Annotated in this window: 56 protein-coding genes (2 of these 56 only partly in view); 40 read left to right on the plus strand and 16 right to left on the minus strand. The window is 68.4% G+C overall.

What is annotated here, in order from left to right:
* Nucleotides 1–624: the 3' end of a 2-isopropylmalate synthase gene (leuA, locus tag ABMY26_RS24895; RefSeq protein ID WP_372397277.1), read on the plus strand. Its footprint begins 1116 nt before the window's first position; the window shows 624 of its 1740 coding nt (coding positions 1117–1740); its start codon lies off the left edge, out of view; it ends in the stop codon at nucleotides 622–624.
* A gap of 59 nt (nucleotides 625–683) precedes the next feature.
* Here leuA and ABMY26_RS24900 read toward each other — a convergent pair whose 3' ends face one another.
* Entirely contained in the window at nucleotides 684–2366 is a 1683-nt protein-coding gene (locus ABMY26_RS24900; RefSeq protein ID WP_372397278.1) for a methyl-accepting chemotaxis protein, read from the minus strand.
* A gap of 28 nt (nucleotides 2367–2394) precedes the next feature.
* Nucleotides 2395–2856, minus strand: coding sequence for a cache domain-containing protein (locus tag ABMY26_RS24905; RefSeq protein ID WP_372397279.1), 462 nt, complete (start codon nucleotides 2854–2856; stop codon nucleotides 2395–2397).
* A gap of 237 nt (nucleotides 2857–3093) precedes the next feature.
* On the opposite strand from ABMY26_RS24905, the gene rfaD reads away from it, so the two are divergent.
* The 5 genes from rfaD to ABMY26_RS24930 all read left to right on the plus strand — a co-directional run bounded on the left by rfaD (nucleotide 3094) and on the right by ABMY26_RS24930 (nucleotide 8115).
* Nucleotides 3094–4080: an ADP-glyceromanno-heptose 6-epimerase gene (gene rfaD / locus ABMY26_RS24910; RefSeq protein ID WP_372397280.1), complete on the plus strand. Its 987-nt coding sequence runs from the start codon at nucleotides 3094–3096 to the stop codon at nucleotides 4078–4080.
* Between the two features lie 11 nt (nucleotides 4081–4091).
* Entirely contained in the window at nucleotides 4092–4913 is an 822-nt protein-coding gene (gene lgt, locus ABMY26_RS24915; protein WP_372397281.1) for a prolipoprotein diacylglyceryl transferase, read from the plus strand.
* A gap of 4 nt (nucleotides 4914–4917) precedes the next feature.
* The gene (locus ABMY26_RS24920; RefSeq protein WP_372397282.1) at nucleotides 4918–6054 is read left to right on the plus strand and encodes a class I SAM-dependent methyltransferase; all 1137 of its coding nucleotides are present in this window, start codon (nucleotides 4918–4920) and stop codon (nucleotides 6052–6054) included.
* A 154-nt stretch (nucleotides 6055–6208) separates the two neighbouring features.
* Nucleotides 6209–6976 carry a peptidoglycan editing factor PgeF gene (pgeF, locus tag ABMY26_RS24925; RefSeq protein WP_372397283.1) on the plus strand — a complete coding sequence of 256 codons (768 nt, stop codon included), beginning with the start codon at nucleotides 6209–6211 and terminating at the stop codon, nucleotides 6974–6976.
* A gap of 203 nt (nucleotides 6977–7179) precedes the next feature.
* Complete coding sequence (locus tag ABMY26_RS24930; protein ID WP_045580808.1) at nucleotides 7180–8115, plus strand: ribose-phosphate pyrophosphokinase; 936 nt, start codon at nucleotides 7180–7182, stop codon at nucleotides 8113–8115.
* A gap of 65 nt (nucleotides 8116–8180) precedes the next feature.
* On the opposite strand, the gene ABMY26_RS24935 is transcribed toward ABMY26_RS24930, so the two are convergent.
* Nucleotides 8181–8381, minus strand: coding sequence for a helix-turn-helix domain-containing protein (locus tag ABMY26_RS24935; protein WP_372397284.1), 201 nt, complete (start codon nucleotides 8379–8381; stop codon nucleotides 8181–8183).
* 93 nt (nucleotides 8382–8474) lie between these two features.
* On the opposite strand from ABMY26_RS24935, the gene ABMY26_RS24940 reads away from it, so the two are divergent.
* Both ABMY26_RS24940 and ABMY26_RS24945 read left to right on the plus strand, forming a co-directional pair.
* Nucleotides 8475–9149, plus strand: coding sequence for an XRE family transcriptional regulator (locus ABMY26_RS24940; protein WP_372397285.1), 675 nt, complete (start codon nucleotides 8475–8477; stop codon nucleotides 9147–9149).
* A 121-nt stretch (nucleotides 9150–9270) separates the two neighbouring features.
* Complete coding sequence (locus ABMY26_RS24945; RefSeq protein WP_045580811.1) at nucleotides 9271–9546, plus strand: hypothetical protein; 276 nt, start codon at nucleotides 9271–9273, stop codon at nucleotides 9544–9546.
* 7 nt (nucleotides 9547–9553) lie between these two features.
* Here the strand turns inward: ABMY26_RS24945 and ABMY26_RS24950 are convergent, their stop codons facing one another.
* Complete coding sequence (locus ABMY26_RS24950) at nucleotides 9554–9943, minus strand: carboxymuconolactone decarboxylase family protein (RefSeq protein WP_045580812.1); 390 nt, start codon at nucleotides 9941–9943, stop codon at nucleotides 9554–9556.
* Nucleotides 9944–10274: 331 nt separating this feature from the next.
* On the opposite strand from ABMY26_RS24950, the gene ABMY26_RS24955 reads away from it, so the two are divergent.
* Both ABMY26_RS24955 and ABMY26_RS24960 read left to right on the plus strand, forming a co-directional pair.
* Nucleotides 10275–11054: a molecular chaperone TorD family protein gene (locus ABMY26_RS24955; RefSeq protein WP_372397286.1), complete on the plus strand. Its 780-nt coding sequence runs from the start codon at nucleotides 10275–10277 to the stop codon at nucleotides 11052–11054.
* Nucleotides 11055–11147: 93 nt separating this feature from the next.
* The gene (locus ABMY26_RS24960) at nucleotides 11148–13403 is read left to right on the plus strand and encodes an ATP-binding protein (RefSeq protein WP_372397287.1); all 2256 of its coding nucleotides are present in this window, start codon (nucleotides 11148–11150) and stop codon (nucleotides 13401–13403) included.
* Between the two features lie 67 nt (nucleotides 13404–13470).
* On the opposite strand, the gene ABMY26_RS24965 is transcribed toward ABMY26_RS24960, so the two are convergent.
* Complete coding sequence (locus ABMY26_RS24965) at nucleotides 13471–13713, minus strand: hypothetical protein (protein ID WP_372397288.1); 243 nt, start codon at nucleotides 13711–13713, stop codon at nucleotides 13471–13473.
* Between the two features lie 174 nt (nucleotides 13714–13887).
* Nucleotides 13888–14112, minus strand: coding sequence for a hypothetical protein (locus ABMY26_RS24970; protein WP_042443767.1), 225 nt, complete (start codon nucleotides 14110–14112; stop codon nucleotides 13888–13890).
* A gap of 458 nt (nucleotides 14113–14570) precedes the next feature.
* On the opposite strand from ABMY26_RS24970, the gene ABMY26_RS24975 reads away from it, so the two are divergent.
* Nucleotides 14571–14939 carry a hypothetical protein gene (locus ABMY26_RS24975; protein ID WP_372397289.1) on the plus strand — a complete coding sequence of 123 codons (369 nt, stop codon included), beginning with the start codon at nucleotides 14571–14573 and terminating at the stop codon, nucleotides 14937–14939.
* 36 nt (nucleotides 14940–14975) lie between these two features.
* Here ABMY26_RS24975 and ABMY26_RS24980 read toward each other — a convergent pair whose 3' ends face one another.
* From ABMY26_RS24980 to ABMY26_RS24990, 3 genes are read right to left on the minus strand one after another with little or no spacing between them, the layout of a single operon-like run.
* The gene (locus tag ABMY26_RS24980; RefSeq protein ID WP_372397290.1) at nucleotides 14976–15908 is read right to left on the minus strand and encodes an ABC transporter ATP-binding protein; all 933 of its coding nucleotides are present in this window, start codon (nucleotides 15906–15908) and stop codon (nucleotides 14976–14978) included.
* The gene (locus ABMY26_RS24985; protein ID WP_372397291.1) at nucleotides 15905–16888 is read right to left on the minus strand and encodes an HlyD family secretion protein; all 984 of its coding nucleotides are present in this window, start codon (nucleotides 16886–16888) and stop codon (nucleotides 15905–15907) included. Before ABMY26_RS24985 ends, ABMY26_RS24980 begins: the two co-directional genes overlap by 4 nt.
* On the minus strand, nucleotides 16885–17556 hold the full coding sequence (locus tag ABMY26_RS24990; RefSeq protein WP_372397292.1) for a TetR/AcrR family transcriptional regulator: 672 nt from the start codon (nucleotides 17554–17556) through the stop codon (nucleotides 16885–16887). The genes ABMY26_RS24985 and ABMY26_RS24990 overlap by 4 nt, the downstream gene beginning before the upstream one ends.
* A gap of 358 nt (nucleotides 17557–17914) precedes the next feature.
* Here ABMY26_RS24990 and nifA point away from each other — a divergent pair, with 358 nt between their 5' ends.
* The 24 genes from nifA to ABMY26_RS25110 all read left to right on the plus strand — a co-directional run bounded on the left by nifA (nucleotide 17915) and on the right by ABMY26_RS25110 (nucleotide 42497).
* Nucleotides 17915–19807, plus strand: a complete 1893-nt coding sequence (gene nifA / locus ABMY26_RS24995; RefSeq protein WP_372397293.1) for a nif-specific transcriptional activator NifA — start codon at nucleotides 17915–17917, stop codon at nucleotides 19805–19807.
* A gap of 117 nt (nucleotides 19808–19924) precedes the next feature.
* The gene (locus tag ABMY26_RS25000; protein WP_372397294.1) at nucleotides 19925–20824 is read left to right on the plus strand and encodes an adenylate/guanylate cyclase domain-containing protein; all 900 of its coding nucleotides are present in this window, start codon (nucleotides 19925–19927) and stop codon (nucleotides 20822–20824) included.
* A gap of 215 nt (nucleotides 20825–21039) precedes the next feature.
* Nucleotides 21040–22602, plus strand: coding sequence for a nitrogenase cofactor biosynthesis protein NifB (gene nifB / locus ABMY26_RS25005; protein WP_372397295.1), 1563 nt, complete (start codon nucleotides 21040–21042; stop codon nucleotides 22600–22602).
* A 57-nt stretch (nucleotides 22603–22659) separates the two neighbouring features.
* Entirely contained in the window at nucleotides 22660–22851 is a 192-nt protein-coding gene (locus tag ABMY26_RS25010) for a 4Fe-4S dicluster domain-containing protein (protein ID WP_014248512.1), read from the plus strand.
* A 60-nt stretch (nucleotides 22852–22911) separates the two neighbouring features.
* Entirely contained in the window at nucleotides 22912–23445 is a 534-nt protein-coding gene (locus ABMY26_RS25015; RefSeq protein WP_372397296.1) for a hypothetical protein, read from the plus strand.
* A complete protein-coding gene (locus tag ABMY26_RS25020) occupies nucleotides 23442–24251 on the plus strand; it encodes a 4Fe4S-binding leucine-rich repeat protein (RefSeq protein ID WP_372397297.1) in 810 nt (269 codons plus the stop codon). The genes ABMY26_RS25015 and ABMY26_RS25020 overlap by 4 nt, the downstream gene beginning before the upstream one ends.
* 30 nt (nucleotides 24252–24281) lie before the next feature.
* The gene (locus tag ABMY26_RS25025) at nucleotides 24282–24605 is read left to right on the plus strand and encodes a nitrogen fixation protein NifZ (RefSeq protein WP_045580820.1); all 324 of its coding nucleotides are present in this window, start codon (nucleotides 24282–24284) and stop codon (nucleotides 24603–24605) included.
* 52 nt (nucleotides 24606–24657) lie between these two features.
* The gene (locus tag ABMY26_RS25030) at nucleotides 24658–24966 is read left to right on the plus strand and encodes a nitrogen fixation protein NifZ (RefSeq protein WP_045580821.1); all 309 of its coding nucleotides are present in this window, start codon (nucleotides 24658–24660) and stop codon (nucleotides 24964–24966) included.
* Nucleotides 24963–26114 carry a cysteine desulfurase family protein gene (locus ABMY26_RS25035; RefSeq protein WP_372397298.1) on the plus strand — a complete coding sequence of 384 codons (1152 nt, stop codon included), beginning with the start codon at nucleotides 24963–24965 and terminating at the stop codon, nucleotides 26112–26114. Before ABMY26_RS25030 ends, ABMY26_RS25035 begins: the two co-directional genes overlap by 4 nt.
* Nucleotides 26115–26155: 41 nt before the next feature.
* Nucleotides 26156–26365, plus strand: coding sequence for a putative nitrogen fixation protein NifT (nifT, locus tag ABMY26_RS25040; protein WP_045580823.1), 210 nt, complete (start codon nucleotides 26156–26158; stop codon nucleotides 26363–26365).
* A gap of 5 nt (nucleotides 26366–26370) precedes the next feature.
* Nucleotides 26371–26655 (plus strand): hypothetical protein, encoded by a 285-nt coding sequence (locus ABMY26_RS25045; RefSeq protein ID WP_372397299.1) that lies wholly within the window; start codon nucleotides 26371–26373, stop codon nucleotides 26653–26655.
* Nucleotides 26656–27882, plus strand: coding sequence for a DegT/DnrJ/EryC1/StrS family aminotransferase (locus ABMY26_RS25050; RefSeq protein WP_372397300.1), 1227 nt, complete (start codon nucleotides 26656–26658; stop codon nucleotides 27880–27882).
* Nucleotides 27883–27947: 65 nt separating this feature from the next.
* Complete coding sequence (locus ABMY26_RS25055; RefSeq protein WP_372397301.1) at nucleotides 27948–28835, plus strand: SIR2 family protein; 888 nt, start codon at nucleotides 27948–27950, stop codon at nucleotides 28833–28835.
* Between the two features lie 100 nt (nucleotides 28836–28935).
* Nucleotides 28936–30006, plus strand: coding sequence for a lipid A deacylase LpxR family protein (locus ABMY26_RS25060; protein WP_372397302.1), 1071 nt, complete (start codon nucleotides 28936–28938; stop codon nucleotides 30004–30006).
* A gap of 82 nt (nucleotides 30007–30088) precedes the next feature.
* Nucleotides 30089–30655 carry a septation protein A gene (locus tag ABMY26_RS25065; RefSeq protein ID WP_372397303.1) on the plus strand — a complete coding sequence of 189 codons (567 nt, stop codon included), beginning with the start codon at nucleotides 30089–30091 and terminating at the stop codon, nucleotides 30653–30655.
* A gap of 90 nt (nucleotides 30656–30745) precedes the next feature.
* A complete protein-coding gene (locus ABMY26_RS25070) occupies nucleotides 30746–31048 on the plus strand; it encodes a twin-arginine translocase TatA/TatE family subunit (protein WP_372397304.1) in 303 nt (100 codons plus the stop codon).
* A 209-nt stretch (nucleotides 31049–31257) separates the two neighbouring features.
* Entirely contained in the window at nucleotides 31258–32376 is a 1119-nt protein-coding gene (locus tag ABMY26_RS25075) for an SPOR domain-containing protein (RefSeq protein ID WP_372397305.1), read from the plus strand.
* 279 nt (nucleotides 32377–32655) lie between these two features.
* Complete coding sequence (locus ABMY26_RS25080; RefSeq protein WP_372397306.1) at nucleotides 32656–33057, plus strand: response regulator transcription factor; 402 nt, start codon at nucleotides 32656–32658, stop codon at nucleotides 33055–33057.
* Nucleotides 33054–35297 carry an exonuclease domain-containing protein gene (locus tag ABMY26_RS25085; RefSeq protein WP_372397307.1) on the plus strand — a complete coding sequence of 748 codons (2244 nt, stop codon included), beginning with the start codon at nucleotides 33054–33056 and terminating at the stop codon, nucleotides 35295–35297. Before ABMY26_RS25080 ends, ABMY26_RS25085 begins: the two co-directional genes overlap by 4 nt.
* Nucleotides 35294–35542 (plus strand): hypothetical protein, encoded by a 249-nt coding sequence (locus ABMY26_RS25090; protein ID WP_372397308.1) that lies wholly within the window; start codon nucleotides 35294–35296, stop codon nucleotides 35540–35542. Before ABMY26_RS25085 ends, ABMY26_RS25090 begins: the two co-directional genes overlap by 4 nt.
* Nucleotides 35543–35553: 11 nt before the next feature.
* On the plus strand, nucleotides 35554–38379 hold the full coding sequence (locus ABMY26_RS25095; RefSeq protein WP_372397309.1) for an ATP-binding protein: 2826 nt from the start codon (nucleotides 35554–35556) through the stop codon (nucleotides 38377–38379).
* Between the two features lie 268 nt (nucleotides 38380–38647).
* Complete coding sequence (locus ABMY26_RS25100) at nucleotides 38648–40309, plus strand: ATP-binding protein (RefSeq protein WP_372397310.1); 1662 nt, start codon at nucleotides 38648–38650, stop codon at nucleotides 40307–40309.
* Nucleotides 40310–40380: 71 nt separating this feature from the next.
* A complete protein-coding gene (locus ABMY26_RS25105) occupies nucleotides 40381–42105 on the plus strand; it encodes a PAS-domain containing protein (RefSeq protein ID WP_372397311.1) in 1725 nt (574 codons plus the stop codon).
* Nucleotides 42102–42497 (plus strand): response regulator, encoded by a 396-nt coding sequence (locus ABMY26_RS25110; RefSeq protein ID WP_045580833.1) that lies wholly within the window; start codon nucleotides 42102–42104, stop codon nucleotides 42495–42497. The genes ABMY26_RS25105 and ABMY26_RS25110 overlap by 4 nt, the downstream gene beginning before the upstream one ends.
* Before the next feature lie 30 nt (nucleotides 42498–42527).
* On the opposite strand, the gene moeB is transcribed toward ABMY26_RS25110, so the two are convergent.
* From moeB to ABMY26_RS25130, 4 genes are read right to left on the minus strand one after another with little or no spacing between them, the layout of a single operon-like run.
* Nucleotides 42528–43682: a molybdopterin-synthase adenylyltransferase MoeB gene (gene moeB, locus ABMY26_RS25115; RefSeq protein ID WP_372397312.1), complete on the minus strand. Its 1155-nt coding sequence runs from the start codon at nucleotides 43680–43682 to the stop codon at nucleotides 42528–42530.
* A 12-nt stretch (nucleotides 43683–43694) separates the two neighbouring features.
* Nucleotides 43695–43979, minus strand: coding sequence for a MoaD/ThiS family protein (locus ABMY26_RS25120; RefSeq protein ID WP_372397313.1), 285 nt, complete (start codon nucleotides 43977–43979; stop codon nucleotides 43695–43697).
* Nucleotides 43976–45388 carry a TfuA-like protein gene (locus ABMY26_RS25125; RefSeq protein WP_372397314.1) on the minus strand — a complete coding sequence of 471 codons (1413 nt, stop codon included), beginning with the start codon at nucleotides 45386–45388 and terminating at the stop codon, nucleotides 43976–43978. Before ABMY26_RS25125 ends, ABMY26_RS25120 begins: the two co-directional genes overlap by 4 nt.
* Nucleotides 45385–46719, minus strand: coding sequence for a YcaO-like family protein (locus ABMY26_RS25130; RefSeq protein ID WP_372397315.1), 1335 nt, complete (start codon nucleotides 46717–46719; stop codon nucleotides 45385–45387). The genes ABMY26_RS25125 and ABMY26_RS25130 overlap by 4 nt, the downstream gene beginning before the upstream one ends.
* Before the next feature lie 1003 nt (nucleotides 46720–47722).
* Here ABMY26_RS25130 and ABMY26_RS25135 point away from each other — a divergent pair.
* Entirely contained in the window at nucleotides 47723–48118 is a 396-nt protein-coding gene (locus tag ABMY26_RS25135) for a hypothetical protein (protein WP_372397316.1), read from the plus strand.
* A gap of 422 nt (nucleotides 48119–48540) precedes the next feature.
* Here ABMY26_RS25135 and ABMY26_RS25140 read toward each other — a convergent pair whose 3' ends face one another.
* The gene (locus tag ABMY26_RS25140) at nucleotides 48541–49080 is read right to left on the minus strand and encodes a hypothetical protein (protein WP_372397317.1); all 540 of its coding nucleotides are present in this window, start codon (nucleotides 49078–49080) and stop codon (nucleotides 48541–48543) included.
* A gap of 162 nt (nucleotides 49081–49242) precedes the next feature.
* Nucleotides 49243–49848, minus strand: a complete 606-nt coding sequence (locus tag ABMY26_RS25145) for a GNAT family N-acetyltransferase (protein ID WP_372397318.1) — start codon at nucleotides 49846–49848, stop codon at nucleotides 49243–49245.
* Between the two features lie 351 nt (nucleotides 49849–50199).
* On the opposite strand from ABMY26_RS25145, the gene ABMY26_RS25150 reads away from it, so the two are divergent.
* The 4 genes from ABMY26_RS25150 to glyS all read left to right on the plus strand — a co-directional run bounded on the left by ABMY26_RS25150 (nucleotide 50200) and on the right by glyS (nucleotide 54184).
* Entirely contained in the window at nucleotides 50200–50643 is a 444-nt protein-coding gene (locus ABMY26_RS25150) for a hypothetical protein (RefSeq protein WP_372397319.1), read from the plus strand.
* A 129-nt stretch (nucleotides 50644–50772) separates the two neighbouring features.
* Complete coding sequence (locus tag ABMY26_RS25155; protein ID WP_372399065.1) at nucleotides 50773–51054, plus strand: hypothetical protein; 282 nt, start codon at nucleotides 50773–50775, stop codon at nucleotides 51052–51054.
* 140 nt (nucleotides 51055–51194) lie between these two features.
* Nucleotides 51195–52091 (plus strand): glycine--tRNA ligase subunit alpha, encoded by an 897-nt coding sequence (locus ABMY26_RS25160; RefSeq protein WP_372397320.1) that lies wholly within the window; start codon nucleotides 51195–51197, stop codon nucleotides 52089–52091.
* A gap of 5 nt (nucleotides 52092–52096) precedes the next feature.
* Nucleotides 52097–54184: a glycine--tRNA ligase subunit beta gene (gene glyS / locus ABMY26_RS25165; RefSeq protein WP_372397321.1), complete on the plus strand. Its 2088-nt coding sequence runs from the start codon at nucleotides 52097–52099 to the stop codon at nucleotides 54182–54184.
* 185 nt (nucleotides 54185–54369) lie between these two features.
* Here the strand turns inward: glyS and ABMY26_RS25170 are convergent, their stop codons facing one another.
* Nucleotides 54370–54819 carry the 3' portion of a chemotaxis protein gene (locus ABMY26_RS25170; protein WP_372397322.1) on the minus strand. Its footprint extends 189 nt past the window's final position, so 450 of the gene's 639 nt are visible here — the last part of the coding sequence; its start codon lies off the right edge, out of view; the stop codon is at nucleotides 54370–54372.

Raw genomic sequence — 54819 nt, forward strand, 5'->3', positions numbered from 1 at the left:
CTGACCAAGTCCAACACCGGCAAGTGGGAGGTTCCGTACCTGCCCATCGACCCGCAGGATCTGGGCCGCAGCTACGAGGCGGTGATCCGCATCAACAGCCAGTCCGGCAAGGGCGGCATCGCCTATGTGCTGGAGAAGGACTACGGCCTGCAGATCCCGCGCCGCCTGCAGATCGAGTTCTCCAAGGTCGTCCAGCGCGTCGCCGACGAGTCCGGCAAGGAGCTGTCGCCTGCCGACATCCATGCCGCCTTCAAGACCGAGTATCTGGACGCCGACAGCCCGCTGGAACTGGTCGAGCATTCGACCGAGCCGCGCGGCCCGAACTCGGGCGCCCGAGTCATGAGCGTGGTGATGCGCCGCAACGGCGAGATCGTCACCACCAAAGGCAAGGGCAACGGCCCGATCGACGCCTTCCTGGACGCCCTGCGCCAGGGCTGCGGCACCGACCTGCATGTCGTCGACTACCGCGAGCACGCCATCGGCGCCGGCGAGGACGCCCAGGCCTGCGCCTATGTCGAGGTCAAGAGCGGCGAGCGCACCCTGTTCGGCGTGGGCATCGATGCCGACATCGTCACCGCCAGCCTGCGGGCACTGGTGAGCGCGGCGAACCGGTCGACACGGTAAACTTCCGAAGCAGGCACCGGGGAAGGTACCTCCCTTCCCCGGAGAGCCCCGGCAGCCACTCAGGCGCAGCGCACCCCGCTCAGGAAACTGGCGATTTCGCGATCGAGCTGGTCGGCCCGCTGCTGCAGGCTCTCGGCCGCGCCGTTCACCAAACGGGAGGCCTGTTCCGTGCGGGTCGCACCATCCATCACGCCGCCGACCTGAACCGCGATCTCCCCGGTTCCATCCTGCAATTGACGGATGTTGACGAGGATATCGCCCGTCATCGCCGTCTGGTTCTCGATGGCGGCAGCAATCTCGCTCGAATTCCGGCTCATGCCGTCGATGGTTCCCACGATATCGCGCAGGGCGGCTGCCGCCTCGCCGGTGGCGCTCTGGATCGCCGCCACATGGTCTGCGATCTCCGCCGCCGCCCGGGTCGTCTGACCGGCAAGCGACTTCACCTCGCCGGCTACCACGGCGAAGCCCTTGCCCGCCTCGCCGGCACGTGCCGCTTCGATGGTCGCGTTCAAGGCCAGCAGGTTCGTCTGGCCGGCCACCTCGCCGACCAGCCGGATGACCATCCCGATCCGCTCGGCCGCCCTGGTCAACCCCCCGATCAACTCGTCGGTTCGGCGGGCGTCGGCGGCGGCGCAGCGGGCGATCTCCGCCGATTGAACCACCCGGCTTCCGATCGCACCGATGGACTCGACGAGATGCTCCGCCGCTGCCGTCACACTTCGGGCGTTTGCCGCCGCCTGATCGATTGTCGCAGCCATCCCTGACGTCTGGCTGGTGGTCCGGTCGGCAATCACCGCCATGTCCCGCGACGTCCTGCCCAGTTGCCCGACCGCGGCGATGGTATCGTCGATGACGGTCTTGGAGGTGGCATCGAATTGCCGCGAAAGATCGGCGATCTGATCGGCGCGCCGCCGCTGTACCGCGCTGCTGGCTTCGCTTTCGGTCATCATGCGCTGGCGATCGGCGACATGCCCCGCCAGAATATGGATCGCGGCGGCGATGCCGCCGATCTCATCCCGCCTTGACGGCAACGCCGCATCGACCGCCATGCCGATCCGGCCGCCGGACAACTCCCGCACGACGGCGGCGAGATGGGCGAGCGGCCGGGCGATGTCGCGCTGAGTGAACCGGTAGAGCAGCCAGACAACCGCCATCGACAGCAGGATCTGAAGCAGCACGACACCGTACGAGACCGCGATCGACCTTGCGGTCTGCCGCTCCGCCTCCTGCACCAGACCATTGTAGAGCGTTGAAATCTCCGAAACCGCCGTGGCGAGGATATTGGCCTGCTTTTCCAGCCCGCCCATGAAAGCCAGGGTGGTGGAGACGTCGCCATCCAGGATGTCGATCAGGTCCGCGCTGCGGCTCGCGTATTTGCCGACCGCCTCCTTCAGCTTGCGGGCCAGTCCCTCGCTGTCGAGGTCGGTCAATCCGGCGGCCAGGGCAGTTCCATTGTCGACGATGCTAACGCCCGCCTGACTGACCCGTTGCTTGGCCGCCTCGATGCGGTCTTCCGGCAATTGGACCGACATCTGGGCAACCAGCTCGTACATCAGCTTGCGGTGCACGGCCAACGCCTGGGAAAACTCGGCGGCACGGTTGGAACCTGCGATGGCGCGTGCCAGCATGGTGGAAACCTGCCCGTCGACCGCAGACAGGGCGAAGACCTGGACACCACCCAAAACAGCCACGGCTGCCGCCAAAGCCATGAAATACGCCACCAGCTTTCTCGAAAGCGTCATCGTAGCCACCTTTCGACGTTATTTATTGTTATTGCTTGTAGACTCCGGCGCAAACGATGTTCTCAGAAGCAACTTCGCAGTACATCTGCTTAGGTTCGACTTTCTTGTTCGTCGGGTTGGTGAATTTGTAATCCTGCCAGAAACTTGGCTTGGAGTTCGCCAGCTCGATTCGTTCCTTCACATAGAGCTTTCCATCGATATCCTGAGCGTCGATCAGATCCTTGCCGATCAATTTCAGGTTGGCACCATGGGCAATACAGCGCCCCGAAAAATCGTAGACCACCACATACAGATCACGATCGGTGAAGCCGCCATTCTTGTCGTTGAAGGCAGCGAGCGCCTTGTCCTTGCCTGCGGACTTGAGGTGGGCAACCGCCTTGCCCACCATCGCCACCGCTTCATCCTTGGTTGCGAAGGTTTGGGCAGCGGCGGACACGCTTGCCAGCACCATCAGGGCTCCGGCAACGGACGCAAGCGGGGAGAAACGCATGGTCGCTTTCCTTCTGTAACCGACACCAATCGTTGGTCATGCTCACATCCTTCCCGAGCAGCCGGCCAGCTGGGAGCAACCCTTACAAAGTTTATGCGGCGCATTCTTTTCGAATATTGCGTAGAGGCCACATCGCTCCCATGTCCCGAGACGACAAACCCCGACGCTTGCGACCGTCTCCGCCACTGCCTATAAGGGCTGGGACTTCGGGCCGCAGCGGACAGCAGGGACATCGGTATGATCGTGGTCACCGGCGGGGCCGGCTTCATCGGGTCCAACCTTGTCGCGGCACTGGCCGCGCGCGGCATCACCGACGTGACGGTCATCGACCGCTTCCGCGACGGCGAAAAGTGGCAGAACCTTGCCAAGCGCGAGGTCGCGGCCCTGGTGCCGCCCGAACAGACGCTGGCGTTCCTCGACCAGCATGCGGCGGAGATCGACACCGTCTTCCATCTCGGCGCCATCTCCGCCACCACCGAGCGGGACGTCGACAAGATCGTCGCCAACAATGTGGCGCTGACGCTGGACCTGTGGCGCTGGTGTTCCTGGCGCGGCTGCCGGCTGATCTACGCCTCCTCCGCCGCGACCTATGGCGACGGATCGGCCGGTTTCGACGACGACGGCTCCTGCGACGGGCTGGCGCGGCTGCGGCCGCTGAACGCCTATGGCTGGTCCAAGCATCTGGTCGACCGCCGGATCGCCCGCGCCGTGGCCGGCGGCGATCTGGTGCCGCCGCAATGGGCCGGCTTGAAGTTCTTCAACGTCTACGGCCCCAACGAGGCCCACAAGGGCGACATGATGAGCGTGGTGGCCAAGCTCCACCCGCAGCTGACGGCCGGCGAGCCTGCGCGCCTGTTCAAGTCGCACCGGGACGGCTTCGAGGATGGCGGCCAGCTGCGCGATTTCATCCATGTCGACGACTGCGTCGGCGTGATGCTGTGGCTGTACGACCATCCCGAGGTCGGCGGCCTGTTCAATGTCGGAACCGGCAAGGCGCGCAGCTTCAGGGATCTGGCGCTGGCGACCTTCGCCGCGCTCGGGCTGCCCCCCCGGATTGAGTACTTCGACATGCCCGAACATCTGCGCGGCAAATACCAATATTTCACGCAGGCGACGACGGATCGCCTGCGCGCCGCCGGATTCGACCAGCCCTTCACCGAGCTGGAAGAGGGTATCCGGAGCTACGTGCAGGATTTCCTGTCGCAGCCCGACCCGTATCGCTGACCGGAGCCCCCATGTTCGCCGCCCTGCCTGTCGTCGCCTTTCCCACCATCGACCCGGTGGCCTTCGCCGTCGGCCCCGTCGTCGTCCGCTGGTACGCGCTGGCCTATCTGGCCGGATTCGTGCTGGGCTGGCGCTATTGCCTGGGGTTGGCGCGGCTCGATCCCGACCGGCGTCCCAAGCCGGAGGAATTCGACGATTTCCTGACCTGGGCGGTGATCGGCACGATCCTGGGCGGGCGGCTCGGCTATGTGCTGTTCTACAATCTGCCCTATTATCTGGAAAACCCGCTGGACGCCCTGCAGGTCTGGCATGGCGGCATGTCCTTCCATGGCGGCATGGTCGGCGTGCTGACCGCCATCGGGCTGTTCTGCTGGCGCCGCGGCATCTCGCCCTTCGTCTTCGGCGACATCATCGCCGCCTGCGCCCCCATCGGCCTGTTCTTCGGCCGCATCGCCAACTTCATCAATGGCGAGCTGTATGGCCGGCCGGCGCCCGATTTCGCCTATGCCATGGTGTTCCCGCGCGACCCGCTCCAGGTTCCGCGCCATCCCAGCCAGCTCTACGAAGCGGCGCTGGAAGGGCTGCTGCTGTTCGTCCTGCTGGCGGTCGCCATCCGCACGCCGGCGCTGCGCAACCGGCCCGGCACGGTCGGCGGGCTGTTCCTGATCGGCTACGGCCTGTCACGCATCGTCGTGGAGTTCTTCCGCGAACCCGACCCGCAGTTGGGCTTCCTGTTCGCCGGTGCGACGATGGGTCAGCTGCTGTCGCTGCCGATGGTGGCGATCGGCCTGTGGCTGGTCCTGCGCGGCCGGCGCCACGCCATCCCGGCCTGACGCCATGGCCGGAGAAGAGAGCGCGGGAGACGGTGCGCTGGCCCGCCTGCTGGCCCGCCGCATCCTGATCGACGGGCCGCTCAGCGTCGGTGCCTTCATGGCGGAGGCACTGGGCCATCCGCGCTTCGGCTACTACATGCGCCGGGATCCCTTCGGCAGCGGTGGCGACTTCACCACCGCGCCCGAAATCAGCCAGATGTTCGGCGAGCTGGTCGGCTTGTGGTGCGTCGACAGCTGGGCACGGCTGGGCGGTCCCGGCCCCTTCCACCTGGTGGAACTCGGCCCCGGCCGCGGCACGCTGATGGCCGACGCGCTGCGGGCGGCGGCGGTGCTGCCGCTGTTCCGCGACAACGCGACGGTGCATCTGGTGGAGACCAGCCCAGCCCTGCGCGAGCGGCAGCGCCAGGCCCTGCAGCCCATTCTGGGCGACGCCATCCAGTGGCACGACCGGCTGGAGGATGTGCCGGATGGCCCGACCATCCTGATCGCCAACGAGTTCTTCGACGCCCTGCCAATCCGTCAGGTGCAGAAGACCAACCATGGCTGGTTCGAGCGGCTGGTGGATCTGGAGCCGGACAACAGCGGCTCCGATCCGCGCTTCCGCTTCGTGCTGGAGGCCTTCGGCAGCTCCGGCAGCCGGCTGGTGCCGGACGCCCTGCGCGACGCACCGGAGGGCAGCGTGGTCGAGGTTTCCCCCGCCTCCCAGGCGGTGGCGCGGACCATCGGCGCCCGGCTGGCGGCGGCGCCCGGCGCGGCGCTGGCCATCGACTACGGCCATGCCCATGGCCCGGCGGTCGGCGACACGCTGCAGGCGCTGCGCCGCCACGCCTTCGCGCCCGTGCTGGCGGCGCCCGGCGAGGCCGACCTGACCGCGCATGTCGATTTCGCCGCCATCGCCGCTGCGGCGAAGGAGGGCGGCGCCCGGTCCTTCGGCCCGGTGGAGCAGGGGGAGTGGCTGACCCGCCTCGGCATCCGGCAGAGGGCCGCCGCGCTGGCGGCGAAGGCCAGGCCGGATCAGGCGCGCGACATCGGCAGCGCGCTGGACCGCTTGATCGATCCGGCGCAAATGGGCAGGCTGTTCAAGCTGGTCGCACTGGCCACGCCCGGAGCCTTCGCCGACGCCCCGCCGGCCGGCTTCTGACCGGCGTGGCCGGCGGATGGCCCCCGAGGCTGACGAAGCCGGGGTTGGAGACACCGCACCATAACCGCCGCAACAACCAACCGGGCGGACCGTGCATCGCGGCCCCCTGCCCCATCGGGCATCGGGAGCCATTGAACAGGGAAGGACGGCGTTCGTGATCACACTCGGCGCGCTGAACGACATCACCCATATCCGCCATGCCTTTTTCACCCGCACCGGCGGCGTCTCGACCGGACTCTACGATTCGCTGAACTGCGGGCTCGGATCCAACGATTCGCCGGCGGCGGTCCATGAGAACCGCGCCCGCGCCGCCGCGCGGATGGAGGTGCCGCCCGGCCATCTCGTCACCTGCTATCAGGTCCACAGCCCGACCTGCGTCGTCGTGGAAGAGCCCTGGACACCGGACTCGGCGCCCAGGGCCGACGCCATGGCCACCCGCAATCCTGGCATCGCGCTGGGCATCCTGACCGCGGACTGCGCACCCGTCCTGTTCGCCGACAGCAAGGCGCGGGTGATCGGCGCAGCCCATGCCGGCTGGAAGGGCGCGAAGGCCGGCGTCGTGGAGGCGACCGTCGCCCGCATGGTGGAATTGGGGGCCAAGCCCGGCCGCATCGTCGCCTGCATCGGCCCCTGCATCGCCCAGCGCTCCTACGAGGTGGGGCCGGAATTCCCCGCCCCGTTCGAGGAGGAGGACGAGCGCAACCGCGACTATTTCGCCCCGGCCCGCAAGCCCGGCCATTTCCTGTTCGATCTGGCCGCCTACGTCACCCGGCGCCTCGGCGACTCAGGGGTCACGGTGATCCAGCGCTGTCCCAACGACACCGTGGCGGAGGAGGACCGCTTCTTCAGCTACCGTCGCTCGCGCCTGCGGGGCGAGGCGGATTACGGCCGCGGTCTTTCGGCCATCGTCCTGCAGGGCTGATCCAACGCGGACGGGCGGGCGGCGACACCATGGTCATGCCGCCCGCGCAGGGCGGCATTCCCCGATGAGGGAATTCCCCACCGTCATGGAACGTTTACATGCGCACGACCCTTTGTTATGGTCCGCCCCGTTTTCAAGGGCCGGCGGCGCGCAAGCGCGCGGGCGTGCCTTGAGCCGTACCCCTGCAAAGAGAGCCGACCCCGATGAAGGTGCTTGCCGGCAACAGCAACCGTCCGCTGGCCGAGGCGATCTCCACCTGTCTCGGCGTGCCGCTGACGAAAGCGAGCGTCCGCCGTTTCTCCGACATGGAGGTGTTCGTCGAGATCCTGGAGAACGTGCGCGGCGAGGACGTGTTCGTCGTCCAGTCGACGTCGTTCCCGGCCAACGACAACCTGATGGAACTGCTGGTGACGATCGACGCGCTGCGGCGCGGGTCGGCCCGGCGCATCACTGCGGTCCTCCCCTACTACGGCTATGCCCGGCAGGATCGCAAGACCGGCCCCCGCACGCCGATCTCGGCCAAGCTGGTCGCCAACCTGATCACCCAGGCCGGCGCCAACCGCGTGCTGACGATGGACCTGCATGCAGGCCAGATCCAGGGCTTCTTCGACATCCCCACCGACAATCTGATGGCCGCCCCGGTCTTCGAGAAGGACATCCGCCAGTCCTTCGCGGACATCAACGAGGTCACCATCGTGTCGCCGGATGTCGGTGGCGTGGTGCGCGCCCGCGCGCTGGCCAAGCGGCTGGACGTCGACCTCGCCATCATCGACAAGCGGCGCGAGCGTGCCGGCGTGTCGGAGGTGATGAACATCATCGGCGACGCCGATGGCCGCCGCTGCATCCTGCTGGACGACATCGTCGACTCGGGCGGCACGCTGTGCAACGCCGCGGTGGCGCTGATGGAAGCCGGCGCCAAGTCGGTCCACGCCTTCTGCACCCATGGCGTCCTGTCCGGCGGTGCGGTCGCCCGCGTCGCCGTGTCGCCGCTGGAGCAGCTGGTGACCACCGACAGCATCCAGGCGACCGAGGCGGTGCGCGGGTCGCGCAACATCCGCCAGCTGACCATCGCCCCGCTGCTCGCCGAAGCGATCATGCGCATCAGCGAGGAACGGTCGGTGTCGAGCCTGTTCTCGTAAGGGACACGTTTTCCGAAAAAGGCCCTCTCCCGCCGGGAGAGGGCCTTTTTCGTTGGCGGAGCGTCCTACTCCCCTCCCGCCAGCCCGTGGAAGTCGTTCGCGGTCACCTGTCCGCCGGTCGCGGCGACGATGCGGACCATCACAGAGGGGCGCGGAACCCGGCGGCCATGGCGGTAACGGTTGACCGTCGCCTGGCTCGTCCCGATCAGGGCGGCGAAGGCCTCTTCCTTGGTTGCGGTGCTGGTCAGCCAGTCGTCGAGCGTCATACCGCAATGGTTTAGACCAAACCGGCTTCTGCTCGCAACTGGATTTATTCCATGGCATTGGACTTTCCAAAGCCGTTTTGGTATGAAAGCCGCATGACCACCATGCGCGAACTGCGGCAGGCCGCCGGACTGAGCCAGGAGAGGCTGGCTGAACTGGCGGGCACCTCCCAGCCCCAGATCAACAAGCTCGAAACCGGCCAGCGCAAGATGACCGTCGACTGGGCGGTCAAGCTTGCCCACCCCCTGGGGGTAGAGCCGGCAGCCCTGCTCGGCCTCGATTTTCCTCCGGCCGGAGCCGCCGGCGGCACGATGCCGCGGCCGTCCCGTGCCACGGCCCCGCCGCTGGTGCGAACACCGGCGACGGCTGCACAGCAGCCCGGAAAATCCGCCTCCATGCCGGTGCGGGCGGCGGCCCGCGGCGGGGTGGATCAGGAGATGTTCCTGGAGGACGGCCCCATCGACTGGATCGTCCGGCCGGATTACCTGAAGAACGCGCGCGATCCCTACGCCATGTACGTGGTGGGCGAATCGATGATGCCACGCTTCCGCCCGGCGCAGTTGCTGCACGTCAACCCGCACAAGCCGCCGGCGCCAGGCGCCGGGGTGGTGGTGGTCAAGCGCAACAAGGCCGTGCTGGTGAAGGAGTTCGTCCGCCGCGGCCCTGAGGCCGTGGTCTTGCGCGAATACAATCCGGCGGACCGCGAATTCGCCGTGCCCCTGGAGGAACTCGACACCCTGCACACCGTCGTCGGGTTGCAGGAACCCTGAGCGGCATACCGTTTCGGTATCAGGTTTTCATGGCAGAATAAGTCCATTATGGATTATTCCTTGTGCATCGGCGGCCCGCCTTTCGTTTCAGCGCGCCGCCCAAGCCAAGGAGACCCCGCCCATGCCCCAGCCCTATCCCCGCTTCCACCCCGGCCCGTCGGGCGGCCGACTCGATGGCTTCAGCGAACGCGGCGCCCGCGAGCTGGCCAACCGCATCCGCTCCGCCTGGGCGCGCATCGGCTGGGACGTCGAGGTCAGGGTCGAACGGATCGCCAGCGAAGAGCTGGGCGACGGGCGTAGCATCGCCCATTTCACCGTCCGCAGCGATCTGGTCAACGGCCTGCCGCAACGGCGCCTGGACCGGTCGGCGCCGGTGCCGCGGGCGCGGGCCGCCTGACAGCACCTCACTTCAGCCGCTCATCCAGCTCCACCTGATAGCCGACGGCGAGCCGGTTGGTCTCGTTGGCCATGCCCACAACCGCCATCAACTCGCCGAACTGGGCATCCGTCATCCCCAGCCGTCGCGCCGCCGCCTCGTGCGAGCGGATGCAGTACTGGCAGTTGTTGGTGACGCTGACCGCGACGAAGACCATCTCCTTCACCAGCGCATCCAGCGCGCCGGGGGCCATGACCTCCTTCAGGCTGTCCCAGGTCCGCGCCAGGGTCGGCGGGTGGTGGGCGATCATCTTCCAGAAATTGTTCACGTCCGGGACATTGCGCGCCGCCTTGATGTCTTCGTAGACGGCGCGCACCTCGGGGCCGGCGTCGGCCTGTTCGATCGGGGTCAACGGCATGGCGGCAAGCCTCCTGAAGGGAATTGGGGATCCGACGATAAGGCCGGACAATGTGCCGCAAGGCAACCATCGGCCTATGCCTGCATCGCATCCATCGGCTGCGTTGACCGCCACCCGTCACACTGGTAAGACCAGGGGCAAGGTCGCGCAAACGTTCGGGCAATGATCGTTCGGGCAGCGATCCGGCCAGAGCCGAAGATCGGTGGACATGCCGCCAAAGGCCCGGCAAAGCCTGGAAAGTCGCCAAGACACGAAATCCATTCGTGAAGCGTTCCCACACGGACCGGTTCCGGCACGCGCCCGGCCCGGCCCGAATGCCGGGAGGAACAGCGTGGAGAGCACGGTTCTCGAGACGGCCGCCTTGCCGCCCTGCCGGGGCGAGCCCTCCATCCCGGATGCCCGCGTCCGTGCGGACGAACCGGCCTTTGCGGATGCGGCGGAGGCGTTGCGCCATCTCGTCCGCTTCCAGGCCGAGGAGCCGACCCCATCCCTGTTGGCTGCCCTGCGCAAGATTCCCGTCAGCCGCGGCCCGCTGGCGCTCGACCGCGACGACGCCATCCAGGCCGCGGCCCTGATCGACGAGGTGGTGAGCGACCTGCCGCAGCGGATCACCCGCCGCAGCCTGGTGCCACTGGCCGCCGATTTCGCCGCCATCCACCGCAGCGGCGACCTGGGCGCCTGTCCGACGGAATCCCCCTGGCTCGACGAAGGGGCGCGGCCCGATGCAGCCGCCTCTCTGCAGTGCTGGCGCGCCGGGTTGGAGTGGGACCTGCGGCGCCCGCCGCTGGACCGGCTGCCCGAGGACCATGTCGCGGCTGAACTGGCGCTGCTGGCCCTCCTGCTCGACCGGGGCCGGCCGGCGGACGCCGTCCGCTTCCTCGACCGCCATCCGCTGCGCTGGGTTCCCGGCTTTTGCAGCCGGATCGCCACCCGGTGCCGCGAGCCGTTCTTCGCCGGCGTCGCCATCCTGACCAACGCGCATCTCGACCATCTGCGCGACCGGCTCGGCGCTGCCTGCGGCCTGCCGCGCGCCAGCGACGACGGGTCCGACATCCGCCGCCGCCGCTGGACGGAGGGCCGCTTCCCCCGTGCCTGCGCCTGCGATCCGTGACGACCGCCGAAACCGCCGCCGTTCGAAGAGCCACCGTCCATGGCGGGGCTTGCCGGCCCTGTCGGCATAATCGCCACTGCCGGAAAGTCGGAGTTGCCCACGCTTCGATGCTTCGGCCATGGTGACCGGATCGATGCCGGCACCGCCGGAGCGATGCGAGGCCGGCCCGATTCGATTTTCAAGCACTGGATGGCGATGCCCTTTCGCAGCCTCGACAGCCGGACCGACCGCAGGAGCTCCCTGCGGCTGCTGCGCCTCCTGCTCGCGGTGTCGGTGGCGCTGCCCCTGGTGCTGTTCGCCGGCATCGGCTGGCGCGAACGGTGGGAGGCGCAGGACGAAGCCGAGCAGAGTGGACGCAAGAACGCGCTGATCCTGCACGAGCATATGCTGAAGGTGTTCGACACCATGGCGCAGGCGCTGGACCGTGTGGACGAGCGCATCCACGGCCGCAGCTGGCGCGAAATCGGCGAATCGGACACTCTGCACCGCTATCTGCGGACACTTGAAGGCGAACTGGAGCAGATCGGCGCCATCGGGCTGATCGATCCCGATGGAACGATGCGCAATTCCAGCCTGACCTTTCCGGTAGACGCCACTTATATCGGCGACCGTGCCGATTTCCTGGAGCAGCGGGAGCGCGATGCCGGGCTGGCCTTCGCCGGCCCGATCGCCGACCCCGTCACCGGCAAACCGAGTTTCGGCATCGGCAGGCGCCGCAGCGGGCCCGGCGGACCCGACGGCGACTTCGACGGGGTGATCAGCGCCACGGTCGATCCCGAGTATTTCTCCAGCTTCTACCGGAAGGTCATCGGCAGCGAAGGCGAAACGATCACCCTGTTCCATGACGACGGGCGGATGCTGATGCGCTACCCGCCGCTCGGCCGGGAGATGCCGGATCCCCTGCCTCCCGACCGCGGCCTGCGCGCGGAAATCCGCAAGCAGCCGGACGAAGGAGTCTTCCGCACCGACAACAGCGGTATCCGGGGGCTGGCGCGGGTGTTCGCCTACAAGCGTGTCGGCGATTTCCCGGTCTATGTCGTCTATGGCCTGGACCAGAGGCAGGTGACACAGGCCTGGTTGCGCAACATGGCGCTCGACGCCGCCTTCGTCGCACCGGCGACGCTGGCACTGGCGCTGATCGCCTGGCTGGCCTACGGCCGCGCCGTGTCGGAGGACAGCGCCGTCCGCCGATGGGCGGAAGAGGTGCGCAACCGCGAAAGGCTGGAGGAGGCTCTGCGCCAAAGCCAGAAGATGGAGGCGCTGGGCCAGTTGACCGGCGGGGTCGCGCACGACTTCAACAATCTGCTGACCGCGGCGCTGGCGAACCTCCATCTGCTGGGCCGCCACCTGCCGCCGGAGGGACAGCGCTTCCTGGCCGGCGCCAATACGGCGCTTGAACGGGCGGAGAAGCTGACACGGCAACTGCTGTCCTTCTCGCGGCAGGATGCGGTGAACCTGTCGGTGGTCGACCTCGGCGACAGCCTGCGTCGGATGGGCGACCTGCTGGAACGATCCGTCCGCGCCGACATCGCGCTGGACTGGGACGTCGCGCCTGTACCGATGGCGGTCGCAGTCGATCCGGTGCAGCTGGAAATGGCGGTGCTGAACCTGGTGCTGAACGCGCGCGACGCCATGGCCGGCGGCGGTCGCATCCGCATCGCAGCGGCGCCGGGTCCGGAACCGCGGACTGCAAGGATCGCCGTGTCGGATACCGGCGCCGGCATGCCGCCGGAGGTGATGGAGCGCGCCTTCGACCCCTTCTTCACCACCAAGGGCGTGGGCAAGGGCACCGGGCTGGGCCTGTCGATGGTCTATGGCTTCGCCCGCCAGTCGGGCGGCTCCGCCACCATCGACAGCCGGCCCGGCGCCGGCACGCGGGTCTGCGTCGATCTGCCGCTGACCGAGGCCCGGCCGGCCCCGGCCGCTCCCGCCCCGGTCGAACCGGTGGTGGAACGACGACCGCTGCGCATCCTGGTCGTGGAGGACAACACACTGGTCCTGATGGCAACGGTCGAGGGGCTGACCGAGGAGGGCTTCATCGTGGAGACTGCCGAGCATGGCGTCGCCGCGCTGGACCTGCTGGAAACCGACCAGGACTTCGATCTGGTGGTGTCGGACGTGGTGATGCCCCACGGCGTATCGGGCATCGACCTCGCACGGCGCATCCGCGAACGCTGGCCGGCCCTGCGGGTGCTGCTGGCCTCCGGCTACAGCCCGGAATCGCTGCTGAGCATGGGAGCCGATACCGCGTCGGTCCTGGCGAAGCCCTTCACCCCCGACCAGTTGGCCGCGCGGATCCGCGCCCTGGCCGGCCAGGGCAAGGGTCCGGACAAGACTGGAAGCGCATGAGCGGCTCCACCGGCAATCGGGGCCACGGCTTGCGACCGGCCGCCATCGAAGACAGCCGGCTTCCCGTTCAGGCCAGGGCGCTGATGAACATCGGTGTCCACAAGGCCATGCACCAGACCAGGCCAAGGCACAGGCCGCGCGTGAAATCGTCGAAGGTCGGCGACTCCAGGCGATGCATGCGCCACATCGCGTTCAGTTCGCCCGGCGTCGGCGGCTGGTTCCCGGCCTCCGGCTCGGCGGCTCGGTCGGTCCGGGGATCGCCCCGGTCACGGTATGCGGTTGCGCGCCGGTCTGGGTCGGGTGACGGCATGGCTGGGCCTCGCATCGAAAGCGGAATGCCCAGGAAACTTGTTCGCTCCGCCCCTTCCCGCCACCCTGTCTTCCGTCATCTGCGAAATTTTGTCGGCATACGAAAAAAGGCCGCCGCCCGCTGGACGGGCGACGGCCTTTTCCGTACATCACCGCCCGGTACGGCGGATGCCGGTCACTTGCCGGGACGGATCACCGGGGTCAGCTGATCGCCCCAGTTGCCGGTTTCATTGTGATAGCGGGCGGTGCGCATCAGCTCCACCGTCACGCCGGCCTCGACCGCCTTGACGACGGCATCGTTCAGGCGGTGCAGATTGTTGGCGACGATGCGGATGGCGCTTTCCTGCTCCGGCGTCAGCTCCGAACGGTCATCCGGCGGCGCGTCCTTGAATCCCGACATGCGTTGTTCCTTCCCCTGGATTTGGGACCGCCCCGGAACGGGACCGGCTGCGGTCCAGAACTTTGGTCATGATCCTGGCCGGCCCCGAAGGCCGGTGCCCATCATGTACCACATCTTGTGCGCCGCGACAAAGTTCCCGACGCGCCAAGCGCTTGCGACCATTGGCCTCTTGCAACCGCCGAACCGCCTTCCCCCAACGCCCGGCATCCCGTTCACCTCTCCCACGGGGCGGCCCAGAGGTTGGCCGCGCCGGCAAGATCGGCGGATTGAAACCTGAGCACGGCCGGATGTGGAGACCATTCACGCAATACGGGAGATTATCGGCGGTTTATTTCATCCATACGAAATAAATAATCGTTCAGGGTCGTACCTAATATTTTGCATATCTCGACTATTGACGTATATCGATTGCGATGCCCAGAATTCGACACAAACTGTTTTTCCAAACGGAGACTATCTTGAAGCACGTCGCTGCGAAGGCCCTGCTTGTTGCGTCCTCGCTGTTTCTGATGCATGGCGCCGCGCTCGCCGGAGACCAGGACTTCACCATCGTGAACAAGACCGGCTATCCGCTGAAGCACATCTACGTATCGGAGGCGAAGAGCGACAGCTGGGACGAAGACATCCTCGGCCGTGACGTGCTGAACGACGGCGAGTATTTCGAAGTGTCCTTCGGCAAGGGCGAAAAGACCTGCAAGTGGGACATGAAGGTCGCCTATGACGACGGTGAGACCGCCGTCTGGGAAGCCCTCGACCTCTGCAAGATCTCCAAGCTGACCCTGAAGTGGAACAAGAACACCGGCGTGACCTCCGCTCTCAAGGAGTGATGCCGGGCAGGTGAGCCCTTCCGCCTTGGCTTCCCGTCAGCGGAAATTGTCGGTGCTGCGGTTCATCAGGTGGATGAAGACGTCTTCCAGCGTCGGGTCCGTCGCGATGATCCGCAGGTCCGGCTGGCCGAGCCAGGGAGCCAGCGCCCGGTCCAATGCCGCGGCGTCGGTGCCGCTGACATGCAGGCGACTGCCGAAGACCGCGACCATCTCCACCCCCGGCCGGCCTTCCAGCGCGGCGGCGATGCGATGCAGGCCGCCGCCGCTGACCAGACGGGTGTGCAGGCCGGACTCGGCGATCACCCGGTCGATCGGGCCGTTCGCCATCAGCGTGCCGTAGGCGATGTAGGCGATGCGGTGGCAGCGCTCGGCCTCGTCCATGTAATGGGTGCTGACCAGCACGGTCAGCCCCTCCCCGGCCAGCCGGTGGATCTCGTCCCAGAATTCCCGCCGCGCCTTGGGATCGACGCCGGCCGTCGGCTCGTCGAGCAGCAGCAGCTTCGGCTCGTGCAGGATGCAGGCGGCCAGCGCCAGACGCTGTTTCCATCCGCCCGACAACTCCCCGGCCAACTGCGTGCGGCGGTTGGCAAGCCCAAGCCGCTCCAGCGCATCCGCCACCCGGCGGCGACGGTCGGGCAGGCCGTACATGCGGGCGACGAAGTCCAGATTCTCGGTGATGCTCAGATCGTCCCAGAAGCTGAATTTCTGGGTCATGTAGCCGACCTGCCGCTTGATCGCCGCGCTCTGCCGCCGGATGTCCAGGCCGAGGCAGGTTCCCTCCCCCGCATCCGGGGTCAGCAGCCCGCACAGCAGGCGGATGGTCGTGGTCTTGCCCGACCCGTTGGGACCGAGGAAGCCGTAGATCTCCCCAGCCTCGACCCGGATCGACACATCGTCGACCACGGTCTTGCTGCCGAAGCGCTTGACCAGCCCGCGCACGTCGATCGCCGGAGCGTCCGCGCCGGTCATCGCCCCGTCCCCGTCGCGATCCCTGGCCGCTGGCCCTCTTCCGGCCAGACATCGACCGGCAGGCCGGGGTTCAGCGGCTGGCCGGGCGCAGCCTCCACCCGGAAGACCAGCTTCTCACGGCTGCCGACGCTGTAGATCACCGGCGGCGTGTATTCCGCCTGGGAGGCGATGCGGGTGACCCGCGCCGACAGGCCCGGCGGACAGCCGTCGCAGCGCACCGCCAGCACCGTTCCCGGCACCAACCCGGCCATGGCGGTCTCCGCCACGAACAGGACCAGCTTCACCCGCTCCGGCGGCAGCAGCGAGACGACGGGGGAGCCGGCCGGCACCCATTCGCCGGGATTGTAGAGCGTGTCTTCGACCAGCCCCGCGACCGGAGCGGCGGGCGCCAGATCGGCCAGCCGGCGGTCCGCCTGGACCAGGGCCGCCTCCGCCTGGGCGACCGCTTCGTCGGCGGCCCGGCGCTGCTCCGGCCGGGCCGCCAGCGCAGCGACGTCCAATTGCGCCTCGGCCTCGGCCAGTTGGCCGCGGTCGCGATCATAGGCCGCCAGCGCCTGGTCGAGCTTGTCGGGAGAGCTGACCTTGCGGGCGACCAGTTCCCGCTGACGGGCCAGCTCGGCAGAGGAATAGCGCAGCGCCGCCACGGCACGCGCCTTCTGCGCCGCCAGCACCGCCACCTCCTGCGGCCGCCTGCCGGTGGCGAGGTCCGCCTGCTGCGCCCGTGCCTGGGCCAGCGCCGCGGCCAGACGGTCGCGCTCGGCGCGGGCGGTGGCGCGGTCGATGGCGAACAGCGGTGCCCCCGCCGCCACCTGCGCGCCACGGCCGACCGACAGGCTTTCCAAGGTGCCGGCGCTGGGCGCGGCGATCCGCAGATACTCCCCCTCGACATAGCCATGGGCGAGCGGCGGCGATCCATCGCCGCCGAAGGGCAGCCCCACGGCCAGGGCCAGCGCCGCCAGCCAGTCCGGAAAGCCGCTCATGGCACACTCTCCCCCGCATCGTCCCGCAGCAGCACCCGGCGGAGGTGATCGATGTGTGTTTCGACCAGGGCCGGCACGTCCAGCGGCGGCGATCCGTCGAGACCGTCGAAGGTGCCGCGCCAGACCGCGCTCATCAGCAGCGGCGCCACGATCAGCCGGACGCCATGGTCGATCTCGAGCGGGCGGAATTCCCCCTGCCCGATCCCCCGCCGAAGCAGGCCGGCCAGCACATCGAAGCCGCGGCGGATCACCTCGCGATGGTAGAAGGCGGCGAGCTCGGGAAAATTGCCGGCCTCCGCGATCACCAGCCGCGGAATGGTCGCCGCCCGCGTCGTGGCGATCAACTGCGCCACCATGCGCAACAGCCGCTCCAGGACCGGGAATGCGGGCCCCTTCCCCGCCGCGGCCAATGCCTCGGCCTGTTCCAGATCGGGCAGGATGGCGGTGCGGACCACCGCCTTGAACAGATCCTCCTTGCTGGGGAAATAGAGGTAAAGCGTGCCCTTGCCGATGCCGGCGCGGGCTGCGATCTCCTCCAGCCTTGCGGCGGCGAAGCCGCGTTCGGCGAAGATGTCGGTCGCAGCGGCAACGATTTCCTGCGGGCGGGCATCCTTACGACGGCGGCGCGGCTTGGTGGCCGGATCGGAAGCGGAATCGAAATCGGGCATTGGGCGGCCCTTTTACTGACTGACGGGTCGGTAACTAACATGAAACCCACCCCGCCTCCAACGGCGAAGACCATTGTGCAACGCAGCGGAACCTATGCAAAAAGTCTTGCCTTTCCGCGAGCAGTCACAGACACTTTCCACCGGCCGACAGCGTACGAACAGACACTGCGGCCACGCTCGACCCGTAAAAATGCCCGGGAAAATGCGGGCCCAATAAGGTTGCCGGACCAACGGCAGCCGTGATCTTGGAGGAACGGATCAAGGCGCCGAAGCCGGGAGCCGATCTGCCGTTGCGTCCGGGCCGAGCCGTCCGGACCAAGCGCCGGCCCGGGTCCACAGCCGAGCGAGGGGATCGATCATGCCGAGTGCCGCCCAATCCGCCTCATCCTCCAGCCTTGAGCTGCTGACGATCTACGAGGTCAGCAAGATCCTCGGATCATCGCTGGATCTGGAGCAGACCCTGCGCGAAGTGCTGCGGGCGCTGTCGTACCAGTTGCAGATGCATCGGGGCCGAGTCTATCTCCAGGGCGAGGACGCGGCGCTGCGGCTCGTCGCCGCGCATGGGCTGCCCAAGGGGTCGCCGGCACAGGAGATCGACTACAACCAGGGCGAAGGCATCAGCGGCCGAATCCTGAAGACCGGCATGCCGGCGGTGGTCCCAAATCTGGCCGAAGAGCCGCTGTTCAACAACCGCTCCGGCGGGCGCGACGATTTGGACGAGCAGGTGGCCTCGCTGGTCGGCGTGCCGATCAAGGCCGCTGGGAGCGTCATCGGCGTGCTGACCATCGACCGCATCTCCGACGAAGGGCCGAGCGGCCATTTCGGCGCCGATGTGCGCTTCCTGACCATGGTCGCCAACCTGATCGGCCAGACCGTGCGCCTGCACCGCACCGTGGCGGAAGAGCGCCGCTTCATGATGCGCGAAACCTTCCGTGTCCAGAAGGAGCTGCGGCCGGTGGTGGCGCCGGTCAACGACGTCGTCTGCACCAGCCCCAACATGGTCGACGTGCTGGCCCAGGTGCACCGGGTGGCGCCCTTCAAGTCGACCGTGCTGATCCGCGGCGAGAGCGGCACCGGCAAGGAACTGATCGCCCGCGCCATCCACAACCTGTCGCCGCGCAAGGACGCTCCCTTCATCCGGGTGAACTGCGCCGCCCTGCCGGAATCGCTGCTGGAATCGGAGCTGTTCGGTCACGAGAAGGGATCCTTCACCGGCGCGCAGAAGGACCACAAGGGGCGGTTCGAGCTGGCGTCCGGCGGCACGCTGTTCCTGGACGAGATCGGCGACATCTCCTCCAACTTCCAGGCCAAGCTGCTGCGCGTGCTGCAGGAACAGGAGTTCGAGCGGGTCGGCGGGTCGAAGACGATCAAGACCGACGTCCGCCTGATCTGCGCCACCAACCTGAACCTGGAGGAGGCGGTCGGTCACGGCAAGTTCCGCGCCGATCTGTATTTCCGCATCAACGTGGTGACCATCCATCTGCCGCCGCTGCGCGAGCGGCGCGGCGACATCGCGATGCTGGCCAAGCATTTCGTCGGCAAGTTCGGCCGCGACAACGGGCTGAACCTGGACATCGACCATGACGCGCTGGAGGTGCTGAACCGCTGCACCTGGCCCGGCAACGTGCGCGAGCTGGAGAACTGCATCGAGCGCGCCGCGACACAATGTCGCAACGGCACCATCCGCGTTCCCGACCTGTCCTGCAGCATGAATCTGTGCAACTCGTCGGTCCTGTTCCAATACCGCACGATGGGTGCGGCGGTCGGCGGGCTGGCCCCGTCGATGAGCGGCACCGCGACGACACCCTCCCCGACGCCGGGCAATCCATCCTTCGCCCGGCCGCAGCCGGCAGGATCGAACGGCGCCGCCATGCCGCCGGCGGTGCCCGCCCCTGCCAACGGGGCCCAATGGCCAGCCTGCGCGTCCGGCTGTTCCGCCGGGCCGACGCCGGGCTGCAGCGCGTCCAAGCCGCTGGCGCCGGACGCCATCGCCCCCTTGCCCGCACCACAGCCGACCGCGTCCGCTCCGCCAATTCCCTCCGCCCCTGCGCCGCAGCCGGCGCCGGCCGGCGCCGCAGCCGTCGACCTGCCCCTCGACGAGCCGGAGTCGGGCCCCTTGCGCGACCGTCTGGTCTGGGCGATGGAGCGTACCGGCTGGGTCCAGGCCAAGGCCGCCCGCCTGCTGGGCATGACCACCCGCCAGGTCAGCTACGCCCTGCGCAAGTACAATATCGAGATCAAGAGATTCTAGGAGGCAGCCGGCGCCCCTCTGCCAGCGACCACTCCCGTCGCACCACGCCCCGAATTCGTGTTACCCTTGCGGGCCTTCGGTTCGATGGCAGTTCCCCCGGTCGAACGGATCCCCGTCTTGCCCTCGCTTGAGAAGCCACTCGCCCTGATGTTCGTCGACATCGCGGACAGCACGATGTTGTACGAGCGCATCGGCAACGCCGCCGCCGCCGCGCAGACGCAGCAGGTGCTGGCGCATCTCCGGCATCTGGTGGAGGACAACCGCGGCGGCGTGATCAAGAGCCTGGGCGACGGCTTGCTGGCCGCCTTCCCGGTCTGCGACGACAGCGTCCGCGCCGCCTGCGCGATGATCGACACCCAGGACCGGCACGGGCTGCGGCTGCGCATCGGCATCCATTACGGCACGGTGATCGAGGGGGTGGTGGGCGACCTCTATGGCGACGCCTGCAACGTGGCGGCACGGGTGCAGCAGATCGCACGGGCCGGCGAGATCCTGGCGACCCAGGCGCTGGTTTCCGGCCTGTCGCCCGACCTGCGCAACCGGACCAAGCCGCTGAGCAACGTCGCGATGAAGGGCAAGGCTGCACCGATCCGTGTCCACCAGATCCGCACCGGCGACGACAGCGAAGACGCCGTCGAGAGCACCACGCTGGGCTTTTCGATGGCGACGGATGCCGGCGATGCCATGGTGACGCTGCATCTGTCCTACCGCGGACAGGAGATCGCGATGAGCCGGGCGCTTCCCCGCGTCACCATCGGGCGGGAGGACAACAGCGGCCTGCGCATCGCCTCGCGCCAGACCTCGCGCCAGCATGCGGTGATCGACTTCACCCGCGAGAGCTTCCTGCTGACCGACCATTCCACCAACGGCACCTTCATCCGCAGCGGCGGATCGCCGCCGGTGGTGCTGCGCCGCGATTCGACCAAGCTGGTCGGCAACGGCCTGATCGGCTTCGGGGCGGAGGCACAGGACGAAAGCCAGGACCATGTCGTCGCCTTCCGCGGCGAGCTGGCCTGACGGAATCCGGCCCCGGCGCTCTTGTCGACTCCCCGACAGCCGTCCCGACAATGCTCCCCGCCGCTCCCGCCATTGTCGCAATGACGACAGCGTCCGGGCGACCGACAATCCACAACAAGCCTTTGAAAAAACTGAATTCCTGAGACTGGCCCCGAACTTGCTTTTCCTCCTTTCGTCCAACGGTGTCGTCCGGCACGGCAGGGAAGGAGTGGATGATGAGCAACGTGGTTTCGCTCGACAGCATCTTCGGTCTGGGGCAGTTGGCCCCGCCCGAGACGATGCCGACCGCGCCCGAGGGGGCGTCCGGCTGTTCGTCGTCGTCCTGCGGATCGTCCGACGGTCCGGCCGACATGGATCCGGCGGTGTGGGAGAAGGTGAAGAACCACCCCTGCTATTCCGAAGAGGCCCACCATTACTTCGCCCGCATGCATGTCGCAGTCGCCCCGGCCTGCAACATCCAGTGCAACTACTGCAACCGGAAATACGATTGCTCGAACGAGAGCCGGCCGGGCGTGGTTTCCGAGAAGCTGACCCCCGACCAGGCGCTGAAGAAGATCCTCGCGGTCGCCCAGGAAATCCCGCAGCTGTCGGTCATCGGCATCGCCGGCCCGGGCGACAGCCTGGCCGCCGCGGGCAAGAACACCTTCGCCACCTTCGAGATGCTGCAGAAGAAGGCGCCGGACCTGAAGCTGTGCCTGTCCACCAACGGGCTGGCCCTGCCCGAGCAGGTGGACACCATCGCCCAGTACAACATCGACCACGTCACCATCACCATCAACATGGTCGATCCCGAGGTCGGGGCGCAGATCTATCCCTGGATCTTCTACAAGCACAAGCGCTGGACCGGGCTGGACGCCGCCAAGATCCTGCATGAACAGCAGATGCTGGGCCTGGAAATGCTGACCTCGCGCGGCATCCTGGTGAAGGTGAACTCCGTCATGATCCCCGGGGTCAACGACGAGCACCTGCTGGAGGTGAACAAGGCCGTCAAGTCGCGCGGCGCCTTCCTGCACAACATCATGCCGCTGATCTCCGACCCAGCCCACGGCACGTATTTCGGCCTGAATGGCCAGCGCGGCCCGACGGCGCAGGAGTTGAAGGTGGTGCAAGACGCCTGCGAGGGCGGGGCCAAGCTGATGCGCCATTGCCGCCAGTGCCGTGCCGACGCCGTCGGCCTGCTCGGCGAGGACCGCGGCGAGGAGTTCACCGCCGACAAGATCGAGGCGATGGGCATCGCCGAGTATGACGACGAGGCCCGCCGCACCTACCGCGAGCATGTCGAGGCCGAGCGTGCCGGCCGCAACGCCTCCAAGGCCGCGGCCCAGGCCGATGTCCGGGAAAGCATCGGCTTCACCGTCGATCCGATCCTGATCGCCGTCGCCACCAAGGGCGGCGAACGCATCAACGAGCATTTCGGCCACGCCAAGGAATTCCAGATCTACGAGGTCGGCCCGGCCGGCGCCAAATTCGTCGGCCATCGCCGCGTCGACCAGTATTGCGAGGGCGGTTCCGGCGACGTCGACACGCTGGACGGCGTGCTGGCGGCGATCAACGACTGCACCGCGGTGTTCGTCGCCAAGATCGGCGGCTGCCCGTCCAAGTCGCTGGCCGATGCCGGGATCGAGCCGGTCGACCGCTTCGCCTTCGACTACATCGAGGAATCGGCGCTGGCCTACTTCAAGGACTATGCCGAGCGCCTCGGCCAGGGCGTCGTCCAGTCGCGCGCCGGCCAGGATGCGGTGATCCGCACCGGCGCGCTGACCGCAAGGCGCGCCTGACCCTTCCCACCACCACCACAGCCATCCCCAACCGTCATTCCATCGAAGGAGAGAGCCATGGCCTACAAGATCAAGTCCGCCGAATGCACCGTCTGCGGCGCCTGCGAGGCGGAGTGCCCGAACATCGCCATCAGCCTGAAGAAGGGCACCTACGTCATCGACCCGGCCAAATGCACCGAGTGCCAGGGCCAGTTCGACAGCCCGCAATGCGCCGCCGTCTGCCCGGCCGACTGCTGCGTCCCGGCGTGATGACCCGATTTTCCCTCTCCCATCCAGGGGTGGGAGAGGGAAAGACCATGGAGCGCCGCCATGCTGGACGAGGTGGATGAGGACTGGCTCGCCCGCCGCTACTACGGCGGGGATCTTCCGCCCGAGGCGGAACGCTGCCTGCATCTGGCCGCGGCCAGCTATGCCGACGGCGAGGCGGCGCTCGCCCATCTCGCCCGCGCGGCCGAGACCGCACCCGGCCACCGGCTGGTCGATCTCGGCCATTACAAGTTCCACTTCTACAAGGCCAACCTGGACCAGGCGCTGGTCTATGGCGAGCGCATGATCGGCCACGCCATGGCCGCGCTGGGCATCAACCACGCCGATTGGCGCGCCGTGACCCCGGCCACCGCCGATTTCCGCGGGCTGGAGCCGCCACCCCGCCTGTTCCTGTTCGCCCTGGTCGCCATCGGCTATCTGCTGCTGCGCACCGGACGGCTGGATGCCGGGCGCGAGGCGCTGGGCAAGGTCTGCGAGTTGGACCCCGACGACCGTTTCGGCGCCGCCCGCCTGATCGCCGTCGCCGACCGGCACGAAAAGGACCTCGAACTCGAATCCGAGGAGGCCGGCGCATGAGCGACGACATCCTCGAAACGCTGGACTGGCGCGGCGAACCGGTCGATTGCGCCGCCTGCGCCCACCGCGACCGCCGCCTGGACCACGGCACCGTCCCGGCTGCCGGCGCCAAGCTGCCGGGCCGTTGCCTGCTGACCAAGGCTTGCGTCCACGACCGGTACGCCAAGCGGATCCAGCGCTTCTTCGAATGGAATCCCGACCTGTCGGCCGACCATCTCGACCATCCTTATTTCGAGGTGCGGGCCAACGCCGCGCGCTTCGCCCCGATCTTCCAGATCCCCCGGCTGATGAACGACCCGGACGAGACGGTGCGCTCGGTCCTGGCCCGCCGGCTGCCGCGCCGGTTGCTGTTGAAGCTGCGCGAGGATCCCGACCGCGAGGTGCGGATCGCCGTCGCCTCCCGGCTGGAGGATGCCGACCTTGCGCCGCTGATGCGCGACGCCGACTGTTCGGTCCGCCTGCGCGTCGTCCGCCGCATTCCCGACGGCATGCTGCCGGCGATGATGCATGACGAGGATCCGGAGGTGCGCGTCGAGGTCGCCCGCCGGCTCGCCATGGACTGGCTGCCCAGCCTGGCCTGGGACGACAGCCCGCGGGTCCGGCTGGTGGTGGCGCAGCGGCTGCCGCCGTCCAAGCTGCATGTGCTGGTGCCCGACCCCGACTGGATTGTCCGCCTCGCCGTCGCCGGGCGCATCGACACTGCGCAGCTCGGTCCGCTGGCCGACGACCCCGAGGAGGAGGTCCGCGCCATCGCCCGCCAGCGTGCCGCCGGCCTCGCCATCGCCAACGACCTTCCGCCCCTCTAGCGGCCACCCAAGAGACGGAGCGCCAGCGCCATGACCACCGAAACAGCCGCCCCTTACCGCCGCGAGCGGGCCCGCAGCGCCGAGGACGCCAACGAACTGGTCGGCCCTCCGGTGCTGGAGCAGGGCTTCAAGGTGCGGGCGCTGCGCGACGTGCGCAACGACGGCACCTATCCGGGCCGGCCGGTCGGCGATTTCCTGATCCGCGAGGGCGATGTCGGCTACGTCATCTCCGTCGGCACCTATCTACAGATGTATTACATCTACGCCGTCGATTTTTACGAAAAGCGGGTCGTCGTCGGCATGCGGGCGCGCGAGCTGGAGGTGGTTGACGCCCGTTGCAACGACCCGCAGTGAACATACCGCCTCATTCCCACCCCCCGGTCCCCACGCTGAAGGAGCCTCCGCGATGTCCGACGTCGAAACCGTCCAGAAGCCCGGTTTCATCCCGCCGCGGGAACCGCTGTACGACTGGGGCCTGCGGGTCACGGTGCAGGAGGACCTGTTCAACGACGGCAGCCATCCGCAGGTGCCGGACGGCGCGCTGCTGGCCCCCAAGGGCACACCCGGCACCATCGTCCGCGTCGGCCGCACAGAGGAGGGCAGCCTGCCGGTCTATCTGGTGGAGTTCCCCGGCGGCACCGTCGTCGGTTGCCTCGAGGAGGAGATCGCCCCGGCGGACGGATCGCGCCGCGGCGTGCCGGGGGTGATGGAATGACGGTCTATCTCGACAACAACGCCACCACCGCGCTGGCGCCCGAGGTGCGGGAGGCGATGCTGCCGCACCTGTTCGGCGAGTTCGCCAACCCGTCCAGCCCCCACTCCCCCGGCATGGCCGCCCGCCGCGCGGTGAGCGAGGCGAAGGCGCAGGTGGCGGCGCTGATCGGCGCCAGGCCCGCCGACATGGTGATGACCGGCAGCGCCACCGAGGCGACGCATGCGGCCATCCTGGGCGCGCTTCGCGTCATCGAGGAGACCGACCACCGCCGCGACCACATCGTGTCCACCGCGGTGGAGCATCCGGCGACGCTGGCCCTGTTCGACGACCTGCGCCAACGCGGCTGGCGAACCACCATCCTGCCGGTGAACCGCGACGGCGTGCCCTCGCTGGTCGATCTCGCCGCCGTGGTGACGGAGGCGACCGCGCTGGTCTCCATGATGTGGGCGAACAACGAAACCGGCGTGCTGATGCCGGTCGAGGGCGCGTCGGCCATCGCCCATGCCCATGGCGCGCTGTTCCACACCGACGCGGTGCAGGCCGCCGGCCGGGTGCGGGTCGATTGCGGCATCGCCGACTATCTGACGCTGTCCGCCCACAAGATGCACGGGCCGAAGGGGGTCGGCGCGCTCTATGTCCGCAAGGGCGCCCCCTTCCACGCGCTGATCCACGGGCACCAGGAACGCCGCCGCCGCGGCGGGACGGAGAATGTGCCGGGGATCGTCGGCTTCGGCGCCGCCGCCTCGCTGGCCGCCCTGTGGCTGGACGAGGGCGGCCTGACCGCCTTCCTGCGCGACCGGCTGGAACAGGGCATCCTCGCCCGCTGGCCCGGCGCGGCGGTCAACGGTGCCGGCGCGGCGCGGCTGCCCAACACCAGCAGCATCCGCTTCACCGACGGCCATGGCCGCCCGGTCGATGCCGAGGAGTTGCTGATGCGGCTCGACCGGGCCGGCATCGCGGTATCGATGGGCGCCGCCTGCTCCTCCGGCGGAAACGAGCCGAGCCATGTGCTGACCGCCATGGGGCTGAGCGGGGCGGAGGCGGCGGCGAGCCTGCGCTTCTCGCTCGGCCGATACACCACCGCCGCCGAGATCGACGCCGTGCTGTCGGAAATGCCGGCGCTGCATGCGCGGCTGGTGGCTGCTTGACATAAAAAACACAATCAGAACAACAGGCTGGAGTGTCGGTTATGAAGGTGATGATCCGCAAGGTGGCCGAGCAGTACACGATCTACGTCGCCAAGAAGGATCTGGAGGAACCCATCGTCGAGATGGAGAAGCCGGAGCTGTGGGGCGGCTGGGTCAAGGTCGCCAACGGCTGGACGCTCGACCTGCCGGAGTTGCCGGCGGACACCCGCCTGCCCATCACCGTCGAAGCCAAGAAACGCGGCACGGAGTGACACCGATGGCCCTATCGTCCGAACGCATCGACAGCATCGCCACGCTGGCCGGCCGGCTGTTCGCCAACGGCCTCAACCTCGACGGCGTGGTCCGCGGCGTCCGCGAGGCGAACCCGGATCTGAAGACCGTCACCGGCGCCATGGCCGCGGTGATGGCGGAAGACCCCTTCCGGGAAGGAGCGGGCTTCGACCTGCATCTGGTGGACGGCAACAACCATTGCTGGCTCATCACCGACAAGCCGGATCTGGCGACCGGCATCGTGATCGCCCAACGGGACGAGGACGAGTGAATGAGCAGCGCCGCCGCCGCGATCGAACCGGACGCCTTGTCGGACGCCCCATCGGATGATGACGCGCTCGACGACTACATCCCGCTGACCGACCCCGACATCTCGGGCGCGGAGGTCGAGATCCTGGGCCGCGTGCTGTCCTCGGGGGGCCTGAGCGACGGCCGGATGGTGCGGGCGTTCGAGAGCGCCTTCGCCGCCTATGTCGGACGCGCCCACGCGGTGGCGGTCTCCAGCGGCACTGCCGCCACGCTGCTGATGCTGAAGGGGTACGGCATCGGCGAGGGGGACGAGGTGCTGTGCAGCCCCTTCGGCTGGCACCAGGTGCAGCATGCGGTCGCGCTGGCCGGCGCCACCCCGGTGCTGGTCGACATCGATTACTGGCAGCACACGATCAGTCCGGAAAAGGCTGCCTCGCTGGTATCGGCGAAGACCAAGGCGATCCTGGCCGGCAACGTCAACGGCCACCCCGCCCATTGGGACGAGCTGCGCGCGCTGGCCGATGCCAAAGGGCTGATCCTGCTGGAGGATTCGAGCGAGGCGATCGGGTCGGTCTACAAGGGGCGGATGGTCGGAACCTTCGGCGACGCCGCGGTCTTCGACTTTTCCGAGCCGGGAGTGCTGCTGGCCGGCGAAGGCGGCATGATCGTCACCGACGACGGCGACCTCGCCCACCGGCTGCGCTACATGCGCCGGCGCGAGACCGAGCACCGCAACACCGTCGTCATCACCCGGACCCTGCCCTGGCAGGCCGGAATGAGCGACCTGAACGCCGCGCTCGCGCTGGTGCAGTTGAAGCGGCTGCCGGAGATCCTGACCCGCCGCAATCTGGTCATCGCCTATTACGACGCGGCGATGGCGAGTTTCGAGGGGATCAAGCCGCCCTACCGCGGTCCGGGAGCGGAGGTGGTCAACCCGATGGTCTATTGCGTCCATCTCGGCACCCGCTTCACCGCGTCGGGACGCCGGTCGATCATCGAGGATCTGGACACCCACGACGTCGACGCCAGCGACTACGGCCAGCCGCTGCACACCCAGCAATATTACATCGAGCGGCTGGGGAACCAGGGCGCCGGCCGCCATGCCTGCCCGGTCTGCACCAAGACGGCCGACCGCGTGCTGGCCCTGCCGCTGCATCGCAAGATCACCCGGGACCAGGTCGCCTTCATCGTCGAGACGCTGAAGGACTCCAGCGTCAACACCGGGGCCGGCGCCGCGATCTACCTTTGAAATCAGGGCTTTGAATCCAGAGCTTTGAATCCAGGGCTCCAAGGAAATCAGGGAAGGGCTTTTCCATGACCGACGCCACCATCGCAACCGATCCCGATTCCGTCACGGTCCCCGACGCCGCGGCGGCGCTGGCCGACATCGCGGCGGCGCTGGCCGCACAGCAGGTGGTGCCCTATCTCGGCCCGGGCGCCTTCTCGCTGCTGCCACCGGATCAATGCCCGATCCCGCGCAACTCGGCGGAGCTGGTGCAGCGGCTGAACGCCAAGGTCGCCGCACCGGGCCGCATCCGCAGCAACCTGACCGCGGTCGCCCAGTTCATCGAGACGCGCAAGCACCGCAAGACGCTGGAAATCATCCTCAACGAGATCTTCCGCCAGACGGTGCCGGCCACCGCCGTCCACAGCCTGCTTGCCGCGATCCCGGCCCCGCCGCTGCTGGTCGACGTCTGGTACGACAATGTGCTGGATACGCTGCTGAGCGCGGCCACCGACCGGACCTGGGGCCAGATCCAGGGCGTGTCCCATCCGCAATCGACCGGCGAGTGGGTGCGCTACTACGCTCCCGACGGGTCGGAGACGACGGCCGAGGCGGCGGTAGGCTGGCAGACGGTGCTCTACAAGCCGTCGGGCGCGGTGACGCCGGCCGGCAACTACCTGATCTCCGACAGCGACTATGTCGAGATCCTGACGGAGATCGACATCCAGACCCCGATCCCGGCCATCGTCCAGGATCGCCGCGCCGGCCGCCATTTCCTGTTCCTGGGCTGCCGCTTCGACCATGAGATCCAGCGCACCTTCGCCCGCCAGATCGCCAAGCGCTCCTCCGACAGCCATTGGGCGGTGATCCCCGGCGAGCTGTCGAAGAACGAAGCCCGCTTCCTGGAACTGCACGGCATCAGGCGCATCGACATGACATTGGACGAGGCGGCGGCGGCGCTGCAGGCGGCGGTGTGAGGCCACCGCCGCCGGCCACTACCTCCAAAGAAGTCGCATTCCGGCGCAACATGCTCCCCATCTGCCCCGTTATCCTGCGGAACGGATGGAGCGTGCCTGAATGGTGATGAACAGCGGCCGGGTGTCGGCAATGTTGGCCGTGGTCCTGCCGGCAATGGCCCTGCTGGCGGCGGTGCCGGAGGCGGGAGCACAGGAAGCGCTCCCGCCACCCGGCCCGCCGCCCGGCGATGCGCCCGCCGCCTCCGGCCCGGCGATCGGTTTCTGGATCGACAACGACCTGTTCGGCGGCGGCACCGACCGCTACTACTCGAACGGTTTCCAGTTCTATTACTTCTCCGGCGCGCGCCCGACCTACGGCAGCATCGACTGGCTGGCCGATCTGGTGCCGTGGATCGAGCCGGGCGGGATGCGCCGCTACGGCTTCGCCTTCGGCCAGAACATCTACACGCCGAGCAGCCTGTCGGCACGCAACCCCGATCCGACCGACCGGCCCTATGCCGGCTGGCTCTATGGCCGGGTGTCGGTGCTGAACGAGGCACCGACGGCGGTGGACCGCATCGACCTCGATCTCGGCATGGTCGGCCCATCCTCGCTGGCGGAGCAGACCCAGAAGGCGGTCCACAGGATCGTCGACGGTGCAACATACCCCGAGGGCTGGAACTACCAGCTTCGCGACGAGCCGGGCGTGGTGCTGAGCTACGAACATGTCTGGCGCAACGAGAAGCCGAACACGCTCGGGCTGCTGGAATGGGACGTCAGCCCCCATGTCGCCGGCAGCCTGGGCAATGTGCTGACCTTCGCCGGGGCAGGCGCCACCGTCCGGCTGGGCGGCAACATGCCGCCGCCGGTGGGCGCGCTGGTGAGCCGCCCGACCGCCAGCATCCCCTATCAGGACACGCCCTATTCGGAGCGGCCAGGGCGCTTCTCCTGGTACGTCTATGCCAGCGCAGAAGGCCGGGCGGTGGCGCGCAACATCTTCCTGGACGGCAATACCTTCCGCGAAAGCCGGTCGGTCGACAAGCATCCGCTGGTCGGCAGCATGCAGGCCGGCCTGACCCTGCGCTATGGGCGCTACGGCCTGACCTATGCCCAGACGCTGCAGACGCCGGAGTTCCGCGGGCAGAAGTCGCTGACCAATTATGGCTCGCTGCGGCTGTCGGCGCAGTTCTGAGGGCCGGCATCCCCCATCCGAATGTCCCGCACGCCAACATTCGCCCCTTTCACGGGGAGCCGGTTCGGGCTATGTCAGGGGAATGAACCAGTTCGCACGACTGGCGATCGAGGCCGGCCCGCTCGCCGCCTTCTTCGTCGCCAACTCACAGGCCGGCATCATGACCGGCACCGCGGTCTTCATGGTCGCCATCACCATCGCGGTCGCGGTGTCCTGGCGGCTGGAGCGGCGGATTCCGATCATGCCGGTGGTCGGCGCCGGTTTCGTGCTGCTGTTCGGCGGCCTGACGCTGTGGCTGCAGGACGACCTGTTCATCAAGATCAAGCCGACGCTGGTCAACCTGCTGTTCGCCGCCGTGCTGTTCGTCGCCCATGCGATGCGCCGCAACGTGATGAAGCGCCTGCTCGGCACGGTGCTGAACCTGTCGGACGAGGGATGGCGGACGCTCAGCATCCGCTGGGCCTGGTTCTTCCTGGTGCTGGCGGTGCTGAACGAGGCGGTGTGGCGGAACTTCCCCACCGACATATGGGTCAACTTCAAGGTGTTCGGCATCATGCCGCTGACCCTGCTGTTCAGCGCCTTCCAGGCGCCGCTGATCATGCGTCACCAAGTGCCGGAGGAACCGGCGGAAAGCGGCCCGGCCGCCTGACCGCCTCTTGTGCGGCGCGGAAGGGGCACTCACATTGGAGGGACGATCGCGACGTCGTCCGCTCCGACCGAATTGCAGAGGTATTGATCGATGGGCAGTTTCAGCATCTGGCACTGGTTGATCGTTCTGGTCATCGTGCTTCTCCTGTTCGGCGCCGGCAAGCTGCCCAACGTGATGGGCGACATCGCCAAGGGCGTGAAGGCCTTCAAGTCCGGCCTGAAGGACGAAGAGGACGAGAAGACCGCCGCGGCGACCACCGCCTCGCAGGTGCCACCCGCCGCGATCAATCCGGCCGCCGCCCAGCCGACCGCGTCCGCCGTGGCCCAGCCCCAGACTCATTCCGCCCAGCCGCCGGCTCCGCCGGCCGACCCCGCCAAGCCGCAGCAGGGCTGATCCGTCGAGGATGAACGCCCCCGGCGGGAAGTCCCTTCTTTCGTATCGCCCGACCGCCGGGCGCGACCGCTTGGCGGTTTGATGGGGCGGCAAAATACGATAAGGAGAAGGGGCTTTCCGCCGCCGGTCCGTGTCCCACGGCCCCGCCCGCCGGAAGGCCCCTTGTCGTTTCCAGCCGGCCCGCCGTGACGGGCAAGCGCAGGTCCCCCGTGACGCTCAAGCCCCCGCCCCGTCAGGCCCCCACCCTGACGACACCGACTTTCAAGGACGAGATGAAGGCCAACGGCAAACCTTCCGAGGCTCCCCCGCCGGAGAACGAGGACATCGCCAAGCTGCTTCGCGCCTTGAACGAGGACCTGCGGGCCGATCCGCAGGCTGACGACATCGAGGACGAGGAGGAGGAACCGGCCGGCCGCAGCCTGCCGGTGGGCAAGATCGCGCTGGCCCTGCTGGCTGCCGGCGGCATCGCCGTCGCCGTGGTCGCCCTCGGTTCGGGCAGCGACGCGCCGGAGACAACGGCCGACTCCTCGGCACCGATGGTGCCGGCCCCCGCCATCACCCGCGCGCCCTCCAATGCTTCGTCGAATGCGGTCCCGGCCAATGGCGCAGCACCGAATGGCGGCGCACCGGAGGCGATGATCGCCCGGCCGGCGGGCCAGGCCGCAGCGCCGCATTCGGCGCCTCCCTCCGCACCGCCGTCCGCCGCGCCGCCGCCGCCGGTCGCCGCCCTGCCGGCCAATCCGCCGCCGGTGCTGAAGGTGCCGGAACCGCCGTCGGTTCCGGCCACGGCACCCGCCGCAGCCCCGAAGCCGCGCGCCGCAGCCCCCGCTGAAACGCCCCCGCCGACGCCGCCGAAACCGGAAGCCGCCAAGCCTGAGCCGGCGCCCACCCAGCCTGCCCAGCCCGCCCAAAAGGATCCTGCAAAGGAAACCGCGGCAGGCGAATCGGCCGACACCGGCTCCCTCCAGGCGATGCTGGCACCGCCGAAGGAGGCCAAGCGCCCGCCAGCCGCAACTGCAACGCCGGCCGCACCCGCCACGCCCGCCACGCCGCCGGCAGCCAAGGCCCCGGCCACAGCAACTCCGCCGGCAGGGCGCTACACCGTCCAGGTCGGCACCTTCCAGATGACGGCCAACGCCGATTCGCTGGCGCATCGGCTGCAGGGCAGCGGGTTCCAGGCCTATACGGTGGACTGGACCGACGGGTCCAACCGGTCCTGGCGCGCGGTTCGCGTCGGCGGCTTCGCCGATCCGGCCGCGGCCAAGCGGGAGGCGGAGCAGTTGAAATCGAAGATGGGGCTCAACCCGGTCGTCGTGACCGCTCGCTGATCCGGCTAGGAACCGGGCGCGGCAGCGGTTCCACGCCTGCGGCATCGTGTCCTCCAACCGAAAGCCCGGCGGCGACATTTGGTCGCAGCCGGGCTTTTTCTTTGGGCTCCCACCCCCGTTCTTTGGTCGGGGGAGCCGGGTGCCCGGCTTGATCCTTCCTTCTCTTTGCTTGTACCATCGACAGTCAAGGACGCGAACGCATCGACACGGCCGCAATCATCGGCGCGAACGCAATTCAAGCGAGCCGGCACAAGACCGGCAACCGGAGGACGCCCAGCCATGAAGCCGACCATCCTGGTCGTCGACGACGAACCCAGCATCCTCCTGTCGCTCCAGGTCCTCATGCAGCGCGCCGGCTTCGACGTGCGCATCGCCCATGACGGGGACGAGGCGCTGAGTTCGGTCGCGGCCTTCACCCCCGACCTGATCCTGCTCGACGCCATGATGCCGAAGCGCGACGGCTTCGACGTCTGCCAGACGCTGCGGACCAATCCGGCATGGAAATCGCTGCCGATCATCATGCTGACCGCGCGCAGCCGCGACGTCGAACGGCAGAAGGGGCTGGCGCTGGGCGCGACCGACTACATCACCAAGCCCTTCTCCACCCGCGACCTGCTGGCCACCGTCCGCCGCCATCTGGGCATACCGGCGGCGGCCGGCACCGTGGAGTCCGGCCGATGACCATCCCGGCCCTGGAAAGCGTGCCAGCATCAGACGCCGACGGGAAGCCCGGAACCGCTCCCCGCCCCCGGCGCATGGTGCAGCCCGCCTTCCTCGCCGCCGGCCTCGGGCTGGTGGGGCTGTCGGCCGGGCTGGCGGCGGCAGTCCGCGGATCGGATGCGGCGGACCCGCTGCTGACCTATGCGGTTGTGATGGCGGCGGCCTGCGCCGCCACGGTCTGGGGGCTTTGGCTGACGGTCGACCGCCGCCTGCTGCGCGCCGCGGAGACGCTGAGCCGCGAAGCCGGGCTGATCGCCCATGGCAATGCGGAGGGGGCGGTCGGCGGCCGGGTGCCGCTGGCCCGCTACGGCGACCTCGTGCCGATGGCCAGCGCGGTCAACGACCTGTCGGACAAGCTGGCCCAGGTCCGCCGCGACATCGCCCGCACCGTCGCCGAATCGACCGCCAAGGCGGAAGAACAGAAGACGCGGCTGGCCGCGGTGCTGCGCGACCTGCACGAAGGCGTGCTTGTCTGCAACACCCGCCACCAGATCCTGCTCTACAACCAGACCGCGCTCGACATCCTGCACCTGACCGGGGATCTGGGGCTTGGCCGCTCGCTGCTGCATTTCGTGGTGGCGGAGCCGGTGATCCACACGCTGGAACGGCTGAGCCTGCGGGTGCGCGAGGGGCGGCATCTGTCCCACGAGCATGGCACCACCGCCCAGTTCGTCGGCGCCACCACCGACGGCCGCATCCTGCTCGAAGGCCGCATGAGCGCCATCCTGCAGGAGCCGGAAGCGGGACCGGACGAGCCGCCGGCCATCGCAGGACCGGTCATCACAGGTTATGTCCTGACCCTGTCCGACGCGACCAGCGAACTGGCGGCGCTCGGCCAGCGCGATGCCCTGCTGCGCGAGGCGACGGAAGGATTCCGCGCCCCCATCGCCAACCTACGGGCCGCAGTGGAAACGCTGTACGACACCCCCGACCTCGGCCCCGGCGAGCGCGCCGCCTTCGAAAGCGCCATGCTGGAATCCTGCGACAGCCTGTCCCAGCGGCTGGAACGGGTGACCGCCTCCTACCGCAACGTCGTCACCGGCAGCTGGCCGATGAGCGACATCCACTCCAACAACCTGATCACCCTGGTCGCCCACCGTGCCGGTGCCGACCAGCCGGCCGGACACCCGCTGACGGTGACGCTGACCGGCCTGCCACAATGGGTCCATGGCGACAGCCACAGCCTGGTGCTGCTGTTCGCCCAACTGATCGGGCGGGTGCATGGGCTGACCGGCGCCACCGCCTTCGACCTGGAGGCGGCCGGGCCGCAGGACGGCGACCGCTGGGTCTATCTCGACCTCGTGTGGGAAGGGGCGGCGGTGCCCAGCGCCACGCTGGACGGCTGGCTGGAACAGTCCCTGCCAGGCGGCCTCGGCGGCCTGAGCGCCGGGGACGTGCTGCAGCACCACCGCAGCACCGCCTGGAGCGAGCCACTGCCCATGGTGGACGGGAGGCCCCGCGCCCGGCTGCGGGTGCCGCTGCCGCCGGCGCAATCGCCACGCTCCGCCCATCCGCGCCCGCGTGCCGGCGCGCGCCCGGAATTCTTCGATTTCGGCCTGCTGCACCAGCCGCTGGCGACCAGCGAGCTGGGCCGCACGCCGCTCGACCGGCTGCATTACGTCGTGTTCGACACCGAGACCACCGGGCTCTCGCCGAGCAGCGGCGACGAGATCATCCAGATCGCCGCGGTGCGCGTCGTCGGTGGGCGCATCCTGACCGGCGAGACCTTCAACATGCTGGTCGATCCGAAACGGCCGATCCCGCCCGAATCGATTCCCTTCCACGGCATCGGCGACGCCATGGTGGCGGGAAAGCCGACCATCGACGCCGTGCTGCCGCAGTTCCGCAGCTTCGTCTCGGGTGCGGTGCTGGTGGCGCACAATGCGGCCTTCGACCTCAAATTCCTGAAGATGAAGGAACGGGCGGCCGGCGTTTCCTTCGATTGCCCGGTGCTGGACACCATGCTTCTGTCGCGCATGCTGCTGGGCAACGACGGCGACCACACGCTGGACGGCATCGCCGAACGGCTGGGCATCGCCGTGGTCGACCGCCATACCGCGCTGGGCGACAGCCTGGTCACGGCGGCAATCTTCCTGCGCATGATCGAGATGCTGCGCGAGCGCGACGTGCGGACGCTGGACGATGCCATCCGCGGCGCCAACATCCTGGTCGAGCTTGCCGCACGGGAACGTGCCTTTTGAGCGCGTCGCAACAGGCATCGCGGCCGGAGTCGCGGCCGGGCGCGGAAGCGTCGCCTGACGCCGGCCGGCGCCGCGACCGTCTCGTCGGGCTGTTCCTGCTCGCCGCGGTGCTGTTCAACCCGCCGCTGCTCGGCCTGTTCGGGGTGGAGGGCAGGCTGCTGGGGGTGCCGGCGTTCCATGCCTGGGTGTTCGGCGTCTGGGCGGCGGTGATCGCGCTGGCCGCGCTGGCCGGCCGGACGCGTTAGGAAGAGCGCGGATGGGCGGCGGCCTGGACGTCGGCTTGGGCAGCGGCATGGGCAGCGGCATGGGCTGGGCCACCGTCCTGATCGCCGCCCTGGCCTATCTGTCGGTCCTGTTCGCCATCGCCCATTGGGCCGACCGCCGCGCGGCGGCCGGGCGCAGCGTCATCGCGTCGCCCACCATCTTCGCCCTGTCGCTGGCGGTCTACTGCACCACCTGGACCTTCTACGGCTCGGTCGGGCGGGCGGCGACGCTGGGCATCGGCTTCCTGCCGGTCTATCTCGGCCCCACCCTGCTGATGCTGCTGGCGCCACTGGTGCTGCGCAAGATCCTGCGCATCGCCAAGACGCAGCGCATCACCTCGATCGCCGATTTCCTGGCCAGCCGCTACGGCCACAGCCCGCTGCTCGGCGGGCTGGTGGCGCTGACCGCCACCGTCGGCGTCACCCCCTACATCGCGCTGCAATTGAAGGCGGTCGCCGTCAGCTTCGACGCGCTGACCGGCGGCGGGCTGGGCACCGCCCCGCCCTTCCTCGATTCCGGCTTCCTCATCGCGGCGGCGATGGCCCTGTTCGCCATCGTCTTCGGCGCCCGCCAGATCGACGCGGCGGAGCACCATCCCGGCATGGTGGCGGCCATCGCGCTGGAATCGCTGGTGAAGCTGGTCGCCTTCCTGACGGTCGGGATGTTCGTGGTCTGGGGACTGCACGGCGGATTGGGAACGCTGTTCGACGCCGCTGCATCCCGCCCCGACATCGCCCGCCTGCTGGGCAGCGAGGCCGCGCTGGACGGAGCGGGAGGGGCATGGGTCACCACGACCATCCTGTCGGCGGCGGCGATGCTGTGCCTGCCGCGCCAGTTCCAGGTGATGGTGATCGAATCGGTGGACGAGCGGCATCTGGAGCGTGCCGTCTGGCTGTTCCCGCTCTATCTGCTGCTGATCAACCTGTTCGTGCTGCCGGTCGCCCTGTCGGGGCTGCTCACCTTCGGCGGAGGGGTCGACCCCGACCTGTTCGTCGTCGCCCTTCCCCTGCATGGCGGGGCGCAATGGCTGGCCCTGCTGGCCTTCCTCGGCGGCCTGTCGGCGGCGGCCGGGATGATCGTGGTCGAGTCGGTGGCGCTCTCCACCATGCTGTGCAACGACCTGGTAATGCCGGTGCTGCTGCGCACCCGGCCCAAGGCGCTGGCACGGTCCACCGATCTGGCGCCGCTGCTTCTGGCGGTCCGCCGCGCCGCCATCCTGGCGATCCTGCTGTTCGGCTACGGCTATTTCCGGCTGGCCGGCTCGGCCTATGCGCTGGTGTCGATCGGGCTGATCTCCTTCGCCGCGGTGGCGCAGTTCGCCCCGGCGCTGATCGGCGGGCTCTATTGGCGGGGCGCGACACGGCGCGGCGCCATCGGCGGGGTGTCCGCCGGCACGCTGGTCTGGGCCTATACGCTGCTGCTGCCCAGCTTCGCACGGTCGGGCTGGCTGCCCTCCTCCTTCATCGCCGACGGGCCATGGGGACTCGCGGCGCTGCGCCCCTATGCCCTGCTCGGCCTGGAGGGCTGGGACCCGCTGGCCCACGCCCTGTTCTGGAGCGCACTGGCCAACATCGGCACCTATGTCACCCTGTCGCTGTTCGACCGGCCCGACACGGTGGAGCGGGCACAGGCCGCCGCCTTCGTCGACGTCTTCGAGTCGTCCGGACCCGCCGGCATCCCGACAGCGCCGGACGACTGGCGCAGCGCGGCCAGCGTCGGGGATCTCACCCGCGCGGTCGCCCGTTTCCTCGGTCTTCAGCGCGCCGAACAGGCGTTCGCCGGTGCCGCCCCGGATGAGCCTGCGGGGCCCGAGCGGCTGCGGCTGGCCGAGCGGCTGCTGGCCGGCGCCATCGGCGGGGCGTCGGCGCGGGTGGCGCTCGCCTCCTCCGTCTCCGCCGGGGCGGTGGAGGCGGCGGAGCTGCTGCGCATGCTGGACGAAACCAGCGACGTGATCGCCCACAGCCGCCAGCTGGAACTGAAGACCGCGGAGCTGGAACGCGCCACCGACGCACTGCGCGCCGCCAACGAGCGGCTGACCGAGCTGGACCGGTTGAAGGACGATTTCCTGTCCACCGTGACGCACGAGCTGCGCACCCCGCTGACCTCGATCCGAGCGTTGAGCGAGATCCTGCACGACGATCCCGGTCTCGACTCCGGCCAGAGGCAGGAGTTCCTGGCCGTCATCATCAAGGAGAGCGAGCGGCTGACCCGCCTGATCAACGAGGTGCTGGACATGGCGAAGATCGAGGCCGGGCTGCTCGACTGGCGGATCGGCTCCATCGATCCCGCCCAGACGCTGACCCAGGCCGTCGCCGCGACGGAGGCGCTGTTCCTGGAACGCGGCATCGCCCTGTCGGTCGACATCCCCGGCCGCCTCCCACCGGTGCACGGCGACGAGGACCGGGTGATCCAGGTCGCCGTCAACCTGCTGTCCAACGCCGCCAAATTCACCCCCCCCGGCGGCAGGGTCAGGCTGCAGGCCCGGCCGGAGGACGGCCGGCTGCGGGTGACGGTGACCGACAGCGGCCCCGGCGTGGCGCCGAAGGACCGCAAGCTGGTGTTCGACCGCTTCCGCCAGGCCGGTGACAGGCTGAGCGGAAAGCCGGCCGGCACCGGGCTTGGGCTGGCCATCGCCAAGCGCATCGTCGAGCATCTGGGCGGCGGCATCGGGGTGGATGACGCCCCGTGGGGGCCGGATGCCGGTTCGGGCGGGAGCGGCACGGGCAAAAGCGATTCGAGCGGTGCCGCTTTCTGGTTCACGCTGCCGCTCGCCGGTTTCCCACCGGATGGACAGACTCCACGCGATTCCGCCGAATGATCACATACGGTTTCCGCACAAGCGGCCCATCGCGCTGCAATCCCGTGTTATCCTGCGCGCCGTCCGTGCGTGACATCGAATGGGAGCACCCGTTTTGCGATCCATCCCGACCTTGCTGCCACAGTGCCGCACAACCGATGGGGCGCCCGATGCCACGGTGCTTCCCGTCAGCGCGATCCACGCTTATGGTGGGGCGCCCGGCTCAGGTTGTTGCGGAAAGCCGGCGGGGATACCCGCCGGGCGGGCAGGTTGGCGGTAGGAAGGCGGGATGGGCAAGATACTGGTTGTCGACGACGAGCGGGACGTCGAAACGCTGATCATGCAGCGCTTCCGTCGCGCCGTCCGCGCCGGCGAGCTGGAGTTCCTGTTCGCCCATGACGGGCAGGAGGCGCTGGAGACCCTGCGCACCCAGCCCGACATAGACATGGTGCTGAGCGACATCAACATGCCCGGCATGGACGGTCTGACCCTCCTCGACCACCTGCCGCGGGTGAACGCCGATATCCGCGCGGTCATGGTTTCGGCCTATGGCGACCTGGGCAACGTGCGCGCGGCGATGAACCGCGGCGCCTTCGACTTCATCATCAAGCCCATCGACTTCTCCGACCTGGAAGCCACCATCCACAAGACGCTGGAGGCGAGCCGCGCCGTGCGACGGCTGCGCGACGCGCTGCAGGAAACCCGGACGGCGGAAGCGGCGTCGCGCGCCCAGGCCGCCCGCCTGCGCCGGGTGCTGGACGGCAGCCCGATCGGCGTGTCGATCATCACCGAGACCGGCGAGCTGCTGTATTGCAACCAGCGCTGCATCGAACTGTTCGGCGTGCCTTCGGAGGCGATGCATCAGCACTGCGCACCTGCGTTGTTCCGCCATGTCGGCGAACGGCTGCCGGAAATCGCCCCGTCCTCGGACGAGATCCATTACCTGCGCGAGGACGGGCGCACGGTGTGGATGGCAATGTCCGTCGACCGGACCAGCTACGAGAACCAGCCAGTCTTCATCGTCTGGCTCTACGACATCACCGAACGCAAGGAGCAGGCCGAGGCGCTGCGGACCGCCAAGGATTCGGCCGAACAGGCCCTGGCCGATCTGGAGCGCATGCAGTCCGACCTGATCCGGGCGGAGAAGATGGCGGTCATCGCCCAGCTGATCGCCGCGGTCGCGCATGAGATCAACACACCCGTCGGCATCGCCCTGACCGCCGCCACCCATTTGCAGACGGCGTCGGAGGCGATCATCATGACCTTCAAGGGCGGACAGCTGCGCAAGAGCGACTTCCAGGAGTATGTCGGCACCGCCAGCGAAGTGTCGACCCTGCTGGTCGCCAACATCGAACGCGCCGCCGCGCTGATCCAGAGCCTGAAGCTGGTGACGGAGGGCAAGGCCAGCTCTCCGCGCAGCCGATTCGACCTGCGCGACTACCTGTCCGACATCGTGCTGGCGGTGCAGGTGCAGCCGGCGGCCTCCGGCCATCGGCTGGCGCTGGATTGCCCGGACGGGCTCGCTCTGGACACCTATCCCGGCGCGCTGACCGAAGTGCTTCTCGCCCTGCTGACCAATGCCTTCGCCCACGCCTTCGAGGCGGAGCCGGTCGCAGCCGTCGTCGCCGCCGGCGTGAACGGGGATGAGGGCGAGATGCCGGGCGGTGGACGGGGGCGACCGGCCGGCCGGGTCACCGTGTCGGTCCGTATGCTGGGCGAAGAGCGGGTCGAGCTGCGCATCGCCGACAATGGCCGCGGCATTCCGGCGGACATCCAGCCGCGGCTGTTCCAACCCTTCACCACCACGCGGCGCGGTGCCGGCAGCATGGGGCTGGGCCTGTATGCCGTGTTCAACCTGGTGACCGGCAAGCTGGGTGGCGAGATCGACATCGACAGCTCGGTCGGGCGCGGGACCACGGTGATCCTGCGGCTGCCTCTGGACGCCCCCTGACCGCATCCCTCATCCGCCCGCCTGACCTGACCGACCGCCCACCCGACAGGACGATCCACAGGGACGATCATATGGACGACAAGACCGAGCTGTTCCGCGCCCTGCCGCCGCTGTCATCCTACTCTTCGCCGGGCGAGGCCCTGTCGGCGGCGGCCGACCGGGCGAGGCTCTACCATGACCAGCTGGTCGCCGCGATGCCGGGCCTGATCGTCCACCGCGACGGCATCATCCTCCATTGCAGCAACACACTGGCCCGCCTGCTGGGCTATGAGTCGGTGGAGCAGGTGCTGGCCTTGCCCGACATCATGGAGCTGGTGCCGGAGGACGCCCGGCTGGCGGAACGCAACGCCTATGCCCGCTGCCTGCAGGGGCCGATCCAGTCGCAGGCGCGCCGCATCAAGCGCCACCGCGCCGATACCAGCGTGCAATGGTTCGACCAGTTGCTGGAACCGGCGGATTGGGGCGGCGCACCCGCCGTGATGGAGATGCTGACCCAGATGCGTCCGCAGGCCGCCAACGCCGAGGTGCCGCACCAGGGGCAGTTGCTGCAGGCGGCGATCGACGCCATGCCGAACGGCGTGCTGATGCTGGACCGCGGCCTGCGGCTGGAAGGGGCCAATAGCGAATATTTCCGGCTGTGGGATTATCCACCCGGCATGTTCCCGCCCGGCACGCCGGTCGCCGAAACGCTCTACTACAACCACCAGCGCGGCGATTACGGCAACGTCCCCTGCGAGGAGACGGTAGCGGAACTGTGTACCCGTTTCCTGGTGAAGGGGGTCATCAATTCCGAACGCCAGGTTCCCTCCAACGGCCGCATCCTGGACATCCGCACCGCTCCGCGCGCCGACGGCGGCTATGTCATCACCCACCACGACATCACCGACCGCAAGCGCATCGAGGACGAACTGCGTCAAGCCAAGGAACGTGCCGAGGCGATCCTGAAGGAGCTGCGCGACACCCAGCAACAGCTGATCGTTCAGGAGAAGATGGCGTCGCTCGGCCAGCTGACCGCCGGAATTGCCCATGAGCTGAAGAACCCGCTGAACTTCGTCAACAACTTCGCCGAACTGTCGGGCGAATTGCTGGACGAGCTGTTGGGATTGCTGGGACCGCTCGACGACCATCTGGACGAGGCCACCCGCGCCGACGTCGACGAGCTGGTCGACAGCCTGCAAAGCAACCTGCGCAAGATCGCCGACCATGGCAGGCGCGCCGACAACATCGTCAAGAGCATGCTGGCCCATTCGCGCGGCGGCGGCGGCGAATGGCAGGCGACCGACCTCAATGCGCTGGTCGAAGAGGCGCTGGCCTTGTCCTATCATGCGGTGCGCGCCCAGGACCGCGCCTTCAACGCCACCCTGGAGCACCGATTCGACCCGAAGGTGGGCGAAGTCAAACTGGTTCCTCAGGACATGTCGCGCGTCCTGGTGAACCTGTTCACCAACAGCTTCTACGCCGTGCGCAAACGCCAGCTGGCCTCGGCCGACCTCGGCTATGAGCCGCGGCTTACAATCACAACCGAAGCGGGTTCTTCCGAAGTATCGATCAGAATTCACGACAATGGCGTCGGCATGCCGCCTGCGGTGGTGGAGAAACTATTTACGCCATTCTTCACGACGAAGCCCACCGGCGAGGGAACGGGCTTAGGCCTTTCGCTGAGCTATGACATCGTGGTACATCAACACAGGGGCCGATTCGACGTATCCAGCGTCGAAAACGAGCATGCCGAGTTCACGATTACGCTGCCACGTACGGTGACGGCAATGTCGCTAGGGGAGCGCCGCAAGACATGACCCTGGGAATCCTCGTCGTCGACGACGAACCGGATATCGAGGATCTCTTCCGCCAGCGTTTCCGCGCCGAGTTGCGCCGTGGTGAACTCGTGCTTCATTTCGCCGCGTCGGCGGAGAAAGCCCTTGAAAGCCTGAATACGGGACTGCAACCGGAAGCCGTCCTTGTTCTGAGCGATATCAATATGCCGGGCATGAGCGGCCTTGATCTCCTGCAATGCCTGCGTGCGAAAGTGCCCCATGTTCCGGTCATCATGGTCACCGCCTACGGTGACACCGAAAACCGCAGGCGCGCACTGGACATCGGTGCCGCCGAGTTGGTGACCAAGCCGGTCGATTTCGTCGCCCTGAAGAAACTCGTGCACAGCGTCATCGAGCAGAAAAGCGCCGCCTGACACGCGACGACGCTCTTCCTCCTCCCTCCGTCAGACACCGCAGACCGCAGCGATATCGCTCAGTTCCGGCCGCGCACCATGGGAACAGGACGGACAGTCGGGATCGACCGGCACTGCGATCTCGTTGAACTCGCCGCGCAGTCCGTCATAGAGCAGAAGACGGCCAGCCAGCGGTTCGCCCAGCCCCAACAGCAGCTTGATCGTCTCGGCCGCCATGATCGTACCGATCACGCCGGGCAGAACGCCCAGTACGCCAGCCTCGGCGCAGGATGGAGCATATTCGGCCGGCGGCGGTTCCGGGAACAGGCAGCGGTAGCACGGACGGACGCCCGGGGCGCCGCCGAACACCGACACCTGCCCTTCGAACCGGAAGATGGCGCCGTAGACGTTGGGCACGCCCAGCCGCAGGCAGGCGTCGTTGACCAGATAGCGCGTCGGCAGATTGTCGGACCCGTCGACCACCACGTCGTGACCGGCCAGAAGGTCGAGCACGTTGGCGGCCTCCAGCCGCGTGTCGTGGCTCACCACTTCGATGGTCGGGTTGAGGTCGAGCAGGGCGGCGCGCCCGCTCTCGACCTTGCGCTGCCCCAGCCTGCTTTCGGCATGCAGGATCTGGCGCTGGAGGTTGCTGCGCTCGACCCGGTCGTCGTCGATCAGGGTCAGATGCCCCACCCCGGCGGCGGCCAGATACAGCGCGATGGGCGAGCCGAGCCCGCCCGCGCCGATCAGGGCGACACGGCTGCGCAGCAGCCTGTGCTGACCGGCCTCCCCCACCTCGGGCATGGTCAGGTGGCGGCGGTAGCGCTCGCGCTGGGCGGCATCGAGTTGCGGCGGCACCTCCACCGGCAGGCCCGCGGCCTTCCAGGCGGAGAAGCCGCCGGCCACCGACCGCACGTCGCCATAGCCCAGCCGCAGCAGATCCTCGGCCGCGAACAGCGACCGGGTGCCGCCTGCGCACATCAGCAGCAGGGTGCGTGCCGGATCGGACGCCTTTTCCTCGATCCGCAATTCAAGGAAGCCGCGCGGCAAGCGCAGCGCCCCGGCGGGGATGCCGGTCGCCGTCTCCTCGTCCTCACGGACATCGACCAGCAGAGCACCGCCACGCTGCAGGGCGAGCGCGTCGGCGGCAGTGACTTCCGGAATGCGGGCGCGCAGGTCGGTAAGGCGACGGTCCTTCAGGCTCATCACGCGAACTCCTCAACCGCCCGCCAGGGCGACCATCAGGGTCAGGGTGGCGCCGGCCGGCAGCGCCGCCTCCAGTCCGCCCAGCCGCCGCACGTCGTCGCGGCCGAGATAGACGTTCACGAATCGGCGCAGGTCGCCTTCCGCGGTGAAGAGGCGGTCGCGGAACGCCTCCTGCCCGGCGGTCAGCGCCGACAGCGCCTCGCGCACCGTGGCACCGGGAACCGTCACCTGATCGCTCCCGCCCACGAAGCCGCGCAGCGGGGTCGGCACGCGGATGGTCACTTCTGCGTTGGTCACGTCTGCATCTCCTCTTCCGGCACGGGGTCCGCCGCGGCCGGCTCGGAGGCCAGCGCCGCTTCGGCCTCCGCCGCCAGCTGGCGGAACAGGTCGCGCACCTGCTTGGCCCGCATCAGGTCGATGCGCAGGTCGAGCAGATCCTTGAAGCCATATTCATACGCCCATACGTCGGCTGCCGCATCCATCCGGCAGGCGGTGCTGCCGAGATGGTCGGCGATCAGCTCCTCCACCGAGTTCGTCGGCTGACGGCTGGCATCGCCGAAATGCAGCTCCATCACGCGTTCGATCAGCGCCGCCTCTTCGGCGGTCGACTCGTAGAGGCCGCGCAGCCTCAACTCGTTCAGGACCGGCTTGGTCGTGCGCGCCAGGAAACGGCGGGGGATCAGCCACAGCCGCATCGCCCGTTCGATGGCCAGTTCGGTCATCAACTCGGAAAACTCGGCATCGGTCAGGTCGTTGCGGCGGCACCAGTCTGCCAGTGCCCCGGCCCCGCCGAGCCCGCGCATCGCACAGAAGCGTTGCGTCTCGGTCCGCACCGCCGCCTCGTCCACCGTGACCCCCATCACCTCCGCGAACTGGCGGATCAGCAGCCGGCCGAGCGCGGCGTTGTTGATCTCCGCGAAGTCCGGCCGGTGCAGGGCGGCGTGGGTGGCGATCTCGGACAGCGGCACGGTGTTTCCGCCATGACAGACCCGGCGGTCGCGCTCGTACAGCACATCGAAGTAATGGGACGCATTGAAGTCGAAGGGGGCCAGCCGCGGCGGCGTGATGAGGCTGGCGAGATGGCCCAGCAGAGCCTCCGCATCGAGGCGCTTCTGGTCGACCGAGCCGGATTCCAGGAACCGCTCCAGCCGCTCCGTCTCCTCCGCCGCCAGCCCGGCCTCGGCGAAAACGCGGTCGCGGGTGCGTTCGGTGAAGTAGAGTGCCTTGGCCGCAGCGAGCACGCGGTCGTGCAGCGCCATGTCCACCACCCTGGCGGCCAGCGCGGCAGCCATGCTGGCGCGCAGATTCACCAGTGGCTCGGACAGCGGGAAGTAGCCGTCCTCCGGGCCGGCATGGGCCAGCGCCACCTCGTCGTCGCCGGTCAGCCGACCATCGACATAGCCGCGCGCCACTTCGCCCACCGGCACCATGCCGAAGGGATGGCATTCGGCCGCCCGCAGCGCCCCCATGCTGGAGGCGCCGTAGACCGCCACCCCCTTGTGCAGGGCAAAGAGGATTTCCTTGTGCCACACCGACAGCGACTGGCCGAACACCCCGTCGATAAGGGCGATCACGTCGGGCCGATGGATGGTCATGGCGCTGATGATGTCGGCCTGCGCCGCCGGCGCCAGATAGACCGCGCCGGGCAGGATGGCGCGGGCATCCTCCACCGGCATGGTCGGACCCAGGAACACACAGATCTTCATGCGACCGACCCCATCTGGCCCGGATGCGCCTGCGGCGCGTGAGAGGCATGCGCCTGCAGCGCCTCGGTAAAGGCCAGCGGCCGGGCCCCCGGAGTGTAGAAGTCGAACTGGTACCCTTCCAGCCCCGGCACAAGCAGCCGCACCACCGGAATGCCGATTTCCGGAAGGGTCAGGTCGAAGACCAGCGCCTGCTCGATCCCGGCACGGCGCAGCACGGTCAGCAGGATCGTGATGTCGCCCTCGAAGCTCGGGGTGGCGTGGTTGACGTGGCGGCGGCCATCGACGGTGATCGGCGTCGCTTCCAGCGCCGCGATCTCCGCGTTGCCGTCGGCGTTCTGGTTGCGGATCAGGTCGCGGCGGAAGAAATCGTCGCGCGATCCGGCGATCAGCACCAGACGCGACTGCACCGCTTCGGTCAAGGCGCGGCACATGGCGACGGCCGGTTCCAGATGGCTGCCGTAACCGCGGTTCATGCCGGTCTTGCGTATCTCGCGGTCATAGACGATCGCCATGTAGCTGGGCACGCCCAGGTCGGTGGTCACGTCGAACAGCAGCGGACGGATGCCGGCCAACTCGAACCGGTGCAGCAGGTCGCGCACGGTGGGCGCGTCGACACTGTCCAGGTCGACCCGCGGCGTCGGCCAGCGCAGCTTGTCACCGGCATAGCGCCAGCAGGCGACGGAATCGCGCTCGATCACCTCGTAGAGGCCGGAGGCGACGGCTTCCAGGATGTGGTTGCCGCTGGCCAGCCCGTTGGTGCCCATGGCGTAGAAGCTGCGCGCGCCCGGCTTGGTGCCCGGCGGCATGCTGTGCAGCCCGACCGCGGTCCAGGGGGCGGCGACCGGACGGCCGCCCATCAGATCCCAGCCCCAGGTCCAGATTTCCGGACGATCGGGGCGGAAGGAGCCATGCTTGGTTCCGGCCAGCCGGTCCACCGGGATTCGCCCATCGGCAGGCAGGTCATTCCAGGCCGCCTCGATATGGGGCAGCCGCAGATGCTCGGCGTGATGGAACTCGATCGCCTCCATCGCGGCGGAGACGGTGGCCGCGGCCAGGCTGAAGCCTTTGCCGGCGCTGCCGGACAGGGTAGGGCTGTTGGGGCGGTGCCCAATGACCGTATGGATGCCCAGACGGTCGAGCCCGGTCACGTCGGCCAGCCGCGTGATGCCGCAACTGGCGAAATGGGGCGAGATGCGGGCCAGGGTTTCTTCCGGCGTTGCCGTGCGGTGCGTGCCGATGAAGAAGCGCTTGGCGGCGCGGTGGACGGTGTCGCCCAGGCGGATGCCGGGAAACTCCGGATAGACGGTGTCGGGAGATGCGCTGTCAGCCATGGGATGGGTCAGGACTCGCTGCTCCGGCCGGTTCGGGTGGGGTGGTCGCTATGCCGCAAGGCAGGGGACGGGGCCGGCTCTCTCGCGAAGGAGAAAAGACCGGCCCCTGCCCGATCACGCCTCGGCCGTGGGGTCGTCACTCGGCGCTGCCGGTGCAGGCGATGCGGATGCCGAAGCCGCGGGGGCGGCAGGAGTCGCCGACGCCGACTGGGCAGCGGCGGACGTCGCGGAGGCGGAGGTGGCCGACGCGGACATCCCCGAAGCAGACTGAGCCGCAGCAGAGAAGGCCGAGGCCGGAGCGGCAACCGCCGAGAAGGCGGGCGCCGGGACCGCCGAAGCAGACTGCGCCGCAGCAGAGAAGGCCGAGGCCGGAGCGGCAACTGCCGAGAAGGCCGGCGCCGGGACCGCCGAAGCAGACTGAGCCGCAGCAGAGAAGGCCGAGGCCGGGGCGGCAACTGCCGAGAAGGCCGGCGCCGGGACCGCCGAAGCAGACTGAGCCGCAGCAGAGAAGGCCGAGGCCGGAGCGGCAACCGCCGAGAAAGCCGGCGCAGGGACCGCGGAAGCCGACTGCGCCGCAGCCGAGAAGGCCGAGGCCGGAGCGGCAACCGCCGAGAAGGCCGGCGCCGGGACCGCCGAAGCAGACTGAGCCGCAGCAGAGAAGGCCGAGGCCGGAGCGGCAACCGCCGAGAAGGCCGGCGCCGGGACCGCCGAAGCAGACTGAGCCGCAGCAGAGAAAGCAGAAGCCGGAGCGGCAACCGCCGAGAAGGCGGGCGCCGGGACCGCCGAAGCAGACTGAGCCGCGGCCGAAGTGGCAGAGGCCGAGGTCGCCGAAGCGGATTGCGCCGATGCGGAGAAAGCAGAAGCCGGAGCGGCAACCGCCGAGAAGGCGGGCGCCGGGACCGCCGAAGCAGACTGAGCCGCAGCAGAGAAGGCCGAGGCCGGAGCGGCAACCGCCGAGAAGGCCGGCGCCGGGACCGCCGAAGCAGACTGAGCCGCGGCCGAAGTGGCAGAGGCCGAAGTGGCAGAGGCCGAGGTCGCCGAAGCGGATTGCGCCGATGCGGAGAAAGCAGAAGCCGGAGCGGCAACCGCCGAGAAGGCCGGCGCCGGGACCGCCGAAGCCGACTGCGCCGCGGCCGAAGTGGCAGACGCCGACTGCGCCGCTGCCGACTGGGCGGAAGCCGAGAAGCCCGGTGCCGGGAACGCAGAAGCAGATGCGGACGCCGAGAAGGCCGATGCCGACTGGGCGGAAGCGGAGGTGGCAGACGCAGACGTTGCGGAAGCGGAGGTGGCAGACGCGGACTGTGCCGAAGCGGAGGTCGCAGAGGCCGAGGTCGCGGAGGCCGAAGCGGCGGTGGCGATCGACTCGACAGCGAGGCCGCTGTCGAGCCCGCCTTCCTGACTGGTCAGGTGCTTGAAGGCGTCCGCGGCAGCGGCGCGAACATGCTCGGCGCTGACACCGCCGAACCCACCCTGAGCCAGCAGAGACTGCTTGCCCGGAATATCGAGTGCGTTCAATTGATTACGGAATTCGCCGTCGGTAGCAAGGCGCTTAATGAGGGCGAGTGCCTGTTCGTTGGCCATTTAAGGGCCCCTCCTGCAATCGGTCTGCCATTAGGATTGCTGCGAATGGGATGCAACGGCTAAACCAATAGCATACGCAATCCGTAAAATTTCTAGTGAAAACGCACAAGAAAGTACGATTGCCATCGAAATTTAATACTACGTCACGGCAACAAGATTATGGAAAATCCGGTGCATGGCCCGGTTGCCGTTGCCCGCATGGAGCCATGCACCGCCGTTGACAGGCGAACGTTATCGACTTCAGGCAGGGACTGCGTCAACCGACGCCTTGGCGCCCAAAACGGCACCGAAAGCAGGAGCACTGAAAGCAGGAGCGGCAAAGGCCGGGGCGGCAAAGGCCGGGGCGCTGAAACCAGCCGACGCGACGGCCGGCACGCTGATGGCCGCGGTAGCGGCGGGGCCACTGATCCCTGCGGTGTCGGCGGGGCCGCTGATCCCTGCGGTGTCGGCCGGGCCGCTGATGGCCGCGGTAGCAGCTGGGCCACTGATCCCTGCGGTGTCGGCGGGGCCACTGATCCCTGCGGTGTCGGCCGGGCCGCTGATCCCGGCCACAGTCATGGCCGAAATGCAGGTCGCGCCTTCGTCGACCCGAACCGCGGCAAGCGGGTACTGCATGGCCGGCGGCACGGCCTTACGGACGTCGTCGGCTGCGAGATCCGCAAATCCTTCGGTTGCCAGAAGGGCACGCTTACCTTGGGAACCCTCGCTGTTCAAACGTTTGCGGAATTCGCCGTCGGTGGCGAGACGCTTGATCAAGTCGAATGCAGTCGTCAGTGACATGACCACTCCCGTGTCTGAAGGGCCGAACCGTTCCGGCCGACAGGAGAAGGTTATCCGGCAACACCCACCCAACTCAATCGCAAACGCCCTTTATGAGGGATTTTTCTCATCGAAATACCATTCCCCGTACATAGACTCCCAATCAATGCGGCCGAAAAGGCGTCAGGCCTTGCCGCCAGCCGCTTTGAGACGCCGTGCACGCCACTCATCGCGCGTCTGATGCCAGACATCCGCTTCCGGCGGATTAACCGGTTCCGGCAGCAGAGTGGTGCCACGCATTTCCGCCCCCAGCTTGCGCGCAACAGCCTGCGAGGCGATGTTGCGGGGGTGGATGGTGTGGATGACCTCGGCCCAGCCGAGACGATCGAACACCCAGTCGATGGCGGCTGTCGCGCTTTCCACCGCATAGCCTCGGCCCCAGCAGTCGCGCATGACCGCCCAGCCGACTTCCGGCCCGGGCCAGCCTTCCGGCACCCAGGGACCGACGCGGCCGACCCAGCGTCCGGTTTCCCTCTCGATGACCGAGAACATGGCGAAGCCCTGGATCGACCAGGCGCCGGCCATGGACAGGAACCCACGCCAGGCGATCGGGCGCGATTGCAGGCCTCCGATGAATTCGGTGGCTTCCGGATCTGCCATCATCGCCGCCCAGGCGTCGAAGTCCTCCGCCCGGGTGGGCCGCAGAATTAACCGAGCCGTCTCCAAAACAGGTTCCTCCGTGGAGGCCATCATCGCCCTGCCCCAACCATCGCCAAGAAGCGCAACCATCAGCGCGAACACCCTCCCAACATACGGCCCGAATGACGCGTCCGGACAATCGCTTCACAACCGAAGGAACCAGGCGGAACCATCTTCGTCAACGGTCGCAAGAAATATCATTCACAAGCATCGGACCCGCGTCCAGCGCGAACTGTCGGCACTGCCGTTGCCCCATCCGCAACAACCGATTGCTCCAAATCCGGATTCACGCGTCCGGCCCCCTGGCCCGATCCGGAAAACCTGCCTAGGCATTCTGGGCTAGGGCAACCACGTTCCCGCATCCCCATATGATGGGTGATGCCCTGCCGCAACTTGCGGACGGGCGGGCAGAAAGAACAGAGACAAGAACGGAGCACGACGATGTTGCGGTTTCGGATGGCGATCCTGGCCCTGGCGGCTGTGAGCGGTGCGGCGATGGCGGGTTGGAGCGGCGGGGCCGCGGCCCAGTCCAAGCTGGATTCCTCGGGTCAGCCGGTTTGGGACGAAAGCCATAACCAGCGGCCGACTGCGGCCAGCGACCGCGCCCTGCCTGCCGGCGTGGTGACACTGCGCACGGCGACCTCGGCCCCCGGGATCCTCGGCGTCTATGCCCGCAACGGCCTGCCCTTCGACATCGTGCTGACGCGGGTCGACGCCACCCAATGCATGAACATAGCGCCGGAGGATTGCGGCCTGCTCGGCACCGACGTCCGCGTCGCCACCGGGGCGGAGGTGCTGGTACGCAGCCTGCGCCAGGCCGACATGACCCGGACCTACGGCGTCACCCCGGTCTACAGCTGGCGCCCGGCCGTCGCCGCCAAGTGAGCGATGCCGAATGACGGACGGGGCCGCCGGCCCGACGGCGCGGCGGCCCCGTCCTTCTCTTCCCTATTCCCTTGACTTCCCGTCGGCCGCGGGCTGAATGCCCAAAGACCAGACGGGTTGCCGGCGATGATGTCCTTGTCCAAGATTCTCCTTCTGGCGCTGGTGATCGGCGTCGTGTGGTTCGGTTGGCGCTGGGTCAACCGCATCCAGGCGGTCGGCCGCGCCCGCTCCGCCCCCCGCCGGCAGGATGGGCGCCGCGATGCCGCCGCCGGACCGGCCGCGCGCGACGCAAGGCCCCACCCCGCCGCCATGGAGGCGGAGGACATGGAGAAATGCCCGGAATGCGGCGCCTATGTCGCACCCCGCTCCGCCGTGTCCTGCGGCCGGCCTTCCTGCCCCTACGGCCGCTGACGTCCCGGCCGGCTCCCCTTTTCCCGGCCCGACGGCCCTGACCGCGCCGTTGCCGCGCCGTTGCCGCGCTGCGGCTTGATTTGACGGTTGCGCCCGCCTATCGTGCGGCGCGTTTCAACACTTCTCATTGTGGACCGTCCATGGCCTCCCAGATCGGGACTTCCGACGGCGGAAACTCCGCCGACCGCCGCGGCCTGTCGTTCCAGGCCCTGATCCTCAAGCTCCACCAGTTCTGGTCGGAGCAGGGTTGCGTCATCCTGCAGCCCTACGACATGGAGGTCGGCGCCGGCACCTTCCATCCGGCGACCACGCTGCGCGCGCTCGGTCCCGATCCCTGGAAGGCCGCCTATGTCCAGCCGTCGCGCCGGCCCAAGGACGGCCGTTATGGCGAGAACCCGAACCGGCTTCAGCATTATTACCAATATCAGGTGATCATGAAGCCGTCGCCGGCCAACCCGCAGGAACTGTATCTGGACAGCCTGCGTGCCATCGGCATCGATCCGGCGCTGCACGACATCCGCTTCGTCGAGGACGATTGGGAAAGCCCGACGCTGGGCGCCTGGGGCCTCGGCTGGGAGGTATGGTGCGACGGCATGGAGGTGACGCAATACACCTATTTCCAGCAGGTCGGCGGCATCGAGTGCGATCCGGTCGCGGTCGAGCTGACCTATGGGCTGGAGCGGCTGGCCATGTATGTGCAGGGCGTGGAGAATGTCTACGACCTGGACTTCAACGGCCAGGGCGTGAAGTACGGCGACGTCTTCAAGCGCGCCGAGATCGAATACTCGAAGCACAATTTCGAGTTCGCCAACACCGACATGCTGCTCCAGCATTTCAAGGATGCCGAGGCCGAGTGTCAGGCGCTGGTGGCGCAGAACCTTGCGCTGCCCGCCTATGACCAGTGCATCAAGGCGTCGCATCTGTTCAACCTGCTGGACGCCCGCGGCGTGATCAGCGTCGTCGAGCGCGCCGCCTATATCGGCCGCGTGCGCGCGCTGGCCAAGGCCTGCTGCGAAGCCTGGACGGGGGCGAAGTGAATCCCATGACCGAACTTCTGATCGAATTCTTCTCCGAAGAGATCCCCGCCCGCATGCAGGCGCGGGCTGCCGACGACCTGAAGCGCCTCGTCACCGACAAGCTGGCAGCCAACGGCCTGGCCTTCACCAGGGCCGAAGCGCACTCCACCCCGCGCCGTCTGGCCCTGGTGGTCGACGGGCTGGCCGAACGCACCGCCGACGTGCGCGAGGAGAAGAAGGGGCCGCGCCTCGGCTCGCCGGAGCAGGCGGTCGCCGGCTTCCTGAAGTCGGCCGGTCTCGACAGCCTCGACCAGTGCGAGCAGCGCGACACCGGTAAGGGCGTGTTCTATTTCGCGGTGACCGAGAAGAAGGGCCGCGAGACCGCCGACGTGCTGGTGGAGATCATCCCCGCCGCCATGGCCGAACTGCCCTGGCCGAAATCGATGCGCTGGGGCACCGGCACCGTGCGCTGGGTCCGTCCGCTGCACTCGATCATCGCCCTGTTCGGCGGGCGCGTGCTCGACGGCGGCTATGAGATCGGCGGCACCCATGGCCGCATCGCCTTCGGCAACGTCACCCGCGGCCATCGCTTCCTGGCGCCCGACGCCGTCACGGTGGAGAGCTTCGCCGACTACAAGGAAAAGCTGCGCGCCGCCAAGGTCGTGCTCGACCGCGAGGAGCGCAAGGCCAGGATCAAGACCGACGCCGAGGCGTTGGCCGCCGCGCAGGGCCTGACCCTGTCGCCCGACGACGCGCTGCTGGAGGAGGTCGCCGGCCTCGTCGAATGGCCGGTCGTTCTGATGGGCGGCATCGACGAGAGCTTCATGGACGTGCCGCCGGAGGTGCTCATCACCTCCATGCGCACGCATCAGAAATATTTCGCCGTGCTGGATGCGGCGGGCAGGATGGCTCCGCGCTTCATCGTGGTGGCCAACACCGAGACGGTGGACGGCGGCAAGGCCGTGGTCGCCGGCAACGAGCGCGTGCTGCGCGCCCGCCTGTCCGACGCCAAATTCTTCTGGGACCAGGACCGCAAGACCAAGCTGGAAGCCCGCGTCCCGGCGCTGGAGAAGATCACCTTCCATGCCAAGCTGGGCACGGTGGCCGAGAAGGTCACCCGCGTCCAGCTGCTGGCCGCCGGGATCGCCCGCGCCATCGGCGCCGACAGCGACGCCGCCAGCCGCGCCGCCCTGCTCTGCAAGGCCGATCTGGTGACCGAGGTGGTCGGCGAGTTCCCCGAGGTGCAGGGGATCATGGGTCGCTACTACGCGCTGGGCCAGGGCGAGAGCACCGATGTCGCCAACGCCATCGCCGACCATTACAAGCCGCTGGGACCGTCGGATACCTGCCCGACCGCACCGGTGTCGGTGGCGGTGGCGCTGGCCGACAAGATCGATACGCTGGTCGGCTTCTTCGCCATCGACGAGAAGCCCACGGGATCGAAGGATCCCTACGCGCTCCGCCGTGCCGCGCTGGGCGTGATCCGGCTGGTGCTGGAGAACGGGCTGCGGGTGAAGCTGGCGGAGGTGTTCGCCGCCGCGCACGGCGCCTACAAGGTGAGCGGCTTCGCCCCCGCCGGCAGTGTCGGCGGCGACCTGATGTCCTTCTTCGCCGACCGCCTCAAGGTGGTGCTGCGTGAGCAGGGCGTGCGCCACGATCTGGTGGATGCGGTGTTCGCGCTCGGCGGCGAGGACGATCTGGTGCGGCTGCTGGCGCGGGTGAAGGCGTTGCAGGCGTTCGTCGGCTCCGACGAGGGCGCCAATCTGCTGGCCGCCTACAAGCGCGCCTCCAACATCGTCCGCATCGAGGAGAAGAAGGACGGCGGCGCCTTCGACCAGCCGGTCGATGCCGACCGTCTGGTCCAGGACGAGGAAAAGGCGCTGTTCGCCGCGCTGAACGAGGCGTCCGCCACCGCCGAACCGCTGTTGGCCGCGGAGGATTTCGCGGGCACCATGGCGGCGCTGGCGAAGCTGCGCGGCCCGGTGGACGCCTTCTTCGACAAGGTGACGGTGAACGCCGAGGACAAGGAGCTGCGCGCCAACCGCCTGCGTCTGCTGACGCAGATCCGCAGGACGCTGAACGCGGTCGCCGAGTTCTCGAAGATCGAGGGGTGAGTTTGGGGGGCATCTGCCCCCTCAAGCCGACTGCCCCCTCCCCATCCCTCCCCCGCCTTAGGCGGTGGAGGGGGCGGGACGTTTGTCCGCGTTACTGAAATGCCGAAGCGGCGGCAGTCCCCTCTCCCGCAACGCGGGGGAGGGTTAGGGAGGGGGCACAGCGCAGCCCCCCGATCCCAACCCCCTCACAGCCCCGCCAAGGCCCGCCGGATCGCCATGCGGAAGGCGTCCATCGAGGCGATGTCGAGCAGGAACAGCGTATGTCCGCGGGCGTCGCCGGCGGCCAGCGCCATGTCGATGCGCACGAACAGCACCGGGTCGGTGGCCGAGCCGATGACCGCCTCCGGCGCACCGGAGCCATAGCCGGGAACCGCGCCCGACAACTCGCCACCGATCAGGTTCGATAGGCTGGCGAGGCAGCCGTTCAGGATGATGTTGCCGATCTCGGTCAGCGCATCCTGCTCCATCTCGCCCGGGGCCTCGGCATCGGGATCGACCGGTATCAGCCGGCCGACCAGGGCCAGCGTGCCGCGTTCGGGAAAGATCAGCATCGCTTCGCCGGTGAAGGGGCCGGTGAAGGCGCCACGCACGGCGCAGACGGGCGAACCGTCCTCCAGGTCGCCGCCGACCTCCCG

The sequence above is a fragment of the Azospirillum sp. HJ39 genome (assembly GCF_041507355.1).
Lineage (GTDB): Bacteria > Pseudomonadota > Alphaproteobacteria > Azospirillales > Azospirillaceae > Azospirillum > Azospirillum thiophilum.

Excerpts from the sequence above, each read along its gene's own strand:
- ABMY26_RS24900 (WP_372397278.1), bottom strand. The coding sequence starts at position 2,366 with ATGACGCTTTCGAGAAAGCTGGTGGCGTATTTCATGGCTTTGGCGGCA.
- ABMY26_RS24905 (WP_372397279.1), bottom strand. The coding sequence starts at position 2,856 with ATGCGTTTCTCCCCGCTTGCGTCCGTTGCCGGAGCCCTGATGGTGCTG.
- rfaD (WP_372397280.1), top strand. The coding sequence starts at position 3,094 with ATGATCGTGGTCACCGGCGGGGCCGGCTTCATCGGGTCCAACCTTGTC.
- lgt (WP_372397281.1), top strand. The coding sequence starts at position 4,092 with ATGTTCGCCGCCCTGCCTGTCGTCGCCTTTCCCACCATCGACCCGGTG.
- ABMY26_RS24920 (WP_372397282.1), top strand. The coding sequence starts at position 4,918 with ATGGCCGGAGAAGAGAGCGCGGGAGACGGTGCGCTGGCCCGCCTGCTG.
- ABMY26_RS24930 (WP_045580808.1), top strand. The coding sequence starts at position 7,180 with ATGAAGGTGCTTGCCGGCAACAGCAACCGTCCGCTGGCCGAGGCGATC.
- ABMY26_RS24935 (WP_372397284.1), bottom strand. The coding sequence starts at position 8,381 with ATGACGCTCGACGACTGGCTGACCAGCACCGCAACCAAGGAAGAGGCC.
- ABMY26_RS24940 (WP_372397285.1), top strand. The coding sequence starts at position 8,475 with ATGACCACCATGCGCGAACTGCGGCAGGCCGCCGGACTGAGCCAGGAG.
- ABMY26_RS24945 (WP_045580811.1), top strand. The coding sequence starts at position 9,271 with ATGCCCCAGCCCTATCCCCGCTTCCACCCCGGCCCGTCGGGCGGCCGA.
- ABMY26_RS24950 (WP_045580812.1), bottom strand. The coding sequence starts at position 9,943 with ATGCCGTTGACCCCGATCGAACAGGCCGACGCCGGCCCCGAGGTGCGC.
- ABMY26_RS24965 (WP_372397288.1), bottom strand. The coding sequence starts at position 13,713 with ATGCCGTCACCCGACCCAGACCGGCGCGCAACCGCATACCGTGACCGG.
- ABMY26_RS24970 (WP_042443767.1), bottom strand. The coding sequence starts at position 14,112 with ATGTCGGGATTCAAGGACGCGCCGCCGGATGACCGTTCGGAGCTGACG.
- ABMY26_RS24980 (WP_372397290.1), bottom strand. The coding sequence starts at position 15,908 with ATGACCGGCGCGGACGCTCCGGCGATCGACGTGCGCGGGCTGGTCAAG.
- ABMY26_RS24985 (WP_372397291.1), bottom strand. The coding sequence starts at position 16,888 with ATGAGCGGCTTTCCGGACTGGCTGGCGGCGCTGGCCCTGGCCGTGGGG.
- ABMY26_RS24990 (WP_372397292.1), bottom strand. The coding sequence starts at position 17,556 with ATGCCCGATTTCGATTCCGCTTCCGATCCGGCCACCAAGCCGCGCCGC.
- nifA (WP_372397293.1), top strand. The coding sequence starts at position 17,915 with ATGCCGAGTGCCGCCCAATCCGCCTCATCCTCCAGCCTTGAGCTGCTG.
- nifB (WP_372397295.1), top strand. The coding sequence starts at position 21,040 with ATGAGCAACGTGGTTTCGCTCGACAGCATCTTCGGTCTGGGGCAGTTG.
- ABMY26_RS25010 (WP_014248512.1), top strand. The coding sequence starts at position 22,660 with ATGGCCTACAAGATCAAGTCCGCCGAATGCACCGTCTGCGGCGCCTGC.
- ABMY26_RS25015 (WP_372397296.1), top strand. The coding sequence starts at position 22,912 with ATGCTGGACGAGGTGGATGAGGACTGGCTCGCCCGCCGCTACTACGGC.
- ABMY26_RS25020 (WP_372397297.1), top strand. The coding sequence starts at position 23,442 with ATGAGCGACGACATCCTCGAAACGCTGGACTGGCGCGGCGAACCGGTC.
- ABMY26_RS25025 (WP_045580820.1), top strand. The coding sequence starts at position 24,282 with ATGACCACCGAAACAGCCGCCCCTTACCGCCGCGAGCGGGCCCGCAGC.
- ABMY26_RS25030 (WP_045580821.1), top strand. The coding sequence starts at position 24,658 with ATGTCCGACGTCGAAACCGTCCAGAAGCCCGGTTTCATCCCGCCGCGG.
- ABMY26_RS25035 (WP_372397298.1), top strand. The coding sequence starts at position 24,963 with ATGACGGTCTATCTCGACAACAACGCCACCACCGCGCTGGCGCCCGAG.
- nifT (WP_045580823.1), top strand. The coding sequence starts at position 26,156 with ATGAAGGTGATGATCCGCAAGGTGGCCGAGCAGTACACGATCTACGTC.
- ABMY26_RS25045 (WP_372397299.1), top strand. The coding sequence starts at position 26,371 with ATGGCCCTATCGTCCGAACGCATCGACAGCATCGCCACGCTGGCCGGC.
- ABMY26_RS25050 (WP_372397300.1), top strand. The coding sequence starts at position 26,656 with ATGAGCAGCGCCGCCGCCGCGATCGAACCGGACGCCTTGTCGGACGCC.
- ABMY26_RS25055 (WP_372397301.1), top strand. The coding sequence starts at position 27,948 with ATGACCGACGCCACCATCGCAACCGATCCCGATTCCGTCACGGTCCCC.
- ABMY26_RS25060 (WP_372397302.1), top strand. The coding sequence starts at position 28,936 with ATGGTGATGAACAGCGGCCGGGTGTCGGCAATGTTGGCCGTGGTCCTG.
- ABMY26_RS25065 (WP_372397303.1), top strand. The coding sequence starts at position 30,089 with ATGAACCAGTTCGCACGACTGGCGATCGAGGCCGGCCCGCTCGCCGCC.
- ABMY26_RS25070 (WP_372397304.1), top strand. The coding sequence starts at position 30,746 with ATGGGCAGTTTCAGCATCTGGCACTGGTTGATCGTTCTGGTCATCGTG.
- ABMY26_RS25080 (WP_372397306.1), top strand. The coding sequence starts at position 32,656 with ATGAAGCCGACCATCCTGGTCGTCGACGACGAACCCAGCATCCTCCTG.
- ABMY26_RS25085 (WP_372397307.1), top strand. The coding sequence starts at position 33,054 with ATGACCATCCCGGCCCTGGAAAGCGTGCCAGCATCAGACGCCGACGGG.
- ABMY26_RS25095 (WP_372397309.1), top strand. The coding sequence starts at position 35,554 with ATGGGCGGCGGCCTGGACGTCGGCTTGGGCAGCGGCATGGGCAGCGGC.
- ABMY26_RS25100 (WP_372397310.1), top strand. The coding sequence starts at position 38,648 with ATGGGCAAGATACTGGTTGTCGACGACGAGCGGGACGTCGAAACGCTG.
- ABMY26_RS25105 (WP_372397311.1), top strand. The coding sequence starts at position 40,381 with ATGGACGACAAGACCGAGCTGTTCCGCGCCCTGCCGCCGCTGTCATCC.
- ABMY26_RS25110 (WP_045580833.1), top strand. The coding sequence starts at position 42,102 with ATGACCCTGGGAATCCTCGTCGTCGACGACGAACCGGATATCGAGGAT.
- moeB (WP_372397312.1), bottom strand. The coding sequence starts at position 43,682 with ATGAGCCTGAAGGACCGTCGCCTTACCGACCTGCGCGCCCGCATTCCG.
- ABMY26_RS25125 (WP_372397314.1), bottom strand. The coding sequence starts at position 45,388 with ATGAAGATCTGTGTGTTCCTGGGTCCGACCATGCCGGTGGAGGATGCC.
- ABMY26_RS25130 (WP_372397315.1), bottom strand. The coding sequence starts at position 46,719 with ATGGCTGACAGCGCATCTCCCGACACCGTCTATCCGGAGTTTCCCGGC.
- ABMY26_RS25140 (WP_372397317.1), bottom strand. The coding sequence starts at position 49,080 with ATGTCACTGACGACTGCATTCGACTTGATCAAGCGTCTCGCCACCGAC.
- ABMY26_RS25145 (WP_372397318.1), bottom strand. The coding sequence starts at position 49,848 with ATGGTTGCGCTTCTTGGCGATGGTTGGGGCAGGGCGATGATGGCCTCC.
- ABMY26_RS25150 (WP_372397319.1), top strand. The coding sequence starts at position 50,200 with ATGTTGCGGTTTCGGATGGCGATCCTGGCCCTGGCGGCTGTGAGCGGT.
- ABMY26_RS25155 (WP_372399065.1), top strand. The coding sequence starts at position 50,773 with ATGTCCTTGTCCAAGATTCTCCTTCTGGCGCTGGTGATCGGCGTCGTG.
- ABMY26_RS25160 (WP_372397320.1), top strand. The coding sequence starts at position 51,195 with ATGGCCTCCCAGATCGGGACTTCCGACGGCGGAAACTCCGCCGACCGC.
- glyS (WP_372397321.1), top strand. The coding sequence starts at position 52,097 with ATGACCGAACTTCTGATCGAATTCTTCTCCGAAGAGATCCCCGCCCGC.